Annotated in this window: 55 protein-coding genes (2 of these 55 only partly in view); 19 read left to right on the forward strand and 36 right to left on the reverse strand. The window is 73.5% G+C overall.

The genetic code is table 11. The features are described from left to right. Window positions 1-772 carry the 3' portion of a sensor histidine kinase gene (locus I601_RS04375; RefSeq protein ID WP_157519876.1) on the forward strand. 986 nt of this gene lie to the left of the window's left edge, so only the last 772 of its 1,758 coding nucleotides appear in the window; the start codon falls outside the window, past its left edge; it ends in the stop codon at window positions 770-772. Window positions 773-875: 103 nt separating this feature from the next. Continuing rightward, window positions 876-2,708: a sensor histidine kinase gene (locus tag I601_RS04380; protein ID WP_157519878.1), complete on the forward strand. Its 1,833-nt coding sequence runs from the start codon at window positions 876-878 to the stop codon at window positions 2,706-2,708. 10 nt (window positions 2,709-2,718) lie between these two features. Here the strand turns inward: I601_RS04380 and I601_RS04385 are convergent, their stop codons facing one another. The 5 genes from I601_RS04385 to I601_RS04405 all read right to left on the reverse strand — a co-directional run bounded on the left by I601_RS04385 (window position 2,719) and on the right by I601_RS04405 (window position 9,292). Then, complete coding sequence (locus I601_RS04385) at window positions 2,719-3,198, reverse strand: (2Fe-2S)-binding protein (RefSeq protein WP_068106863.1); 480 nt, start codon at window positions 3,196-3,198, stop codon at window positions 2,719-2,721. Between the two features lie 11 nt (window positions 3,199-3,209). After that, window positions 3,210-5,567 carry a molybdopterin cofactor-binding domain-containing protein gene (locus I601_RS04390; RefSeq protein ID WP_084527128.1) on the reverse strand — a complete coding sequence of 786 codons (2,358 nt, stop codon included), beginning with the start codon at window positions 5,565-5,567 and terminating at the stop codon, window positions 3,210-3,212. 136 nt (window positions 5,568-5,703) lie between these two features. Then, a complete protein-coding gene (locus tag I601_RS04395) occupies window positions 5,704-7,083 on the reverse strand; it encodes a dipeptidase (RefSeq protein ID WP_068106867.1) in 1,380 nt (459 codons plus the stop codon). 166 nt (window positions 7,084-7,249) lie between these two features. After that, window positions 7,250-8,887, reverse strand: a complete 1,638-nt coding sequence (locus tag I601_RS04400; RefSeq protein WP_068106869.1) for a phospholipase D family protein — start codon at window positions 8,885-8,887, stop codon at window positions 7,250-7,252. 45 nt (window positions 8,888-8,932) lie between these two features. Then, window positions 8,933-9,292 carry a sterol carrier family protein gene (locus I601_RS04405; protein WP_084527130.1) on the reverse strand — a complete coding sequence of 120 codons (360 nt, stop codon included), beginning with the start codon at window positions 9,290-9,292 and terminating at the stop codon, window positions 8,933-8,935. A gap of 149 nt (window positions 9,293-9,441) precedes the next feature. On the opposite strand from I601_RS04405, the gene I601_RS04410 reads away from it, so the two are divergent. Then, window positions 9,442-10,290 (forward strand): SCO6745 family protein, encoded by an 849-nt coding sequence (locus I601_RS04410; protein ID WP_068106870.1) that lies wholly within the window; start codon window positions 9,442-9,444, stop codon window positions 10,288-10,290. A gap of 18 nt (window positions 10,291-10,308) precedes the next feature. Continuing rightward, window positions 10,309-11,121 carry a DNA-formamidopyrimidine glycosylase family protein gene (locus I601_RS04415; RefSeq protein WP_068106873.1) on the forward strand — a complete coding sequence of 271 codons (813 nt, stop codon included), beginning with the start codon at window positions 10,309-10,311 and terminating at the stop codon, window positions 11,119-11,121. 6 nt (window positions 11,122-11,127) lie between these two features. On the opposite strand, the gene I601_RS04420 is transcribed toward I601_RS04415, so the two are convergent. The 4 genes from I601_RS04420 to purL form a co-directional block, all read right to left on the reverse strand. Continuing rightward, window positions 11,128-11,979 carry an alpha/beta hydrolase family protein gene (locus tag I601_RS04420; protein ID WP_068106875.1) on the reverse strand — a complete coding sequence of 284 codons (852 nt, stop codon included), beginning with the start codon at window positions 11,977-11,979 and terminating at the stop codon, window positions 11,128-11,130. Between the two features lie 175 nt (window positions 11,980-12,154). Continuing rightward, on the reverse strand, window positions 12,155-12,577 hold the full coding sequence (gene arfB / locus I601_RS04425; RefSeq protein WP_068106877.1) for an alternative ribosome rescue aminoacyl-tRNA hydrolase ArfB: 423 nt from the start codon (window positions 12,575-12,577) through the stop codon (window positions 12,155-12,157). Window positions 12,578-12,584: 7 nt separating this feature from the next. Continuing rightward, window positions 12,585-13,133, reverse strand: a complete 549-nt coding sequence (locus tag I601_RS04430; RefSeq protein ID WP_068106879.1) for a dihydrofolate reductase family protein — start codon at window positions 13,131-13,133, stop codon at window positions 12,585-12,587. Window positions 13,134-13,220: 87 nt separating this feature from the next. Continuing rightward, on the reverse strand, window positions 13,221-15,563 hold the full coding sequence (gene purL / locus I601_RS04435) for a phosphoribosylformylglycinamidine synthase subunit PurL (RefSeq protein ID WP_418303085.1): 2,343 nt from the start codon (window positions 15,561-15,563) through the stop codon (window positions 13,221-13,223). A 185-nt stretch (window positions 15,564-15,748) separates the two neighbouring features. Here purL and I601_RS04440 point away from each other — a divergent pair, with 185 nt between their 5' ends. After that, window positions 15,749-17,179 carry a glycoside hydrolase domain-containing protein gene (locus tag I601_RS04440; RefSeq protein ID WP_068106881.1) on the forward strand — a complete coding sequence of 477 codons (1,431 nt, stop codon included), beginning with the start codon at window positions 15,749-15,751 and terminating at the stop codon, window positions 17,177-17,179. A 33-nt stretch (window positions 17,180-17,212) separates the two neighbouring features. Here I601_RS04440 and I601_RS04445 read toward each other — a convergent pair whose 3' ends face one another. The 3 genes from I601_RS04445 to purS are packed head-to-tail and all read right to left on the reverse strand — an operon-like array spanning window position 17,213 to window position 18,581. Beyond that, entirely contained in the window at window positions 17,213-17,656 is a 444-nt protein-coding gene (locus I601_RS04445) for a DUF3817 domain-containing protein (protein WP_068106884.1), read from the reverse strand. Next, the gene (gene purQ, locus I601_RS04450; protein WP_068106886.1) at window positions 17,653-18,321 is read right to left on the reverse strand and encodes a phosphoribosylformylglycinamidine synthase subunit PurQ; all 669 of its coding nucleotides are present in this window, start codon (window positions 18,319-18,321) and stop codon (window positions 17,653-17,655) included. The genes I601_RS04445 and purQ overlap by 4 nt, the downstream gene beginning before the upstream one ends. Next, complete coding sequence (gene purS / locus I601_RS04455) at window positions 18,318-18,581, reverse strand: phosphoribosylformylglycinamidine synthase subunit PurS (protein WP_068106888.1); 264 nt, start codon at window positions 18,579-18,581, stop codon at window positions 18,318-18,320. The genes purQ and purS overlap by 4 nt, the downstream gene beginning before the upstream one ends. Before the next feature lie 132 nt (window positions 18,582-18,713). On the opposite strand from purS, the gene I601_RS04460 reads away from it, so the two are divergent. Next, entirely contained in the window at window positions 18,714-19,217 is a 504-nt protein-coding gene (locus I601_RS04460) for a YflT domain-containing protein (RefSeq protein WP_068106890.1), read from the forward strand. A gap of 88 nt (window positions 19,218-19,305) precedes the next feature. Here the strand turns inward: I601_RS04460 and I601_RS04465 are convergent, their stop codons facing one another. The 6 genes from I601_RS04465 to I601_RS04490 all read right to left on the reverse strand — a co-directional run bounded on the left by I601_RS04465 (window position 19,306) and on the right by I601_RS04490 (window position 24,977). Then, window positions 19,306-19,494: a hypothetical protein gene (locus I601_RS04465; RefSeq protein WP_068106892.1), complete on the reverse strand. Its 189-nt coding sequence runs from the start codon at window positions 19,492-19,494 to the stop codon at window positions 19,306-19,308. Continuing rightward, window positions 19,491-21,062 (reverse strand): long-chain-fatty-acid--CoA ligase, encoded by a 1,572-nt coding sequence (locus tag I601_RS04470; protein ID WP_068106894.1) that lies wholly within the window; start codon window positions 21,060-21,062, stop codon window positions 19,491-19,493. Before I601_RS04470 ends, I601_RS04465 begins: the two co-directional genes overlap by 4 nt. Window positions 21,063-21,129: 67 nt before the next feature. Further along, entirely contained in the window at window positions 21,130-21,558 is a 429-nt protein-coding gene (locus I601_RS04475) for an SRPBCC family protein (protein ID WP_169834658.1), read from the reverse strand. Then, window positions 21,555-22,427 carry a phosphoribosylaminoimidazolesuccinocarboxamide synthase gene (locus I601_RS04480; protein WP_068114347.1) on the reverse strand — a complete coding sequence of 291 codons (873 nt, stop codon included), beginning with the start codon at window positions 22,425-22,427 and terminating at the stop codon, window positions 21,555-21,557. The genes I601_RS04475 and I601_RS04480 overlap by 4 nt, the downstream gene beginning before the upstream one ends. Before the next feature lie 144 nt (window positions 22,428-22,571). Further along, on the reverse strand, window positions 22,572-24,254 hold the full coding sequence (locus I601_RS04485) for a M28 family metallopeptidase (RefSeq protein ID WP_068106896.1): 1,683 nt from the start codon (window positions 24,252-24,254) through the stop codon (window positions 22,572-22,574). Between the two features lie 123 nt (window positions 24,255-24,377). Next, entirely contained in the window at window positions 24,378-24,977 is a 600-nt protein-coding gene (locus I601_RS04490; RefSeq protein ID WP_068106898.1) for an antibiotic biosynthesis monooxygenase, read from the reverse strand. Window positions 24,978-25,086: 109 nt separating this feature from the next. Between I601_RS04490 and I601_RS04495 the strand changes: the two genes are divergently transcribed. From I601_RS04495 to I601_RS04505, 3 genes are read left to right on the forward strand one after another with little or no spacing between them, the layout of a single operon-like run. Then, on the forward strand, window positions 25,087-25,713 hold the full coding sequence (locus I601_RS04495) for an RNA polymerase sigma factor (RefSeq protein WP_237089547.1): 627 nt from the start codon (window positions 25,087-25,089) through the stop codon (window positions 25,711-25,713). Further along, complete coding sequence (locus I601_RS04500) at window positions 25,713-26,000, forward strand: anti-sigma factor (RefSeq protein WP_068106900.1); 288 nt, start codon at window positions 25,713-25,715, stop codon at window positions 25,998-26,000. The genes I601_RS04495 and I601_RS04500 overlap by 1 nt, the downstream gene beginning before the upstream one ends. Further along, window positions 25,997-27,541, forward strand: coding sequence for a dihydrolipoyl dehydrogenase family protein (locus I601_RS04505; protein WP_237089548.1), 1,545 nt, complete (start codon window positions 25,997-25,999; stop codon window positions 27,539-27,541). Before I601_RS04500 ends, I601_RS04505 begins: the two co-directional genes overlap by 4 nt. Window positions 27,542-27,560: 19 nt before the next feature. On the opposite strand, the gene I601_RS04510 is transcribed toward I601_RS04505, so the two are convergent. From I601_RS04510 to I601_RS04535, 6 genes are read right to left on the reverse strand one after another with little or no spacing between them, the layout of a single operon-like run. Then, window positions 27,561-28,241 carry a TVP38/TMEM64 family protein gene (locus I601_RS04510; RefSeq protein WP_068106902.1) on the reverse strand — a complete coding sequence of 227 codons (681 nt, stop codon included), beginning with the start codon at window positions 28,239-28,241 and terminating at the stop codon, window positions 27,561-27,563. Next, window positions 28,238-29,350, reverse strand: a complete 1,113-nt coding sequence (locus I601_RS04515) for an ABC transporter ATP-binding protein (RefSeq protein WP_084527132.1) — start codon at window positions 29,348-29,350, stop codon at window positions 28,238-28,240. The genes I601_RS04510 and I601_RS04515 overlap by 4 nt, the downstream gene beginning before the upstream one ends. After that, window positions 29,343-30,212, reverse strand: coding sequence for an ABC transporter permease (locus I601_RS04520; protein WP_084527134.1), 870 nt, complete (start codon window positions 30,210-30,212; stop codon window positions 29,343-29,345). Before I601_RS04520 ends, I601_RS04515 begins: the two co-directional genes overlap by 8 nt. After that, window positions 30,209-31,111: an ABC transporter permease gene (locus I601_RS04525; RefSeq protein ID WP_084527136.1), complete on the reverse strand. Its 903-nt coding sequence runs from the start codon at window positions 31,109-31,111 to the stop codon at window positions 30,209-30,211. The genes I601_RS04520 and I601_RS04525 overlap by 4 nt, the downstream gene beginning before the upstream one ends. After that, complete coding sequence (locus I601_RS04530; RefSeq protein WP_068106904.1) at window positions 31,108-32,358, reverse strand: ABC transporter substrate-binding protein; 1,251 nt, start codon at window positions 32,356-32,358, stop codon at window positions 31,108-31,110. Before I601_RS04530 ends, I601_RS04525 begins: the two co-directional genes overlap by 4 nt. After that, window positions 32,355-33,038, reverse strand: a complete 684-nt coding sequence (locus I601_RS04535; RefSeq protein WP_068106906.1) for a CDP-alcohol phosphatidyltransferase family protein — start codon at window positions 33,036-33,038, stop codon at window positions 32,355-32,357. The genes I601_RS04530 and I601_RS04535 overlap by 4 nt, the downstream gene beginning before the upstream one ends. A gap of 193 nt (window positions 33,039-33,231) precedes the next feature. Here I601_RS04535 and I601_RS04540 point away from each other — a divergent pair, with 193 nt between their 5' ends. Further along, on the forward strand, window positions 33,232-34,743 hold the full coding sequence (locus tag I601_RS04540) for an MFS transporter (RefSeq protein WP_237089549.1): 1,512 nt from the start codon (window positions 33,232-33,234) through the stop codon (window positions 34,741-34,743). 39 nt (window positions 34,744-34,782) lie between these two features. On the opposite strand, the gene I601_RS04545 is transcribed toward I601_RS04540, so the two are convergent. From I601_RS04545 to I601_RS04570, 6 genes are all read right to left on the reverse strand, one after another. Continuing rightward, window positions 34,783-35,478 carry a type 1 glutamine amidotransferase domain-containing protein gene (locus I601_RS04545; RefSeq protein WP_068106908.1) on the reverse strand — a complete coding sequence of 232 codons (696 nt, stop codon included), beginning with the start codon at window positions 35,476-35,478 and terminating at the stop codon, window positions 34,783-34,785. A gap of 94 nt (window positions 35,479-35,572) precedes the next feature. After that, on the reverse strand, window positions 35,573-36,652 hold the full coding sequence (locus I601_RS04550; RefSeq protein ID WP_068106910.1) for a hypothetical protein: 1,080 nt from the start codon (window positions 36,650-36,652) through the stop codon (window positions 35,573-35,575). Then, window positions 36,649-37,233, reverse strand: a complete 585-nt coding sequence (locus I601_RS04555; protein WP_068106912.1) for an RNA polymerase sigma factor — start codon at window positions 37,231-37,233, stop codon at window positions 36,649-36,651. The genes I601_RS04550 and I601_RS04555 overlap by 4 nt, the downstream gene beginning before the upstream one ends. Before the next feature lie 44 nt (window positions 37,234-37,277). Further along, complete coding sequence (gene purB, locus I601_RS04560) at window positions 37,278-38,708, reverse strand: adenylosuccinate lyase (protein ID WP_084527137.1); 1,431 nt, start codon at window positions 38,706-38,708, stop codon at window positions 37,278-37,280. Between the two features lie 63 nt (window positions 38,709-38,771). Then, window positions 38,772-40,034 (reverse strand): phosphoribosylamine--glycine ligase, encoded by a 1,263-nt coding sequence (gene purD / locus I601_RS04565; RefSeq protein WP_068114362.1) that lies wholly within the window; start codon window positions 40,032-40,034, stop codon window positions 38,772-38,774. Between the two features lie 38 nt (window positions 40,035-40,072). Continuing rightward, on the reverse strand, window positions 40,073-41,356 hold the full coding sequence (locus tag I601_RS04570; protein WP_068114364.1) for an adenylosuccinate synthase: 1,284 nt from the start codon (window positions 41,354-41,356) through the stop codon (window positions 40,073-40,075). A 153-nt stretch (window positions 41,357-41,509) separates the two neighbouring features. On the opposite strand from I601_RS04570, the gene I601_RS04575 reads away from it, so the two are divergent. Then, on the forward strand, window positions 41,510-42,436 hold the full coding sequence (locus I601_RS04575; RefSeq protein WP_068106915.1) for a diacylglycerol/lipid kinase family protein: 927 nt from the start codon (window positions 41,510-41,512) through the stop codon (window positions 42,434-42,436). Between the two features lie 12 nt (window positions 42,437-42,448). On the opposite strand, the gene I601_RS04580 is transcribed toward I601_RS04575, so the two are convergent. Further along, window positions 42,449-43,441 carry a helix-turn-helix transcriptional regulator gene (locus tag I601_RS04580; protein WP_068106917.1) on the reverse strand — a complete coding sequence of 331 codons (993 nt, stop codon included), beginning with the start codon at window positions 43,439-43,441 and terminating at the stop codon, window positions 42,449-42,451. Between the two features lie 254 nt (window positions 43,442-43,695). On the opposite strand from I601_RS04580, the gene lysS reads away from it, so the two are divergent. Further along, a complete protein-coding gene (gene lysS / locus I601_RS04585) occupies window positions 43,696-45,426 on the forward strand; it encodes a lysine--tRNA ligase (protein ID WP_068106919.1) in 1,731 nt (576 codons plus the stop codon). A 74-nt stretch (window positions 45,427-45,500) separates the two neighbouring features. Here lysS and I601_RS04590 read toward each other — a convergent pair whose 3' ends face one another. Beyond that, window positions 45,501-45,923 carry a DUF3151 domain-containing protein gene (locus I601_RS04590; RefSeq protein WP_068106921.1) on the reverse strand — a complete coding sequence of 141 codons (423 nt, stop codon included), beginning with the start codon at window positions 45,921-45,923 and terminating at the stop codon, window positions 45,501-45,503. Window positions 45,924-46,137: 214 nt separating this feature from the next. After that, a complete protein-coding gene (gene fbaA, locus I601_RS04595) occupies window positions 46,138-47,169 on the reverse strand; it encodes a class II fructose-bisphosphate aldolase (RefSeq protein WP_068106923.1) in 1,032 nt (343 codons plus the stop codon). A gap of 121 nt (window positions 47,170-47,290) precedes the next feature. Here fbaA and I601_RS04600 point away from each other — a divergent pair, with 121 nt between their 5' ends. The 5 genes from I601_RS04600 to I601_RS04620 all read left to right on the forward strand — a co-directional run bounded on the left by I601_RS04600 (window position 47,291) and on the right by I601_RS04620 (window position 52,417). After that, on the forward strand, window positions 47,291-47,782 hold the full coding sequence (locus I601_RS04600; RefSeq protein WP_084527139.1) for a DUF2867 domain-containing protein: 492 nt from the start codon (window positions 47,291-47,293) through the stop codon (window positions 47,780-47,782). Between the two features lie 89 nt (window positions 47,783-47,871). Beyond that, window positions 47,872-48,798, forward strand: coding sequence for a hypothetical protein (locus I601_RS04605; RefSeq protein ID WP_068106927.1), 927 nt, complete (start codon window positions 47,872-47,874; stop codon window positions 48,796-48,798). Beyond that, the gene (locus I601_RS04610) at window positions 48,795-49,289 is read left to right on the forward strand and encodes a SigE family RNA polymerase sigma factor (protein ID WP_068106929.1); all 495 of its coding nucleotides are present in this window, start codon (window positions 48,795-48,797) and stop codon (window positions 49,287-49,289) included. Before I601_RS04605 ends, I601_RS04610 begins: the two co-directional genes overlap by 4 nt. A 70-nt stretch (window positions 49,290-49,359) precedes the next feature. Further along, window positions 49,360-50,118: a septum formation family protein gene (locus I601_RS04615; RefSeq protein WP_068106931.1), complete on the forward strand. Its 759-nt coding sequence runs from the start codon at window positions 49,360-49,362 to the stop codon at window positions 50,116-50,118. A 94-nt stretch (window positions 50,119-50,212) separates the two neighbouring features. Continuing rightward, on the forward strand, window positions 50,213-52,417 hold the full coding sequence (locus I601_RS04620) for a M14 family zinc carboxypeptidase (protein ID WP_084527141.1): 2,205 nt from the start codon (window positions 50,213-50,215) through the stop codon (window positions 52,415-52,417). A 51-nt stretch (window positions 52,418-52,468) separates the two neighbouring features. Here the strand turns inward: I601_RS04620 and I601_RS04625 are convergent, their stop codons facing one another. Then, window positions 52,469-53,116, reverse strand: a complete 648-nt coding sequence (locus I601_RS04625) for a TrmH family RNA methyltransferase (protein WP_068114366.1) — start codon at window positions 53,114-53,116, stop codon at window positions 52,469-52,471. Between the two features lie 111 nt (window positions 53,117-53,227). On the opposite strand from I601_RS04625, the gene I601_RS04630 reads away from it, so the two are divergent. Next, a complete protein-coding gene (locus I601_RS04630; protein WP_084527143.1) occupies window positions 53,228-53,887 on the forward strand; it encodes a DedA family protein in 660 nt (219 codons plus the stop codon). Here I601_RS04630 and I601_RS04635 read toward each other — a convergent pair. Both I601_RS04635 and pyrE read right to left on the reverse strand, forming a co-directional pair. Next, a complete protein-coding gene (locus I601_RS04635; RefSeq protein WP_084527145.1) occupies window positions 53,844-54,833 on the reverse strand; it encodes a DUF368 domain-containing protein in 990 nt (329 codons plus the stop codon). The genes I601_RS04630 and I601_RS04635 overlap by 44 nt on opposite strands. After that, the gene (gene pyrE, locus I601_RS04640; RefSeq protein ID WP_237089550.1) at window positions 54,826-55,389 is read right to left on the reverse strand and encodes an orotate phosphoribosyltransferase; all 564 of its coding nucleotides are present in this window, start codon (window positions 55,387-55,389) and stop codon (window positions 54,826-54,828) included. Before pyrE ends, I601_RS04635 begins: the two co-directional genes overlap by 8 nt. Before the next feature lie 44 nt (window positions 55,390-55,433). On the opposite strand from pyrE, the gene I601_RS04645 reads away from it, so the two are divergent. After that, window positions 55,434-56,557, forward strand: partial view of a pyridoxal phosphate-dependent aminotransferase gene (locus I601_RS04645; RefSeq protein ID WP_084527147.1) — the 5' portion only. 79 nt of this gene lie beyond the right edge of the window; 1,124 of the gene's 1,203 nt are visible here — the first part of the coding sequence; the start codon lies at window positions 55,434-55,436; its stop codon lies off the right edge, out of view.

A 56,557-nucleotide genomic window follows, 5' to 3' on the forward strand; every position in this document is an offset into this window, starting at 1 on the left:
CCTGGGTCGCGTCGTGCTCAACGCCCGCTCCTTCGAGCGCGAGCAGCGGCTGGTGGCCGAGCTGCGGGCCATCGACTCCTACAAGGGACGCCTCATCGCGACCGTCTCCCACGAGCTGAAGAACCCGCTGACGGCCGTCCTCGGCCACGTGGAGGTCCTCGAGGACCTGGTGCAGGACATGCCGCCGGAGCTGGCCCGCAGCGTCGGCCCCTCGGTGGCCACGATCGGGCGCGGTGCCCACCGGATGACCCGGGTGGTGGAGGACCTGCTGCTGCTGGCGCGGGTGGGCGACCCGGACCGACCGGTGGTCCCGACCCGCGTCGACGTCGGCTCGGTGGTCGCCGACGTGCTCGCGCTCCTGGCCTACGCCCTGGACGAGAAGGGCCTCGACGTCGTCGTCGAGGCCCCCCGCCGCCCGGTCGTCGCGATGGCCGAGGCGGAGGAGATCGAGCGCCTGGTCACCAACCTGGTCAGCAACGCCTGCAAGTACACCCCCGCGGGCGGCACCATCACGCTGTGCCTGGCCGTCGAGGGCCACGAGGTGGTGCTCGAGTGCACCGACACCGGCCTGGGGATCTCCGAGGCGGACCAGGCACAGCTGTTCCAGGAGTTCTTCCGCTCCACCAACCCGGTGGCGCTGGCCGAGCCCGGCACCGGCCTGGGCCTCAACATCGTGCACCGCATCGCTGTGCGGCACGGGGGCCGCACCGAGGTGGAGTCCCGGCTCGGGGAGGGCAGCACCTTCCGGGTCCGGCTCCCCGCCGCCTGCTGAGCCCCGTCCCGCGAACCCGGCACGCGCCGCCGCCATCGGGCCTAGGATCGGGTTCCGCGGGTCGTCGCGCACCTGGCCCGTGCCCCCACCGCCGGAGCCGCCCGTGACCCCGCCCTCGCGCACCGCCGTCCCTGCCGGTCCTGCGGCCGACCCGGCTGCTGGTCCGGCTGGTGCTCCTGCCCCCGTCGTGCCGGCTCCGGTCCGCCCGCCGATGCACGCGATCCGCGGTGGTGGCCCCTCCGAGCTGGCCCGGATCCTCGGCGACATCGCAGCGGAGATGGCGCGCGCCGGCGGGTTCCGTCTCTCGGCGGTCAGCCTGTTCCGGGAGAGCGACGAGCTCGAGTTCGTCGTGGTCGACGGCAACGACGACGCGCGCGACACCCTCACCGGCGACGTCACACCGACGCCGGTGGCGATGGAGATGCTCGAGCGGGCACAGCGGTGGGGCCGGTTGCGGTTCCTGCCGCACGGGGAGGCCGTCGAGCTGATGGACCACATCTGGGTCGGCTCCGAGCCCCGGCCCGAGGATCCCGACGGCTGGCAGCCCTGCGACCTGTTGATGGCCCCGCTCGTCGACCTCGACGACGTCCTGCAGGGCATCGTCTGGGTCGACCTCCCCGTCGACGGGCGCCGACCCGGCCCCGAGCAGCGGCACCGGCTGGAGCAGCACGCGGAGCGGGCCAACCGCGCCATGATCGAGGCCCTCGAGCACGGGCGCCTGACCGAGCAGGTGCGGCTCGCCGACGCGGCCCGGCGGGTGGTGCGCAGCGCCACCGCCGACCTCGACCTGGCCCACCTGCTCGAGACCGCCATCGACACGGTGCGCGAGGGCTTCGGGGTCGACGACGTCCGGGTGCGGCTGCTCGCCGGGGAGGACACCGACGGGCTGGACGAGGTCTCGCTCCAGGCGCGACTGCTCGCCGAACGCTGCTGGGGCGAGCAGCGGGTCGCGATCGTCTCCCACCACCGCGCCGCCCCGGCGCTGCTGAGCGCCGAGGAGCACGCGGTGCTGCTCGACGGTCTGCACACCCAGGGCGACACCTCGCTGCTGCTGACCCCGCTCGGCGCCGGCTCGGAGTGCGTCGGCCGGTTGGTGATGTTCCGGCGCGACCGCGGCGACTGGTCCGACGAGGAGGCCAGCGCCGCGCTCGACATCGGCCACGACCTGGGCCGGGCCGTGCTGAACGCCCGCAGCTTCGAGCGAGAGCGGCAGGCTGCGGCGTACCGGCAGCAGCTCATCGGGACGATGGCCCACGAGCTGAAGAACCCGCTGGCGGCGGCCGGCGGCTACCTCGACATGCTGGAGGACTTCCTCGCCGAGGGGCCGTCGACGACGCCGCAGGTCGACCGCGCGCTGCACGGCATCGGGCGGGCCACCCGACGCCTCGACGCCATCGTCGCCGACCTGCTCACCCTGGCCCGGGTCGCCGAGGAGGCCGACCCGGCGCTGGCGACCCCGTCCGACCTGCGCACCGCCGTCGCCGAGGCGGTCGAGGGACTGGCCGTGCTGGCCGACGCCCGGGACGTCCGGGTGACGGTGCACGTCCCTGACGACCCGGTGCTGCTGACCGCCGAGCCGACCGACCTCGAGCGGATGGTGGTCAACCTGGTCAGCAACGCCGTGAAGTACTCCCGCGACGGCGGCGGCGTCGAGGTGCACCTGTCCGCACCCGAGGGAGGGCGCACGCAGCTGCGGGTCGTCGACCACGGCATCGGGATCGACGCGGTGGAGCAGCAGCACCTCTTCGAGGAGTTCTTCCGCTCCGCCGATCCGGCCGCGTCCGGCCTGCCCGGCACCGGCCTGGGGCTGGCGATCGTCGAGCGCGTCGTACGCCGCCTGGGCGGGCACGTCGCGGTCGACTCCACACCGGGCGTGGGCAGCGTCTTCACGCTCACGCTGCCCACGACGCCCCCGGCCTCCGAGCAGACCGCGTAGCGACCCGGCGTCAGGCCATCCCGCGCGCCCCCTGGACGACGGCCTCGCGGATGCGGGTGTAGGTGCCGCACCGGCAGATGTTGCGGATGGTGTCGAGGTCGGCCTCGCCGATCTCACGTCCCTCCCGACGCACCTTCCGCACCAGCGCCACCGCGGCCATGATCTGGCCCGGCTGGCAGTAGCCGCACTGCGGGACGTCGCGGTCGATCCACGCCTCCTGCATCGGGTGCAGGTCGCCGCCGACCGTGTCGGGGAGCCCCTCGATGGTGGTGACCTCGTCGCCGCGGCCCAGGTCACCGACCCGGACCGAGCAGGGGTTGAAGGCCTTGCCGTTGATGTGCGACGTGCACGCCTTGCACACGTTGATGCCGCACCCGTACTTCGGTCCGGTGACCCCGAGGAGGTCGCGCAGGACCCAGAGCACCCGGACGTCGTCGTTGACGTTCACGGTGACCGGCTTGCCGTTGAGGATGAAGGTCTGCTTGGGCATGTCGGCCTCTCCTAGTAGGTGAACTTGAGGCCGTTGGTCGGCGACTTCGGGACCGACGGCACGAACGACTTGGGCTTGAAGGTGACCCGGCCGTGGTTGATGGGGAAGCGGGTCGGCATCGTGCCGGTGGCCCGGGTGTAGGCGCAGGCCACCGCAGCGGCCGACGCGGCGACGCCGGCCTCGCCGGCACCGCCCGGCAGCTGGTCGTCGGAGGGCAGCACGAAGCAGTCGAAGCGGGGCGGGATGTTCCACTGCCGGGTGTAGTAGTAGTTGTCCCAGCTGGCCTCGATGAAGTGCCCGTCGCGCAAGTGCACGCTGCTGGTCAGGGTGAGGGCCAGCCCGTCGGAGAAGCCGCCCATCATCTGGGCCTGGAGACCTCGCGGGTTGATGACCAGCCCGGCGTCGACGGCGAACGTCGCCCGGGTGACCCGCGGACCGGTGACGGCGTTGCGGATCGTGCGGTTGACCGTCTCGGGGCGCACGTCGATCTCGACCAGGCAGGCGGTGGCGCCCTTGTACTCCTGGTGGATCGAGATGCCCTGCGCCATGCCCTGCGGCATCTTCCGGCCCCAGTCGCCCTCCTCGGCGACCTTCTCCAGCGCCTTGCGCACCTTGGGGCTCTTGGCGTGCTTGAGCCGGAACTCCAACGGGTCCAGCCCGACCTTGGCGGCCAGCCGGTCCACCACCAGCTCGACCGCGACCCGGGTGTCGGGCGAGTAGATGTTGCGCATCGACCCGGTGTTGAACCGGTCGTCGGTCTCATTCAGCAGCTGGGTGACGGCCCCGAAGTTGTAGCCGAGCTCCTGGGTGAGGGTGAAGATCGTCTGCGAGAAGCCCATCCCGCCGAGCCGGCGGCCGACCTCGGTGGGCGCCTCGTCGATGGTCGAGGTGATGATCTCGCCGAGGCCGTGGCTGAAGTCGGTGACCACGCTGGTGTTGCGCTGCTCGAAGGTGAGCACCTCCCCGGCCAGCACGGTGGCCCGGATCCGGGAGGTGACCATCGGGTGCAGCCGGCCCTGGCGTGGCTCGTCGGCGCGGTGCCACATCAGCTTGACCGGCTTGCCCATCGCCTGGGACACCTTCGCCGCCTCGATGGCGGCGTCGCTGAAGAGCTTGTGCCCGAAGGAGCCGCCGCCGGTGATGACGTTGACCTGCACCTGGTCCTGGCTCATGCCGAGCTCCTGGGCGATGTTCTGCTGGGCCAGGATCGGCACCTTCAACCCCGCCCAGATCTCGGCCGAGTCCGCGCGCACGTCGGCGATGGCGCAGTTGGGCTCCAGCGCGGCGCTGGAGCGGAACATGAACTCGAAGCGCTCCTCGACGGTCTCGGCCAGCAGCGGCACCGCCGGCACCGCCAGCGGCAGCTCGGCCTTCTTGAGCCGGGCCATGATCGTCTGGTCCGACTCGCCCTCGACCGGCCCCGGGTTCCACACCACGTCCATGGCGCGGATCGCGTCGATGCACTGCCCGAAGGTCTTCGCGCGCACGGCGACCCCGGTGTCGACGACCGCGACGTTCTTCACGCCCGGCATCCGCAGGATCTTCTTGGTGTTGCGCAGCTTCTTCGGCGAGCCGTTGAGCGTCGGCGGGCGGCACAGCATCGTGGGCAGCGCCCCCGGGACCTCCAGGTCGAGCGTGAACTCCTTCTGCCCGGTCACCGCCAGACGGGCGTCGTCGCGGTTGCGGGCCCGACCGATGCGGGTGAACTGGCCGGGCTCCTTGAGCTGCACGTCGACCTGCTTGGTCGTCGGGCTCGCCGCGGCGCCGGCCAGGGCGCCGTACGACAGGGCCTCGCCGCCGGGGCCCAGGACGACCCCGTCCTTGGAGGTCAGCCGTTCGACGGCGTAGCCGAGCTGGAGCGCGGCGGCCTCGAGCAGCGCGCCGCGGGCGATGGCGGCGGCCACGCGGATCGGGGTGTAGGTCGACACGGTGGAGTTGGAGCCGCCGGTGAGCTGGTTGAAGACCAGCTCGGGGCGCGCCGGCGCGAGGCTGACCCGCACCTTGTCGACCGGCAGGTCCAGCTCCTCGGCGATGATCATCGCGGTCGAGGTGGTGATGCCCTGCCCGACCTCCATGCGCGGCAGCGCGAAGGAGGCCGTGCCGTCCTCGTGCACCTCGATGGTGATCAGCTGCGAGGTCGGCAGCGCGGCGTCGCTCTGCAGGTCCTCGAGGTCGTAGAGCTCGGGCACCTGGGGCAGCGAGGGCACCGCGGCCGCGCGGGCAGGGCGGGCCATCGCGAGATCGGCGGCGGCGACGAGCGTGGTGCCGCCGATGACGTAGCCCAGGAACGAGCGGCGGGCCACTCCTGGCGCGGGTCCGTCGGCGGCTGGGGGCGGCTGGTTGGTTCCTGCGTCTGGCGAGGCTGTCATGTCCCGAGAACTCCCGATGTGGTGGATGGCGGGCCGACCGTGGCCGGTCGACCCTCACTACCCGTGTGTGAGTGCACTCACGCACATCTGGGGTTCGGTCCTGTCAGACGGACGGATTTTTACCCGCCGGGGCATCTCAGTCCGTGGGCGCGCCGGCCTCCGCGAGCCGGGCGAGCAGCAGCGTCTCGGCGAGCACCACCCGCTCGAACTCGGCCAGGTGCAGACCCTCGTTGGCGCCGTGCGCACGGGTGTCGGGGTCCTCGACGCCGGTCACGAGCACGCTGGCCCGCGGGAACGACTCGAGGAACTCGGCGATGAACGGGATGGAGCCGCCCACACCCATGTCGATCGGCCGGGTGCCGTCCCAGGCCTCCGCGAAGGCCGCACGGGCCGCGTCGTATGCCGGGCCGGTGGCGTCGATCCGGGTGGCCTCCCCGGTGTCGACGATCGTCACGCTCAGCTCCGCACCCCAGGCGACGTGCTGGTCGAGGTGCTCGCGGAGCCGGGCGACGGCGTTCTCGGCGGTGTCGCCGGGGGCGATGCGCAGCGAGATCCGGGCCCGCGCCGCGGGCACCAGGGTGTTGCTGGAGCCCTCGACCTTCGGGGCGTCGAGGCCGGTGATGCTCAGCGCGGGCTTGGTCCACAGCCGCTCGACGGCGGAGCCGCTGCCGATCCAGTGGGTACCGGGGGCGGCGCCGGACTCGGCACGCAGCCGCTCCTCGGGGTAGTCCACGTCGGCCGCGGGGCCGGCGTGCAGACCGGCGATCGCCACGTCGCCCTCGTCGTCGTGCAGGGTCGCGACCAGCCTGCTCAGCGTCATCAGCGCGTCGGGCACCAGCCCGCCCCACATGCCCGAGTGCACCGCGTGGGTCAGCGTGCGCACCTCGACGTCGGCGCGCACCAGGCCGCGCAGGCTGGTGGTCAGCGCCGGGACGCCGACGTCCCAGTTGCCGGAGTCGGCGATCACGATCACGTCGGCGCGCAGCCGCTCCTGGTGGGCCGCGAGCAGCGCCGGGAGGGTCTCGGAGCCGACCTCCTCCTCACCCTCGACGAAGACGGTGACGCTGACCGGCAGGTCGTCGCCGAAGACCCGCAGCGCGCCCAGGTGGGCCACGATGCCGGCCTTGTCGTCGGCCGCGCCACGGGCGAAGAGCCGGCGCCCGCTCGGGGAGTCGCGCTCGGTGGGCTCGAACGGCGGGGAGTCCCAGTCGGCGTGGTCGTTCTCGGGCTGCACGTCGTGGTGGGCGTAGAGCAGCACCGTCGGCGCACCCGCCGGGCCGGCCTTGTGCCCGATCACCGCGGGCGCGCCACCGTCGATGCTCACCACCTCGGTGTCCATGCCCTCCGCGGCCAGCAGCGCGCGCACGGCCTCGGCGCTGCGGCGTACCTCGCCGGCGCGGGCGGGGTCGGCGCTCACGGACTCGATGCGGACCAGGTCCTCGAGGTCGCTGCGCAGGCCGGGCAGCACGTCGGTGACGCGGGCCCGCAGGTCGGTGAGGTCGGCGTGGGAGCTCATGGCGCCACGGTAGTGGGGCGGCCAGCGGGAGTTTCATCGGCCGGCCGATGAACCTGGCGGGTGGACGCTGAAACTTCATCGGCCACCCGGGGGTTACGTCGGCCGGCCGATGAACCTCCCGGCCAGCCGGAGCGGGGCCGGCGGCCTGGGCCGGGCGAGGGGCCGGTCAGAAGGCCTTGCGTCGGCGCATCCGCCAGGACCGGCCGTCGGGGTCGTGGACCAGGCGGTAGCTGGGGGCGGCGACGAGCTGGCGCAGCACCGACAGCCGGGGCTCGGGCAGGCGGCGCAGCCGCCCCGGCGGGCGCGGGCCGACCCGACCACCGGCGTGCCAGTCCTCGAGAGCATCGGCGCTCTTCGCGAACTGCTCGAACATCCCGACGGGGTCCACGCAGTCGGCCATCACCTCGAGCAGGCCGGCGTCCTCCATGTCCTCGAGGCAGGTCAGCTCGTCGGGGTCGAGCCGGTCGAGGTGCTCGGCGGCCAGCGTGAGGCGGAGCCGCCGGGCGAAGCCGGCGCCGTCCGCGGGGCTCCGATCGATCATGGCGGCGGAGAGCTCGGAGTCGTTGGTCCACGACCGGCGGTTGAAGTTGTCCGAGCCGATCGAGGACCAGGAGTCGTCGAGCACGCAGACCTTGGCGTGCACGTAGACGGGCGTGCCGGCGTGGTTCTCCAGGCCGTAGAAGGCGACCCGGTCGGGTGCGGTCAGCAGCAGCCGCTGCACGCCGCGCAGTCGCCCGAAGACCTGCGGGTCCCGGGCGAACCAGCCGTCCTGGTCGGGGAACTGCGGCAGCACCACGACCAGGTGCAGACCCGGGTTGGCCTCGAGGGCGTCGACGAGGACGGTGCTCATCTCCCTGCCCCACAGGAACTGGTCCTCGACGTAGATGAGCCTCCTGGCGTGCTGGACCGCCTTCGTGTAGCCCCGCGCCACCGACCGCTCCCCCTCGGGCGCGAAGTCGAAGGCCCACCCCGCGCCCAGCACCGGGTAGGTGCGCAGCAGCTGGACGGCGTGGTCGGCACCGCCGACCTTCGGCGGCGGCGGGGCCTGCGGCGGGAGCGGGAGCCGGGCCTCGTCGAGGTCCGCGCGGGCGTCTCGCAGCCGGCGCACCGGGTTGCGGGTCGTGGGCGTCGAGTCCTCCCAGCGTTCCCGGAAGACGGTCTCGACGTCGTGCACGACCGGCCCCTGCAGGGCGACCTGCACGTCGTGCCACGGCGGGCGGGCGCCGTACTCCTCGGCGACCGGCTCGGCCTGCGGGTCGCCGCCGTGCCGGGCGTCGTCGCGGCGCCCGTGGCACAGGTCGATGCCGCCCAGGAAGGCGACGTCGCGGCTCGGGTCGTCGCGGTGCCGGATGACGCAGAACTTCTGGTGGTGCGCACCGACCCGCGTCACCCGCATGTCGAGCTGGACGTCGGCGCCGCGTGCCTGCAGCAGGTCCCCGAGCTCGCGGTGCTCCTCGTGCGCGTAGCCGAACATGCCCGCCTGCGAGCGCCAGACCAGGGCCCGCACGTCGACCCCACGGTCGAGCGCGCGGCCGAGCACCTCGACGAGCTCGCTGCCGGGGTCGTCGGTCAGCTGCTGGTCGGGGTTGGACTGCCAGTCGGTGAACCAGACCAGGTCGCCCTCGCCCGCCGCCTCGAGGCACCGGTGCAGCTCGGCGAAGTAGGTCTGGCCGTGCACGAGCGGCCGGGCCAGGTTGCCGGTCGTGAACGCGTCGTCACGGTGGGCGTCGTCGAGACGGGTGGCCGGGTTGCCTCGTTCCGCGCGGGTGAGGAACCAGTCGCGCGGATCGGGGTGGGGAGGCATGGCTGGAGGCTAGACCCTGGCCTCCGACCGCCGGTCGCCGATGTCTCAGGTGAGCGGCAGGTGCGGGGCGAGGTCGGCGCGCTGGCCCGAGGCACTGACGCGACCGGAGTCCTCGGCTGCGGCCCAGGTCAGCTCACCGGTGGCCAGTGCGATCCAGGTCGCGGCGTCGGTCTCCACCACGGCCGGCGGGGTGCCGCGGGTGTGCCGGACGCCGGGGATCACCTGGACCGCGGCGTACGGCGGCACCCGGACCTCCACCGAGTGCCCGGGGGCGCGCTGCTCGAGCACCGCCATGAAGTGCTTGACCAGCAGGCGGAGATCGGCCCGCTCCCCCGCCCCGGCCGCGACCCGTTGCAGGGCGTCAGCGACGTCGGCGGGGTCGGCGAGGCGCAGTCGGGCGGGCACCCTGGGCAGCCTAGTGCGGTGCCCGACGGCACGTGCGGGGGTGGGCACGGGGGTGGGCACGGGGGTGGGCACGGGGGTGGGCACGGGGGTGGGCACGGGGGTGGGCACGGGGGTGGGCACGGCTCGGGTGCGCCGGGTAGACAGGGACCATGGATCCGCACTCGTCCGGCCGCACCGCCCGTTCGCTGGAGACCCTGCACGCGCTGGGGTACTTCGTGCCCGAGGTCGAGCAGGAGGTCACCGCGCTCGGTGTCCGCAAGGGCCGCGGCGCCTACTTCGCCTCGCGCGCGGCCGCGATGGGTCGGGTCGGTCCCGGCCCCGTCGTCGCCACCTTCTCCGTCTTCGCGCCCTCGCTGGTCGAGCGCTTCGTGCCGGCCTGCTGGGAGGCCGCCGACCCCGAGCAGGTCATGGCGGCGCGCTACCGCGGCGTCGACGCGGCGTACCGGCGGCTGCTCGGTGCGGAGGTCCTCGAGTCCCCCGAGATGGCCGAGGCGGCCGAGCTGGCCCGGACCGCTGCGGCCGGGTGCACCCCCGAGGGCCGCGCGCTGTACGCCGCGCACGCCGACCAGGCGTGGCCCGAGGAGCCGCACCTGGTGCTCTTCCACGCCCTGACGCTGATCCGGGAGCACCGGGGCGACGGGCACGTGGCCACGACCCTCGCGCACGGGCTGAGCGGCCTGGAGTCGCTGGTGACCCACACCGCGACGGGGACCGGCTTCACGGTGCCGGCCGCCCAGGCGACGCGCGGATGGTCCGAGGAGCAGTGGCAGGCGTGCGTCGTCGCGCTGGCCGACCGCGGCCTGATGGGCGCCGACGGCACCCTCACCGAGGCGGGCGTGGCGCTGCGGACCGCGATCGAGGCGGACACCGACGAGCGCGGGCACGCCCCGTGGGCGGCCCTGGGGGACGAGGGCACCGAGCGGCTGCGCACGCTGGGACGTCCCTGGGTCAAGCAGATGCTCGCCGGCGGCGTCTTCCCGGCCGGCGTCTTCGCCTGACCCGGCCGGCCACCCGACGTGCCCGAGGGCGACAGCGTCCACAAGCTGGCGAGACGCCTGGACCGCAGCCTGCTCGGTCGCACCGTCGCGCGCTCGGACCTGCGCGTGCCGAGCCTGGCCACCCGTGACCTCGCCGGGCGCGAGGTGCTCGAGCACGCCACGCACGGCAAGCACCTGCTCACCCGCTTCTCCGGCGGGGTCACCCTGCACAGCCACCTGCTGATGGACGGCGAGTGGTCGGTGACCCGGCCGGGCCGGAGGCTGCCGTCGCGCCTGCTGCCGGACGTGCGGGTCGCGCTCGAGACGACGGCGGGCACCACCGCGTGGGGGCTGCGGCTGCACCAGCTCGACCTGGTCGCCACCGCCGAGGAGTCGCGGCTCGTCGGTCACCTCGGCCCGGACCCGCTGCACGACGACTTCGACGCCGCCGAGGCCGTACGCCGCCTGCGCGCGGCGCCCGAGGTCCCCCTGGTCGGCGCGTTGCTCGACCAGACCCGGATGGCCGGACTGGGCAACCTGTGGGCCAACGAGCTCGCGTTCATCATCGGTCGCAGCCCGTGGACCCCGGTCGGCGAGGTCGACGTCGAGCGACTGGTGACGCTGGCCGCCCGGGCCCTGCGGCACTCCGCCCTGGTGCCGGGCGCCTACCAGGTCACCACCGGCACCGGCCGCCGCGGGGAGAGCCACTGGGTCGCGGGGCGCCAGCGCCGTCCGTGCCTGCGCTGCGGGCGCGTGGTGCAGATGGTCGACGAGGTGCCGAACGACCCGGCGAACCGGCGCACCTGGTGGTGCCCGCACTGCCAGCCCGGCCCCCTGCGTCCGCAGCGGTGACCAGGGTCAGAGGTCGGCGAGGATCTCCAGGGTGCGCCCCCAGGCCGGGGACGCGGGGTCGACGACGGTGAAGTGATCACCCTCGACCTCCACCAGCTCCGCGCTCGCCCCGGCGGCGCGGGCGGTGTCGACGTAGGTCTGCGACTGCGACGGCGGCACGACCGTGTCGTCGCGCCCGTGCACGCACCAGACCGGCTGGTCGAGCGGCACCTGGCGCAGCGGGTCGACCGAGGCGTCCTGCGGGCCCGGGGCCCGACCGAGGAACGCCGCCACCGCTCCTCCGCCCAGTCCGGCCGCGTCTGCCGCGACCAGGTCGAGCACGCCGGCCTGGGAGACCACGTGGGTCAGCCCGACCCCGCCGGCCCACCGGTCGTGGCGGGTGCGGGAGGCCGCCCAGGTGGCCAGGTGGCCGCCCGCGGAGTGCCCGATCGCGACGACCGGCACCGCGGCGAGGTCGACCCCGAGCTCCAGGTCCGCGAGGAGGTCGATGCCGGCGGCGACGTCGTCGAGCGTCTCGGGCACGCCGCCGCCCGCGCCGGCCCCGGTGCCGACCCGGCGGTACTCCAGCGCCAGCACCGCCCAGCCCGCCTCGACGAGGCTGGGGACGAGGGGCTCGGCGTACTCGATGCCGTACTCCGCCTTCCAGAACCCGCCGTGCACCACCACCGCGACGCCCCGCGGGGCGGCCGCGGGGCGGGTCAGCACGGCGTACTGGCTCGGGTCCTCGCCGTAGCCGAGCTCCTCGGTCGTGGCGTCGTCAGGCACGGGCGGGACCTCCTCGGGGCCGGTGGCGCAGGCGGCGGCCGCCACGGCGACGGCCGCGAGCGCGGGCAGGACCAGCAGGTTACGACGATGCACACCTCTCCTTCGTAGCCACCGCCACCCCCGACGGCCGAGCGGTCACTTCTGCACCACCGAGCAGTCAGTTCTGCACCATCGAGAGGTCAGTCGCGGCACGCAGCAACGGCCCCCGATCGACCGCTCGGCGGTGCGAAACTGACCGGTCGATGGTGCGAAAGTGACTGCTCGTCCCTCACTCGGCGGGGCCCCGGCGCAGGCGCTTGGTCTCGCCGCGACGCTTCTTCGCGTCCAGGCGGCGGCGCTGGGAGCCGCGGGTGGGCTTGGTCGGGCGACGCTTCGCGGGTGGCGGGCCGGCCGCGCTGCGCACCAGCGCGGCGAGGCGTTCGCGGGCGGCGCGGCGGTTGGCGAGCTGGTTGCGGTACTCCGACGCCGCCACGGTGAGCACCCCGTCGACGAGCCGGCCGGCCAGGGCGTCGAGGAGCCGGGCCCGCACCGGCTCCGGCAGCGAGGCCGCCGCGACGTCGTACGACAGCTCGACGCGGGAGTCGGTCGTGTTCACGCCCTGGCCGCCCGGGCCCGAGGAGCGCGAGAAGCGCTCGCTCAGCTCGGAACCCGGGATCACCAGGGTCCGCGTCACGGGCAGGTCGTCGGGCACCGGTCCATCATGCAGGCGCGTAGCGCAGGTGCAGGACCCCGGTGGGGAACACCGTCTGCTCGAGCAGGGTCAGCGGCACCTGCTGGCCGTCGGCGGCGAAGAGCCGCTGGCCCCGGCCCACCACGACCGGGTCGACGAAGAGCTGCAGCTCGTCGACCAGGCCGCGCCGCAGCAGCCAGGAGACCGTGGTGGCGCAGCCCGTCATGCCGATGTCGCCCTCGGTGCGCGCCCTGATCTCGCGCACCTGCGACTCGACCTCGTCCTCGCTGCCGGAGACGAGCGCGCTGCCCGGCCAGCCGGCCTCGGTGAGGCTGTTCGACAGCACGTGCTTGGGCAGCGCGTTGATGAACGGCCCGAAGTCGTCGTCCTCGTTGCCCGGCCAGTACGCCGCCCACTCGCGGTAGAGCGTGCTGCCCATCAGGTAGGCGGTCACCGAGGACTGGTAGCGGGTCATCGCCTCGCCCATCGCGTCGTCGAAGTACGGCCCGTCCCACTCGTGGGGCGACTCGACGACCGAGTCGAGGGTGGTGAAGAACGTGGACACGATGCGACCCATGGGGGCTCCTCGGGTGGGTGGTGGCGGCTGGTTCGGTGCTACCGACCGGCCCCGGCGCCGGGAATCATCGCGACCCTGCGGCCGGGGTCAGGCGATGACCCCCAGCTCGCCGCCGAGGGCGGCCGGCAGGGTGGCGATCCAGGCGGAGCGCAGCTTGAGCAGGTTCAGCTCGAAGGCCCCGTCGACGACCAGCTCGTCGCCGCCGGTGCGACCCAGCGGGGTCGCGGGCACGCCGTGCTCGGCGGCCAGCGCCAGCAGCGCACCGAGGTCGTCGTGGTCCACGGTCACCACGGCCCGCCCGGCCGACTCGGCGAAGAGCGCGACGAAGGGGTCGCCGCCGGCGACCTCGGACAGGTCGACCCGCACGCCGCACATGTTCGACAGGGCGGACTCGGCCAGCGTCTGGGCCAGCCCGCCGTCGGAGACGTCGTGGGCGCTGGTCAGCAGCCCGGCGGCGCCGCCGGCGGCGGCGCGCAGCAGCTCGGCCAGCGACTTCTCCGCGGCCAGGTCGACCTGCGGCGGCAGCCCGCCGAGGTGGCCGTGCACCACGTGGGCCCACTCCGAGCCGGACAGCTCCTCGCGGGTCTCGCCGAGCAGCACCACGCTCTCGCCGGGGTCGTCGCCCTCGACGGAGCGCCAGCCGGTCGGCGTGCGCAGGGTGACGTCCTCGATGACGCCCAGCACGGCGACGACCGGCGTCGGCAGGATCGCGGTCTCACCGGTCTGGTTGTAGAGGCTGACGTTGCCGCCGGTCACGGGGATGCCGAGCTCGAGGCAGCCCTCCTTGAGGCCGCGGCAGGCCTCGGCGAACTGCCACATCACGTCGGGGTCCTCGGGCGAGCCGAAGTTCAGGCAGTCCGAGATCGCCAGCGGGGTCGCGCCGCCGGTGGCCACGTTGCGGTAGGACTCGGCCAGCGCGAGCCGGGCTCCGGTGTAGGGGTCGAGCTTGGCGAAGCGGCCGTTGCAGTCGGTCGAGACGGCGACGCCGAGGTTGGTCTCCTCGTCGATGCGCACCATGCCGGAGTCCGACGGCTGGGCCAGCACGGTGTTGCCGCGCACGTAGCGGTCGTACTGGTCGGTGATCCACGACTTGTCGCACAGGTTGGGGCTGGCGACCAGGCGCAGCAGCGTCTCGCGCAGCTCCGCACCGGTGGTGGGCCGGGCCAGCGCCTCGGCGCGGTCGGCCTGCAGCGCGTCCTGCCACGAGGGGCGGGCGAAGGGGCGCTCGTACGTCGGTCCGTCGTGCGCGACCGAGCGCGGGGGCACGTCGACGACCCGCTCGCCGTGCCAGTCGATCTCGAGGCGACCGGTGTCGGTCACCTCTCCGACGACGACGGCCTCGACGTCCCACTTGGCGCAGATCGCCATGAACGCCTCGACGTCGCCGGGCTCGACGACCGCCATCATCCGCTCCTGGCTCTCGCTCATGAGGATCTCCTCGGGAGCCAGGGTGGAGTCGCGCAGCGGCACCCGGTCGAGCTCGACGTGCATGCCGCCGTCACCGGCCGAGGCCAGCTCGGAGGTGGCGCACGACAGGCCGGCGCCGCCGAGGTCCTGGATGCCGGCGACCAGGCCGGCGGCGAAGATCTCGAGGGTGCACTCGATGAGCAGCTTCTCCATGAAGGGGTCGCCGACCTGCACGCTGGGCCGCTTGGCTGGGCCGTCCGCGTCGAAGGTCTCGCTGGCCAGCACCGAGACGCCGCCGATCCCGTCGCCGCCGGTGCGGGCGCCGTACAGGATCACCTGGTTGCCTGCACCCGAGGCCTTGGCCAGGTGCAGGTCCTCGTGGCGCAGCACGCCGACGCACAGCGCGTTGACGAGCGGGTTGCCGAGGTAGGACGCGTCGAAGACGGCCTCACCGCCGATGTTCGGCAGGCCCAGGCAGTTGCCGTAGCCGCCGACGCCGGCCACGATCCCGGGCAGCACCCGGTGGGTGTCCGGGGCGTCGAGCGGGCCGAAGCGCAACGGGTCCATGACCGCCACGGGCCGCGCGCCCATCGCGAGGATGTCGCGCACGATGCCGCCGATGCCGGTGGCGGCGCCCTGGTAGGGCTCGACGTACGACGGGTGGTTGTGCGACTCGACCTTGAAGGTCACCGCGTAGCCCTGGCCCACGTCGATGACGCCGGCGTTCTCCCCGATCCCGGCCAGCATCGCGCCGGCGGGGGTCTCCTGGGGGATCTCGGAGAACTGCTTGAGGTGCACCTTGGAGGACTTGTAGGAGCAGTGCTCGCTCCACATCACCGAGTACATCGCCAGCTCGCTGGAGGTGGGCCGGCGCCCGAGGATCTCGCGGATCTTCGCGTACTCGTCGGCCTTGAGCCCCAGGTCGGCCCAGGGCTGGTCGCGTCCCGGGTCGCTGGTCGCGGCGGCGACGGTGTCGAGAGCGGAGATGCGGGGCTGCACGGGGTCCTCAGGCACGGAGGTCAATGTACCGGCGGCGGGCTCCGCGGCTCTCCCCGACCGTGCGTGACTCGGCACACCCCCTCTGACCTGCGGAAACTACACGTCTGTAGTTCACGGCGAAGGCTGTTACTCGTGTGACTGGTGTGGTTAAGGTGACGCAGCCCGGGTCGCCTGGGCTCCGTTCTGCCCCCGCGCCACAGGAGTCTCCGATGCCCCGACCGACCTCCCCCCGGGTCCGCCTGGCACTCGCCGGCGCGCTCAGCGGCGTGCTCGCTGCCACCGGCGTCGCCGCCCAGTCCGCCACCGTCGCCGCGACAGCGGCGGAGGGCCCGAGCAGCAGCGAGCGCCGCGCGCCCACCGTCGAGGAGGGCCAGGTCGTCACGCCCGGCGACTTCACCGGCTACGGCTTCGACCAGTGCCTGGCGCCGACCCAGAAGTCGATGAACACCTGGTGGCGCACCTCGCCGTTCTCCGCTGTCGGCATCTACATCTCCGGCGACTCCCGGGCCTGCCGCAACCAGCCCAACCTCACCCCCGGCTGGGTCGTCAAGCAGGCCACCAAGGGCTGGCGGCTGCTGCCGATCACCCTGGGCCCGCAGGCTTCCTGCCAGCCGCGCTTCCCGCGCTACGACGACGACCGCACGATCGACCCCCGGCCCGGCAAGAACGGCAAGTACGTCAAGGCGCTGAAGATGGGTCGACGCGAGGCGGTCTCCGCCGTCGCCGCCGCGCAGGCGCTCAAGATCGGCGAGGGCAGCACCCTCTGGTACGACCTCGAGGGCTTCGACCACACCAACACCGACTGCCGCGAGTCCGCACTGTCCTTCCTGTCGGGGTGGACCCAGAAGCTGCACACCCTCGAGTACGTCTCCGGCGTCTACTCCAGCGTCTCGTCGGGCATCAAGGCGCTCGACGACGCCCGCGTGACCCGGCCCGCCCGGTTCGCGCTGCCCGACGCGATCTGGCTGGCCCGCTGGGACGGTGTGGCCAACACCTCCAGCAGCTACATCCGCGAGGACGGCTGGCGCCCCGGCGGCCGCGTCAAGCAGTACCGCGGCGGGCACGACGAGACGTGGGGCGGGGTGCGGATCAACATCGACTCCAACTACCTCGACCTCGGCCAGGGCACCACCGCCCGCCCCCAGGGCGAGGCCTGCAACGGCACCCGGGTGAACTGGCAGTCCTACGAGCTGCTCCGCCCGCCGCGCCAGACCAAGAAGGGCACCAAGCGCGCCGACCCCGCGAAGGTCGCGGCCCTGCAGTGCCTGCTGAAGCAGAAGGGCTACTTCGAGGGCGACATCTCCGGCGCCTACGGCCCCCGGGTCGTCAAGGCCACGCAGCGCTGGCAGCGCGAGCACGGCTTCGCCGAGCAGGACCTCTGGTCGCGCACGCACTGGATGTCGCTGCTGTCGGCCGGCTCCAAGACCACCACCAAGTTCGGCTCGAGCGGAGACGCCGTACGCCGCCTGCAGCGGTCGCTGAACGCCGCGTCACCGAAGGCGAAGGTCGCGGTCACCGGGGTCTACGGGTCCGCCCTGGAGAAGGGCGTCAAGGACTGGCAGCGCCGGGTCGGGATCGACGCCTCCGGCGTCGTCAACGCCCGCACCTGGAAGAGGCTGCAGCGCGGGATCCGCAGCTGAGGTCCTGCCGGCTCCGGGTGGCGTGGGGCCGGCTCAGCCGACGGGCGGGCCGGCCAGCAGCGCGACGCCGGTGAGCGCCGCGACGGTAGCCACCCCGCTGGCGAGGCCGCGACCGGGGTTGCGCACCAGCCAGGAGACGGGGCGCTCGAGGCCCTGCGGGTCCTCGGCCCGCAGCCGCCAGGTGGCGCCCAGCAGGCCGCGGCGCTCGGCGCGACGGTCGAACCAGATCGTCAGGAACGGCGGCACCGCCGAGGCCAGCCCGAGGACGGTCGTCCCGCGGCTCCAGCGCTGGTCGATCGCGACGACGACCGTGGTGACGGCGTACGCCACGAAGACGATGCCGTGCAGCATGCCGAAGACCCGGACGCCGAGCTCGGTGGTCTCGGTGACGTACTTTAGGAACATCCCGCACAGCAGCAGGGTCCAGGTGACCGCCTCGGCGACCGCCACCCACCGGAACAGCCGCAGCGGGCTCACGCGAAGACCTGCTCGGCCAGGCTGGTGAAGAAGCCGAGGCCGTCGGTGCCCGAGCCGGTGAGGTCCTCGACCGCGTGCTCGGGGTGCGGCATCAGCCCGACGACGTTGCCGCGCTCGTTGCTCACGCCTGCGATGTCGCGCATCGAGCCGTTGGGGTTGATGTCGAGGTAGCGCGCCACGACCCGGCCCTCGCCCTCGAGCCGGTCGAGGGTGGCCTCGTCGGCGACGTAGCCGCCCTCGCCGTTCTTGAGCACGACGGTGATCTCCTGGCCGGACGCGTAGGCGGCGGTCCAGGGTGTGTCGACGTTCTCGATGCGCAGCCGCTGGTCACGGCACACGAACCGGCGGTGGTCGTTGCGGATCAGCGCACCGGGCAGCAGGTGCGACTCGCAGAGGATCTGGAAGCCGTTGCAGATGCCGAGCACCGGCATCCCGCGCTCGGCTGCCGCGATGACCTCGGTCATGACCGGGGAGAACCGCGAGATGGCGCCGCAGCGCAGGTAGTCGCCGTACGAGAAGCCGCCGGGGAGGACGACCGCGTCGACCGCCTTGAGGTCGTGGTCGCCGTGCCACAGGGCGACGGCCTCGTGGCCGCCGAAGCTCACCGCGCGCTGGGCGTCGACGTCGTCGAGGGAACCCGGGAACGTGACGACGCCGATCTTCACGCCTGCACCTCGACGGACTCCTCGATGCGCACGGTGTAGTTCTCGATCACCGGGTTCGAGAGCAGGGTCTCGGCCATCCGGGCCACCTCGGCCAGCACCTCGTCGGTGACCGGGCCCTCGACCTCGAGCTCGAACCGCTTGCCCTGGCGGACGTCGCTGACCCCGGTGAAGCCGAGTCGCGGCAGGGCGCCGTGGACCGCCTTGCCCTGGGGGTCGAGGATCTCGGGCTTGGGCATCACGTCGACGACGACTCGGGGCACGGAGCGCTCCTGTTGCAAGGGAGGGACAGGGGTCGGGCAGGGCCAATCCTAGGCGCCCGCGGCCGCAGCACCGACCCGCACGGGTGCCGGTTGCGACACACCGCCTGCTCACACCCCCGGCACAATGGGGACATGAGCATGAATGTCGGCTCCTCGGCACGCGCCGCGCTGCCCCTGGAGTTCCCCCAGTCCCTGGCCGTCTACGACGACTACGCCGCCGCCCAGCGCACCGTCGACCACCTCTCCGACGAGAAGTTCCCGGTCGAGCAGTGCATGATCGTCGGCACCGACCTCAAGCGGGTCGAGCGCATCACCGGCCGTCTCACCACCGGTCGCGTGGCCGCGGGCGGGGCCGCCTCGGGCGCCTGGTTCGGCGTCTTCATCGGCCTGATCTTCATGCTGCTCACCGACGAGGGCATCGTTGCGACGTTCCTGCCCACGGTGCTGATCGGCGCGCTCTTCGGGCTCGTCTTCGCCCTCACCGGGTACGCCGCCACCCGGGGCCGGCGCGACTTCTCCTCGGTCACCAGCGTCGTGGCCACCCGCTACGAGGTGCTGGTCGAGCACAAGTCCGCCGCCCGCGCCCGCGAGCTGCTCGCCGACCTGCCGGGGGCGCTGCCCAACCCCTTCGCCTGACCCGCGACCCGCGACCCGCGACCTGGCGGTACATCTGCGCCGGGTCGACGGGACATCTGGGCCGGGTCGACGCGATATCTGGGCCGGGTCAGTGGCGGGTCTGGACGACGACGATGCTCAGCGCCACGCCGAGGCCGGCGAGGATCGGACCGAGCGTGCCCAGGGTGCGGTCGCCCCCGTCGGGACCGTCGTAGGAGAGGCCGAGGTAGGTCACCGCGGCCCCTCCGACGATCATCAGCAACGCCACCACCAGCCCGAGGATGCGGGCTGGGGTCACGACAGCTCGCGCTTGAGGATCTTGCCGGTCGCCGTCATCGGGAGGTCCTTGCTGAACTGCACGATGCGGGGGTACTTGTAGCCGGCCATCTGCTCCTTGGCCCACGCGACGATCTCGTCCTCGGTGGTGGTGGAGCCCTCGTTCATGATCAGCACGGCCTTGATCTCCTCGCCGTGCGAGTCGTGCGGCACGCCGATCACGGCGGCGAGCGAGACGTCGGGGTGGCTCATCAGCACCTCCTCGACCTCGCGCGGGTACACGTTGTAGCCGCCCCGGATGATCATGTCCTTGGACCGGTCGACGATGTAGTACCAGCCGTCCTCGTCCTTGCGACCCAGGTCGCCGGAGCGGAACCAGCCGTCGCGGATGGACTCGTCGGTGGCGTCGGGGCGCCCGTAGTAGCCCTTCATGATGTTGTGGCCCTTGATGGCGATCTCGCCGACCGCGTCGGGGCCGGTGTCCTCGATGTCGCTCCAGTCGCCCGGCTCGGGGCTGATCAGCTTCATCTCCACCCCGGGGATCGGGGTGCCGATCGAGCCGACCCGCGGCTCCTCGCCGTACGGCGAGAACGAGGCGACGGGGCTGGTCTCGGAGAGGCCGTAGCCCTCCAGGATCGTGACGCCGAACTTCTTCTGGAAGTCCTTGTGCACCTCCACCGGGAGCGCCGAGCCGCCGGCGGCGGCGACCCGCAGGTTGGCGGCCAGGGCGGAGACGTCCGTCTCGGGCGTCAGCGCACCCAGCAGCCCCCAGTACATGGTCGGGACACCCGCGAAGAAGGTCACCTCCTCACGCAGCATCAGGTCGAGCGCGGGCTGCGCCTCGAAGCGGGGCAGCATCACCACGGTGCCGGCGAACGCGAACGCCCCGTTCTGGATGACCGTCTGGCCGAAGGAGTGGAACAGCGGCAGCACGCACAGGTAGGTGTCGGGCCGCTCGGCGCTGGCCCCGAAGAGGTCGGCTCCGGCCAGTGCGTTGTCGCGCATGTTGCGGTGCCGCAGCTCGGCACCCTTGGGCTGACCGGTGGTGCCAGAGGTGTACAGGATGACCGCGGTGTCGTCCTCGTCGGTCTGCACCGTCTCGAACGTGGGCGGCTGCTGGGCCATCGCGCGGCCCATGGTCTCGGTGCCCTCGATGGGGGACTCCGCGGCCGGGTCGGCGGTGATCATGAAGAAGTGCTCGCACGCGTCGGTTTCGGAGAAGCCGGCGTGGCCCTCGGCGCCGATCGGCAGCTCGGGGGTGCCCTGGAAGCAGAAGAACGCCTTCGCGTCGGAGTCGGCCAGGTGGTAGGCCACCTCGCGGCCCTTGAGCAGCACGTTGAGCGGCACCACGCTGGCACCGGCCTTCAGGATGCCGTAGTACACGAGCGAGAAGTAGGGCAGGTTCGGGCAGCTCAGGGCCACCTTGTCGCCGGGCTGGATCCCACGCGAGACCAGCAGGTTGGCGATCTGGTTGGCTGCGCCGTTGACCTGGGCGTAGGTGAGCCGGGTGTCGCCGAAGATGATGGCGTCGCGGTCGGCGTGCTGCTCGGTGGTGCCCTCGAGCAGGCTCGCAAGGTTGAAGCTGGTCACGCGGTGGCCTCCGTCACGTTGGTGGAGGGCTCAACCTACCGACCCCTCCCGAGAGGCAACAGGCCCCTCAGGCACAGTTCCGGGCGGCCCGGCGCAGATCGGCCCGCACGGGCAGCACGGAGACCGCGCTGAGCAGCAGGCCGAGCGGGCGCAGCGGGCCGGGACCGCTGATCCGGAAGCCGAAGGCGACGTCGCAGCCGGCGGCCGTGGGGGTCAGGGTCAGGTCGAGGGTGGCGCGCACCGCGCGCCAGGTGCCGCGCTCGGACCACCGGTGCGCTCGCTCGTACGTCGTGGTCTCCATCGCCGGTCGCAGCCCGGGGCGGGTCACGTCGATCCAGCGCTGGCCGGGGCCCGGCTCGCCCACGACCTGCTCGACGGCGGCCAGGCTGGACTGCCACTCGGGGCGCCGGTGCGGGTCGACGAGGTAGTCGAAGGCGACCTCGGGCGGGCACGCGAAGGCGACGGTGCCGCCCACCGTGCGCTCGGACCGGCTCACCAGGACTCGCCGGTGAGCAGCTCGTAGGCCTCGATGTAGCGGCCCCGGGTGCGCTCGACGACCTCGGCGGGCAGCGGCGGCGGCGCCGCGCCCGTGGAGCGGTCCCAGCCGGACCCGGCCGACAGCGCCCAGTTGCGCACGATCTGCTTGTCGTACGAGGGCTGGGTGCGCCCGGGCTGCCAGGCGTCGGCGGGCCAGAAGCGTGAGGAGTCCGGGGTGAGCACCTCGTCGCCGAGGACGATCGTGCCCGCGGCGTGGCGGGCCCGCCCCTCGGAGCGCCCGAACTCGAGCTTGGTGTCGGCCAGGATGATGCCGCGCTCGCGAGCGAGGTCGTCGGCGCGGCGGTAGACGGCGAGGGTCAGCTCGCGCAGGTGGGCGGCGTCGTCCGCGCCGATGCGCTCCGCGACGGCGGCGTACGAGACGTTCTCGTCGTGCTCGCCGAGGTCGGCCTTGGTGGCGGGGGTGAACACCGGCTCCGGGAGCCGGCTGCCGTCGACGAGTCCGGCCGGCAGCGCGACGCCGCAGACCTCGCCGGTGGCGTCGTAGTCGAGCAGCCCCGATCCGGTGAGGTAGCCGCGGGCCACGCACTCGACGGGGAACATGTCGAGCCGCTCGCACACGACCGCACGGCCGCGGACCGCGGCGGGCACCTCGGTGGACAGCACGTGGTGCGGGACGAGGTCGGCGAGCTGCTCGAACCACCACAGCGACATCCGGGTCAGGATCTCGCCCTTGTCGGGGATGGTCGTGTCGAGCACGAAGTCGAAGATCGAGAGCCGGTCGCTGGCCACGACCAGCAGCTGGCCGGCGTGCTCGCCGGACTCGACCTCGTACAGGTCACGCACCTTGCCCGAGTGCAGGTGGCGCATGCCGTCGAGGGCGGGGGCGGGCGGGATGTTGAGGTCGGCGCTCACGAGCTCAGCGTAGGGCCGCGGCACGGACGGCGACGGGGCCGGGCCGGGGGATCGCTCCCCCGGGCCGGCCCCGTCGGTCGTGCTGGGTGTGTCAGCCGCTCAGCGACGCAGGCCGTCCCGGTGGTCGTGCGCCGGGTGCAGCTCGGCGTTGCGAGCCGCCTTGTCCGCGGACTTGCGCTCCGCCTTCGTCAGCCGCGGGGCGGGCTCGGTCGAGCCCTCGCCGAGGCCCTCGGTGCTCACGGCGTACGTCGCGATCGCGTGGGCGATGGCGTCGGACATCTCGTCGATCGCGTCCATGCTGACGTTGTCGCGGTCGTCGCACTCGGCGTGGTAGCAGACGTCGTAGGCCACGCCGGCCTCGCCGCCGTAGATCTCCGCCTGCTCCTCGGTCTTGACGCCCTCGGCGCCGGTGAACAGACCACCGGACGGGATGTCGACGCCCTCGGCGATGAACGGCCCGTAGTCGGAGCGACCGCTGAACGGGGTCGCCTCGGAGGCGAGGTCGACGCTGTCGAAGTAGTCGTTGAACATCGCCTCGATGTCGTCGGAGCCGGCCGGGCCGACCGCGCCACCGCCCTCGGAGTTGTCGCCGTCGTAGACGAAGCGCACGTAGTTGGGCGAGCCGACCATGTCGAAGTTGAGGTAGAGGGCGATCTCGTCGATCTCCTCCTGGCTCAGCTCACCGACGTAGTGCTCGGACCCGAGCAGGCCGAGCTCCTCTGCTCCCCACCAGGCGAAGCGCACCTGGTTCTCGAGCTTGCCCTTGCCCTTGTTGCCCTTGCCCTTCTTGCCCTTCTGCTTGTTCTTCTTGTCGAACTTGGCGAGCTTGACCGCGGTCTCGAGGATGCTGGCCGAGCCGGAGCCGTTGTCGTTGATGCCCGGGCCCTCGGTGACGCTGTCGAGGTGCGAGCCGGCCATCACGACGTTGTCCGGGTCGCCGCCTCGGGTCTCGGCGATGACGTTGTAGGTGTCGCGGAGCTCGGAGGTGGTGTCGGCGGTCATCGTGACCTCGGTGCCGGCCGGGTCGATCAGGTCCTGACCCACGGCGAAGGAGCTGCCGAAGACCGGGATCTCGTAGCCGGGCGCTCCCAGGGTGCCGACGAAGGAGTCGGTGCGCCCCTCGACGCCGGAGTTGAAGACGATGACGCCGGCGGCGCCCGCCTCCTCGGCGTTGGACGCCTTCTGGCCGAACGCGCAGGTGCCGCGCTGGACCAGCGCGATCGAGCCCGCGGGGAAGGAAGCGAAGTCCTCGGCCTCGCAGCCGCTGGTGCTGGAGCCGTTCACGGTGCCGTCGGTGTCGACGGGGACGACCTCGGCGGTCACGTCACCGGAACCCGAGTAGGTCATGGACGAGAAGTCGTCCGGCGAGGCGTACGTCGTCGCGTCGGGGGCGGTCTGGGCGAGCGTGGCCGGCGAGTTCTCCTCGTAGAAGGCGAACTCGAAGGTCTGCACCTCCGGCTTGTAGCCGGCCTTCTTCAGCGTCTTCACCACGTAGTCGCGGCTGGCGGCGTAGCCCGGGGTGCCCGAGGCACGGTTGCCGTCGTTCGCGTCGGCGATCTGCTGGAGCGCGTCGAGCCGCTCGCCGATGGCGCCCGGCTTGACCCGCTTGGTCAGCTGCTTGGACAGGTCGAAGCCCTTGGCCTTGCCGCGCTCGGCGGTGGTGGCGGCGGCGTCGGGGGCGGCGTCGTCAGCGCTGGCGTTGACCCCGCCGGCGACGAGGGCGACGGCGGTGGTGGCGGCCAGTGCCGAGACGGCGGCACGGGAGAGTGATCCGAGATGCACGTGTTCCTCCGAGGAGTCGGCCCGGCGTCCGGCTGATCCGGAGCGGGCGCGTCAGGTGGGCGTCACCCTAAACACGATGTGACCTGGGCCACAAGGGGTGGTCGGCAAATACCGACCGCACGGTCAGTCGTTCGTGGCGCGGGTCCGGCGGCGCCACGGCGGCGGCTGGCCCTGCAGGAACCACTGCATCTTGCGAGTCACCCACGGCAGGGCGAGATAGGTCATCACCGGGGTCATCACCAGCACCGTGACCAGCACCCGCAACGCCAGCACCAGGTCGCCGACGTAGGCGCCCGCGCCCCAGTTGGCCACCAGGCTGAGGGGGTAGAAGACGAGGAAGATCGTCACCGCCTGCTTCCACCGCGGCGGGGGTGCCGGGTTGACCCGCAGGTCGCGCACGTCGCGGTTCGTGGGCTCGTCGAACCACCCCTCGATGCCCGTACGCCGCTCCACCCGCGAGTCGCGCACGCCCAGGCCGGTGGCCGCGTCGCGCCACCACTGCCGCTGGGGCGAGCCCTCCCAGTGGGCGAGCGCCTCGGCGTCGTCGAAGCGGTAGAGCATGTGCCACGTCTCGGAGTCGGCCTCCGGTCGCACCCAGCCGGCCCCCAGGAAGCCGGGGAACTGCTGGGCCAGCGACGTGCCCGCCTGGAGCCAGCTCACCATCTCGGCCTCCCGGCCGGGGTCGAGGTGCCGGGTGATGGACACGGTGACGGGGTTGCTCATACCCAGGATCGTCGCGGGCGACGGGGGCGCGTGCCAAGCCGACGCCGGAGCGCACGGTCGACGCGACCGGGACGAGGTGCGACCGGACGGGGTGCGACAGGATGGGGTGATGGTTCCCAGCACCGACCCCGGCGGGATGGAACCGCCGCTCCCGCCGGGTTCCGAGGACATGACCCCCCTCGCCGAGCCCGTGACAGGTGCGCGCCCCGACGCCCGGGCGCGGGCGTTCGCGACCTGGGTGGAGCCGGAGGTCGAGGTGCTGCTGCGGGTGGCGCACACCCTGACCGGGTCGTGGAGCGACGCCGACGACGTCGTCCAGGACACCCTGGTGCGGGCCTGGCGTGCAGCGGACCGCTTCGACGGCCGGCACCCCCGCGCCTGGCTGCTGACCATCCTGCGCCGCACCCACCTCAACAGCCTGCGCCGCACCCGGCCGGACCTGGTCGGCGACGACCGGCTGGCCCAGCAGCGCCCGGCCTTCGGGGCCGCCACCGGCGCCTCACCGGAGCAGATCGTCGACGAGCAGGGCTTCGACGTCGACGTCGCGGAGGCGCTGGCCGGGCTGAGCGACCCGTTCCGCCGGGCGGTGCTGCTCGTGGACGTCGACCACCTGACCTACGCCGAGGCCGCCGCGGCCCTCGACGTGCCGATCGGCACCGTCGTCTCCCGCGTCAGCCGCGGCCGTGCCCGGCTGCGGGCCGCCCTGGCGCACCGCCGCCCGAGAGGAGACGTCTGATGCGCGGACCCGTGTCGATGAGCCGGTCGATGATCGAGTGCTGGTGGTCGGGCCGGGTGCTCGACCGCTACCTCGAGGAGCAGCCGGCCGTCCCGCTGGCCTCCGACGAGCGCGAGCGCCTGCAGCGGCACCTCGCGGTGTGCGACCGCTGCGCCACCTCGGCCACCGAGCGGCGACGGGTGCACTCGGCGCTCGACCGGCTCGGCGAGCGCCGCTCCCCTCCCCCCGCCTCGCTGCAGAAGGCCCGCGAGCTCGTGCAGGACCTGACCGACGGAGACCCCTCGTGACCACCAGCACCAGCACCACCACCGACGCCCCGGACCAGAGCGGCGCACCGGCCGCCGACGGACGCCGCTCCGACCCGCTGACCAGCCCCGACGGGCGGCCCTGGGACCTGCTCGTCATCGGCGGCGGCACCGCGGGGCTGGTGGCCGCCCACACCGCCGCAGGCTTCGGCGCCCACGTCCTGCTGGTCGAGCGGCACCGCACTGGTGGCGACTGTCTGTGGACCGGTTGCGTCCCGAGCAAGGCGCTGCTCGCCGCCGCGCACGCCGCCGCGGCACCCCGCCACGCCGCCCGGCTCGGGGTGCACCTGGGCGCGGCGGAGGTGGACTTCACGGCGGTGATGGCCCACGTGCACGACACCATCGCGCGCATCGAGCCGGTCGACTCCCCCGAGCGGCTGCGGTCGGCCGGTGTGAGCGTCGCCCACGGCACCGCGGTGCTCACCGGCCCGCAGAGCGCGGTCGTCGACGGCGAGCCGGTGCGGTTCGCCCAGGCGCTGCTGGCCACCGGGTCCTCCCCGGTCGTGCCGGGGATCCCCGGGCTCGCGGAGTCCGCACCCCTGACCTCGGACACCGTCTGGGACCTCACCGAGCTGCCCGGGCGGCTGCTGGTGCTCGGCGGCGGGCCGATCGGCTGCGAGCTGGGCCAGGCGTTCGCGCGCCTGGGCAGCGACGTGACGATCGTCGAGGCCGGCCCGCGCATCCTGGGCCCGGAGGACGAGCACGCGGCGAGCCTGGTGGCCGCCGCCCTGCGCACCGACGGCGTGACCCTGTGCGAGGACGTGTCGGTCGAGCGCGTCGAGGGCAGCGCCGGCGACCTGACCGTGCACCTCTCCGACGGCAGCTCGGTGGCCACCGACCGGGTGCTGGTCGCCATCGGCCGCGCCCCCGGCACCCGTGACCTCGGACTCGACGCGGCCGGCGTCGACCTCACCGAGCGGGGCCACGTGGTCGTCGACGACGCGCTGCGCACCGCGAACCCGCGCATCTGGGCGGCCGGCGACCTGACCGGCCACCCGGCCTTCACCCACGTGGCGGGCATGCACGGCAGCCTGGCCGCCTCCAACGCCGTGCTGGGCCTGCGCCGCAAGGTGCGCCTCGACACCATCCCCCGCGTCACCTACACCCAGCCCGAGGTGGCCTCCTTCGGCCTGGGCACCGAGACCGATCGGGAGTCCCACACCGTGCACCGGGTCGACCACGGCGAGGTGGACCGGGCGATCGCCGAGGCCGACACCGACGGCGAGGTCGCCGTGGTGCTCGACGCCAAGGGCCGCCTCGTCGGCGCCCGCGCCGTGGGGCCCCGGGCCGGCGAGGTGCTCGCCGAGCTGACGCTCGCAGCCCAGGCCGGGCTCAGCCTGCGCACCGTCGCCGGCACCATCCACCCCTACCCGGCGTGGACCGACGCCGTCTCCAAGGCCGCGGTCGCCCGCACCCGGGAGGAGCTGGCCGCGCCCGTTCCGGCCGCCGCCACCCGCACCCTGTCGCGCGCTCGGCGCCGCTGGGCCCAGCACCGGGCGTCCGTGGTGGCCGGCCGGTCCTGACGGCGGTCAGGCCGAGTAGTCAGGCGGGGGTGGGCGCGGACGCCGAGCCGCCGCGCCCGCCGATGCGCCGCTGGCGCCACACGCCCAGCACCGTGAGCAGCACCAGCGCGACGACCGCCAGCACGAAGGGCAGCGACCCGGGCTCGGCGCCGAAGGCGCCGACCGCCACGTAGACCGCCGAGCCGGGGACGATGCCCAGCACCGTCGCGACGGCGTACGAGCGGGCGCGGACCGACGTCAGCCCGAAGGCGTAGTTGGCGGTGCTGAAGGGCACCAGCGGGATCAGCCGCGCCAGCAGCACGGTCGCGAACCCGTTGTCCCGGACCCGGGAGTCGAGGCTGGCGAAGCGGTGCCCGGTCAGGCCGCGCACCGCGTCGCGGCCCAGCAGCCGGCTGACGAAGAAGGCCGCGAGCGCTCCCAGCACCGCGGCGCCGAGCACGGCGGCCAGACCGGTGCCGAAACCCAGCAGCACGCCGCCGAGGATGGTCATCACCGCCGTGGGACCGGCGGGCAGCAGGCTGATCGCGGCGTACGTCGCCATGAAGGCCGGCACCGCCCAGGTGCCGAGGCCGTCGAGGGTCGAGCGCAGCTCGCCCTGGCTGGGCAGGCCCACGCTGAGCTGCAGCACCACCGCGGTGACGACGAGGCCCAGGAGCACTCCCGCCTTGAGCAGCACACTGCGGCTGATCCGAGTCTTCATCGCTCTCCTCCGAGCACGTGGCAACGGTCCGGGGGCAGCACCAGGCGGGTGCTGGTCCCGGGGACGACGGGTGAGCCGACGGGCAGGTGCGCCCGCAGGGCGGTGCCGTCGGCCAGCGCCGCCTCGACGACGAGGTGGGTACCGGCGAAGCGGACCTCCTTGACCGCGACCTGCACGTCGTTGGCCGCCGCCACCGGCCCGACGGCACCGCCGGCGAGCTGCAGCGACTCGGGGCGCACCACGAGCACGCCCGGACCTGCCGGGGTGCCGGTGGGCACGCTCACGGTGCCGTCGACGCTCCAGAACCTGCCGTCCGCGACCCTGCCGGCGATCTCGTTGACCGGCCCGAAGTAGCGAGCCGTGGCCAGCGTCGCGGGGCGGGTGTAGACCTCCTCGGGCGTGCCGCCGCCCACGACCCGACCCCGGTCGAGGAGCACGACCCGGTCGGCGACGTCGACGGCCTCCTCCCGGTCGTGGGTGACGAAGAGCGTGGTCACGCCCAGCTCGTCGTGGAGGCGCCGCACCAGGGTGCGCATCTCGACGCGCAGCTCGGGGTCGAGCTGGCTGAACGGCTCGTCGAGCAGCAGCACGCGCGGGCGGCGCAGCAGTGCCCGGGCCAGGGCCACCCGCTGCTCCTGACCGCCGGAGAGCTCGTGCGGGCGGCGGGGGCCCAGACCCTCGAGGCGCACCCGCTGCACCATGTCGGCGACCTCGGCGCGCTCCCGCGAGCGCGGGACTCCGGCCATCCGCAGGCCGAAGCCGATGTTGCGGGCGACGTCGAGGTGCGGGAAGAGCAGCGGCTTCTGCAGCACCAGCCCGACCGGTCGCTGCTCGGGCGGGCTCTCGAGCACGGAGCGGTCGTCGACGGTGACGGTGCCCGCGTCCGGGTGCTGGAGCCCCGCCAGCACCCCGAGCGTGGTGCTCTTGCCGCAGCCCGAGGGGCCCAGCAGCGCGGTGAAGCTGCCCGGCTCGAGGTCGAGGTCGAGGTGGTCGACGGCGGTGGTGGCGCCGAAGCGGACCACCAGGTCGCGCACCCGCACCCGGGCCGCGGGGCCGGAGGCGGCCTCGGGGGTGTCCTGGGGGCGGGGCTGAGCCCGGCGCTCACGCACGGGAGACCCCCATCCAGGCGACGTCGCGGCCGGCCACCCTGGTCAGCGCCAGCACCAGCAGCACCGGCGGGAGCACCACGAGCAGCCCGAGCGCGGCCGCGGCCGTGCGGTCGGAGGACTCGATGGCCGAGAAGAGCAGCAGCGGCAGGGTCGTGACCCGGCCCCCGCCGACGAGGAGGGTCAGCACGTACTCGCTCCAGGAGATGAGGAAGCTCAGCAGGAAGGCGGTCACCAGGGCCGGGCGCAGCAGCGGCAGCGTCACGTGGACCAGGGTCTGCACCGGCCCGGCGCCGAGCACCCGGGCGGCCTTCTCGTGGTCGACGTCGAGGTCGGCGTGCGCGGCCGCCAGGAGGCTGGCGGCGTACGGCACCGTGGGCACGAGCTGCACCAGCACTACGCCCGTGATCGTGTCGGAGAGCCCGTAGCGCACGAAGAAGACCTGCAGCCCCAGGGTGACCGCGAGCGGCGGGACGATGATCGGCGCCAGCAGGAGGAACTGCACGGCCCGGCGCCCGCGGAAGCGGTGCAGTCCCAGCGCCCGACCCGCCGGCAGCCCGACCAGGCAGGCCAGGGTGGCGACGCTGGTGGAGACCAGCACCGAGGTGCCGAGCGCGCCGAGGACCCCGTCGCTGGTCAGCAGCCGCAGGCCCCGGGTGCTGAGATCGGGCGGCAGCAGGTCGGGGTAGCGCCAGGCGCCGGCCACGGCCCACAGCACCACGGGGACCATCGGCAGCAGCGTGACGACGACGACCACGGTGACCGCGGCCCCCCGCCACGGGCTGCGGCGGCGTGCGGCGCGCGCTGCGAGCCCCGGTCCGGTGCCGGCGGGCGGGGGCGCGGGCGCGCGCTCGAGCAGGCTCACAGCGCCCTCCTGGTGAGGCCGCCGACGAGACGCAGGTAGGCCAGCGCCGCCAGGGTGGTCAGGGCGGCGATGAGCACCGCGAGCGCCATCGCCTCGGGCCGCGAGGTCAGGTCGATGTCGCGGTAGCGCTGGAACGCCTCCACCGACAGGGTCGCCGGATAGGGCCGCCCCAGCAACCGGGGCACCTCGTAGGAGGCGGTGACGAAGGCCAGCACGAGCACCGACGCCGCGGCGACCGGCGGGGCGAGCGACGGCAGGGTGACCTCGCGCAGCCGCTGCCAGCGCGACGCACCCAGGGTTGAGGCGACGTCCTCCAGGTCCCCGACCCGGCGACTCAGGGCCGCCAGCGCCACGACCGCGACGAAGGGCGTCTCCTTCCACGTGTACTCCGCGATGATCCCCCAGCCGAACGCGTCCTGGGTCAGGGCGGGGACGTCCTGGACCGAGTCGACCAGGCCGAGCGTGTACGCCGCGCGCGAGACCAGCCCCGACGGGGAGAGCAGCAGCCCGATGGCCAGCGCCCCGACCAGGTGCGGCACGGCCAGCGTGGCGTGGAACAGCGCCGCCAGCCGGCGACGCCCGCCCAGGCGACGCACCAGCAGGGCGAGGGCGGTGCCGAGGACGGCCGCGGCTGCGGTGGAGATGAGGGAGACCCGGGCGGTCAGCAGCAGCGAGGCACGCACCGACGGGTCGGCGACGACGCGGCGGTAGGCGTCGAGGGACCACTCGGACTCACCCACGACGGGGGCGAAGCCGAGGCTCTGCAGGACGGCCTGGAGGACGCCGCCGACCACGAAGACGGCGACGACGAGCAGGGCCGGGGCCAGCAGCAGCGCGATCCTCAGCCGCGGCCCGGGACGCCGGCGAGGTCGCGGGTGCCGGTGGTCGACGCGGCTCATCCGGCGCTCCGCAGGACCTCGGACTTCCAGTCGTCCTCGATCCGGGCCAGGGTCGCGCTGTCGAGCTCGGGCAGCGCGTCGGCGGTGAGCTCCGCGGGGGTCAGCACCGAGGGGCCGGCGTCGACCGAGGCGAACTGCTCGGCGAGGGCGGGGTCCACGGTGTCGAGGTCGACGACCGGGAAGATGCCGGTCGCCTCGAAGAGCCCGAGCTGGACCTCGGGGTCCTGGAGCACGTCGGCCAGCACCATGGCGCCGGCCCGGTCCTCGGCGTTGGCGGGCACGCCGAGGAAGCTGACGTTGGAGATGTTGCCGACCGAGAGCACCGTCTCGCGGGTGGACCCGGGGAAGACGCCGTCCTCGACGAGGCTGCCGACCGCTCCGGGGCCGTAGGTGAGGAAGGCGCTGATCTCGCCGTCGGCGTACAGCTTCTCGACCTCCTCCTGGCTGACCGGGTAGGTCTCGCCGTCGCGCCAGAAGCTGCCCGAGGCGTCCAGCAGCCGGGTGAACGTCTCGTCGCGGGCCCGCTCGTAGTCCTCGTCGCTGAGCCCGCCGCCCTCGGCGGCGGCCCTCACGGCCTCGGCGCCGAGGGTGTCGTAGAGGAAGGTGCGCACCGCCATCGAGCCGGTGAAGTCCGGCGGGGCGGGGTAGGTGAAGCGACCGGGGTCGCTCGCCGACCAGGCCAGCAGCGACTCGACGGAGGCGACGTCGGCCTCGTCGAGCACCGCGCTGTCGTAGACGAGCGCCGAGCTGGCCTGCTGCCAGGCGGCCTCGCAGCCCTCCACCGGGACGCCGAAGTCGGTGGCCACGGCGGGGTCCTCGAGGTCGACGTACTGCGCGTTGGGCAGGTCGGCGGCCCAGCCGCAGGCCCAGAGGTCGGCCTGCACGCCGGTGGCGAAGTTCTCGCCGTTGACCCAGATCGCGTCGACCGAGCCGCCGGTGGTGCGCCCGGCCTGCTGCTCGCCGAGCACCTTGTTGACCGCCTCGGCGGTGTCGGTGATCTTGACCTGGTTGAGCGTGACCCCGAGGGCGGCCAGCCGGTCGGCGACCTCGCCGTTGACGAACTCGTTGAGCCGCTGGTCGCCGCCGTACATGTACCAGTCGACGCTCTGGCCCTCGGCCTCGGCGAGGACGGCGTCCCAGTCGGAGGTGTCGACCGCGACCGCCTCGGCCCCCGGGTCGCTGCCGCAGGCGCTCGCGACCAGGGCGGTGGCGGCGAGCAGGGCTGTCACGCGGGCGGGGCGGTTCACGAGGTCTCCTCGGAGCGGGGGCGGTCGGGGGTGGTTCGGAGCGGGCCCTGAGGCCGGATGTCCTGCGGCCCGAGGTCCTGCCCGCGGGTGCCCAGGCGCTGGATCCCCAGGCCGACGCGCTGCAGCGCGGTCAGGGCGACCATCGCGGCGAAGACCCAGGCCACCGTGGCGGCGTGCTCGGGGACCAGGCAGAACACCGCGTAGGCCACCACCGTCTCGGTGCCCTCGGCCAGACCGCCCACGAAGAGGACCGAGCGTCCGTCGCCCCGGTCGCCGCGCTTCTCCAGCAGCGGGGAGAGGGTGAGGAACGCGGTGCCGGAGAGGTAGTAGGCCAGCAGCAGCACCGCGCAGGCGAGCCGCGCCTCGGGCACCGCCACGGCCACGGCCACCACGAAGCCGCCGTAGATGCTGAAGTCGGCGACCAGGTCGAGGTAGCCGCCGAGGTCGGTGGCGCCGTGGCGGCGCGCCAACGGGCCGTCCAGCCCGTCCAGGAGCCGGTTGGCCAGCCACAGCACCAGCGCGAGCCCCCAGTGGGAGGTGGCCACCGCGACGCAGGCGGCGACCCCGACCAGCCAGCCCACGCCGGTGACGGCCAGGGGCCGGACGCCGACCCGGTCCAGGCCGGCCGCGGCCGCGTCGAGACCCGGTCCGAGAGCGCGGCGCACAGGGGCGTCGAGCACGGCGGGGTCCTCCTCCTCGGTGGGGGCAGCGGCAACGGTGCGGGGGTGGGGATCGGGGGGTTCTGCGCCGGTAACCCGCCGAGGCCGCCGGATGCATCCCGCACGCCACCCGGACCTCGCCGGGCCCAGCATGGCGCAGGGGCACGGCGACGCACACCCCTCCGGGTCTTGGCCGGTAGGACAGGGTGGAGCGGTGGTCGAGCAGCAGCACACCCCTCCCGGCGGTGGCCGCACCCCCGGCGGGGTCGCCGACCTCACACCGTGGCCGGTCGACGCCGGCCCGGACCCCCGACGCTGGCGGATCTTCGCGGTCTCGCTGGTGGTGGGGTTCATGGCGCTGCTCGACGTCACGATCGTCAACGTCGCGATCCCCTCGATCCAGGCGGGCCTCGACACCACCACCGGCACCGTGCAGTGGGTGGTCTCCGGCTACGCCCTCACCTTCGGGCTGGTGCTGGTCACCGGCGGACGCCTGGGCGACGCCTACGGCCGACGACGCCTGATGCTGGTCGGCCTGGCGCTCTTCGTGCTGACCAGTGCGGCGGTGGGGCTGGCCCCGACCGCCGGACTGGTGATCCTCGCCCGGCTGCTGCAGGGGGCGGCGGCGGGGCTGCTCACGCCGCAGAACTCCGGACTGATCCAGGACCTCTTCAGCGGAGCCGAACGCGGTCGCGCCTTCGGCATCTTCGGGCTGGTGGTCTCGATCTCGGCGGCGCTCGGCCCGGTCCTGGGCGGCGCGATCATCAGCCTGGTCGGCGAGGAGTCGGGGTGGCGCTGGATCTTCCTGGTCAACATCCCGATCGGCCTGGCCGCACTGGTGGCCGTCGCACGCCTGGTGCCGCACTCCGTGCCCCGCACGCGCGGCGAGGCGCGACCGCGGCTCGACCCGGTCGGCTCGCTGCTCCTGGGCGGCGGGGTGCTGTGCCTGCTCTACCCGCTGGTCAGCGTCGAGGGTGGGCAGTACCTGTGGCTGGTGCTGCTCGGCGCCGCCCCGCCGCTCTTCGTCGCCTTCGTCCGCTGGGAGCGTCGCGTCGTACGCCGCGGGGGTGCGCCGCTGCTCGACGTGACGCTGCTGCGGCGCACGCCCGGCTTCGCCAACGGCATCGCCGTCGGGACGCTCTACTTCACCGGCTTCACCGGGCTGGTGCTGGTGCTCTCGATCCACCTGCAGACCGAGCTGGGCCTGGCGCCGTTCACCACCGGGTTGCTGCTGACCGGCTTCGCGGCCGGGTCCGCGGTCTCCGCACCGCTCGCGGGGCGCGTGGTGTCCTCGGTCGGACGGCCGCTGACCGTCGGCGCGCTGGTCACGATCATCACCGCCATCGCCGTGATGACGGTGCTGGTGCCGGGTCGCGAGGCCGGCACGCTGTGGATGGTGCTGCCGCCGCTGCTGTTCCTGGGCGGACTGGGTGGTGGCGCCGTGATCTCACCGAACTTCACCCTGACCCTCGCCGACGTGCCGACCCGGATGGGCGGCGCCGCCGGAGGCGCCCTGCAGACCGGCCAGCGCATCGGCTCGGCGATCGGCTCGGCGCTCGGCGTCACCGTCTACACGCTGGTGCTGGGCGCCATCGGGCCGGCCGCCGGGTTGCGGGCGACGTTCCTGACCGCGGCCACGATGCTCGCCCTCGCGCTGGTGGCGGCGGTGGTGGCGCTGCGGGCGGAGCGGGACGAGCGCGACGAGAGGGCCGCGCGCGGGGTGTGATCCCCGCGCCCGGCCCTCTGGTGGGACAGGTGTCTCAGGTCAGGCGCCGAGCTCCTCGAGCATCCGGCGCGCCAGCGGCCCGGAGGACGCCGGGTTCTGGCCGGTGAACAGGGAGCGGTCGACGACGATGTTCTCGCCCCACGCCTCGCCCTCCTGGAAGTCCGCGCCCAGCGCGACGAGGCGGTCCTGGAGCAGCCACGGCGCGCCGTCGGCGAGCCCGGCCTGGGTCTCCTCCTCGTTGGTGAAGCCGGTCATCTTGTAGCCCGAGAACGGCGAGCCGTCCGGGCCCTCGGTCGCCAGCAGCGCGGCGGGCGCGTGACAGACGATGCCGAGCGGCTTGCCCGACTCCAGCGTCTGCACCAGCAGGCGGGCCGAGTCGGCGTCGCCGGACAGGTCCTCCATCGGGCCGTGCCCGCCGGGGTAGAACACGGCGTCGTAGGCGGTGGGGTCGACGAGGTCGAGAGACTCGGGCGCGCGGAGCTGCTCGATGCCGTCGATGGCCTCACGCAGCGCGTCGGCGTTCTCCTGGCCACCGTTGGCCTCGGGGGCCAGGCTGCCCTCGTCGACGACCGGCTGCACACCGCCGGGGGTGGCCACGACGACCTGGTGCCCGGCCTCGGTGAAGGCGCGGTAGGGAGCGACGAGCTCCTCGGCCCAGTAGCCGGTGGGGTGCTGGGTGCCGTCCTTGAGGGTCCAGGCGCGGGCGCCGGTGACGACGAAGAGGATCTTGCTCATGGGGATTGCTCCTTCGATCAGCTGAAGTTGCGTACCCCGTCCCAACCCCGCCCCCGGCCGGCCCATTCCGACCGCAGGGGTGAGACCCGGACCCTCAGGGACGCTGCGAGCAGCCCAGCCCGCCGGAGTAGCGGGGCGGGACCTCTCCCCGCGCGGCGGTGCGGGCGTACTGGAAGACCACCTCGGGGTACGCACCCTGCCGGTTGACCTCGCCGCGCAGCAGGGGCCAGTCCCTCGCGGTGGCCAGCACCGCCGAGGCGCGCTCGACTCGTCGCGGGTCGCCTTCCTGCAGGGCCTCGTCCAGCTCGTCGAGCCACTGGCAGGTGATGCTGCCGGCCACGTCGACGGCCAGCCCGTAGGGCGAGTTCTCCTGCGAGTCGATGGTCGGCCTCCCGCTCGGCGACACCGGCAGGTCAGGGCCCACGGCGGCCGCGATCCCGTCGAGCATCTCCTCGATCCGGGCGGTCCGCTCCTCGGTGGTGACGTAGTCGTCGGGCAGGGCTCGCTCGAAGACGGCCTCGCTGACCAGCCGCAGCCGGCCGAGGAGCTCTCGGTAGTCGGCCTCGCCCATCCCGGCGGCACGGACCTCGAGCCACCGACCGCCCTCGACCTCGCGGATGACCGTGTGGTCGTCGCCGGAGTAGGACCACAGCTGCGCGCCGAGGCCGAGGACCTCGATCGGCTCGCCCGCTGCCGGCGGGTCGACGATGCGCCGGCGGTCCTCGACGTAAGAGGCGTAGGTGGCGGCGGGGTACCAGCTGATCTCCAGCGAACGGCCTCCCGCCGCCTCGTAGGCGATGCTGCCCCCGGGGTCGGCGCGGCCCACGTGGGACACCTCCCAGCCGGCCTCGTCGAGGAGCACCAGGCCCCCCTGCCCCTCCTCCTGCGCCCGGGTGCTCGCCGGGCCGGGGTCCGACGACGGGTCGCCGGGACCGGCCGACCACCAGGCCACCGCGCCGGCGAGCACCGCGACGGCCGCCGCGGCGGCGAGCGGCGCCGCCCAGCGGGGCCGCTGCGGCTGCAGCGTGGCGGGCGTGAGGGGTGCCTGTGCTCCACCCAGGGCGATGATCTCCTCGAGGAGGTCGGCTCGTCCCGCACGGACCGGGAGGTCGGCGACCGCCCGGTCGCTGATCGGTCGCTCGCAGGTCGGCTGGTGCTGTCCGGTGCTGCTCATCGGCTCTGCTCCTCGCGGACGAAGTGGGGGTTGCTGCCAGGGAGATGTCCGGCCGGGCTGGACGCGCTGCCGTCGGGCGCAGCGGCACCGAGGAGGGCGCGCAGCCGGGCTCGGGCGCGGGAGAGCCGGGGACGCACCACGACCGTGGTCACCCCCAGCACGTCGGCGATCTCGCGGGGTTCCAGCCCCTCCCACAGGTGCAGGCGCAGCACCTCCTGGTCACGCCCGGAGAGCCGGCCCATCGCCGCGCTCACGTCGGCGCGCACCACGACGTGCTCGCTGCCGTCCGGCTCCCAGCCACGGAGGTCCTCACGCAGCCGGCGCCCCAGCGCCGAGCGCCGCCCGTCCCCGCGGCGCTGGTTGGCCAGCACCCGCCGCGCGACCCCGTAGAGCCACGGCCGGGCGTCGGGCGGGCCCGGCAGGTGTGCGCGACGACGCCACGCCACCAGGAACGTCTCGGCGGCCACGTCGGCGGCATCCTCCGCGCGGTCGACGCGGCGCAGCGCGAACCCGAGCACGGCGTCGAAGTGGTCCGCGTACAGCGCCCGGAAGTGGGCCTCGTGGTCGAGGGTGTCGCTCATGCCTGACTCATGTCCGGCCCGACCACGATCGTTGCAGCCTCAGGTCACAGGATCGCGCCGGGCTCGTACGCCGCCGCGGCCGGGTGCTGCTCGGCGAGCGCGGCCACACGGCGTACGACGGCCTGGGTCTGGGCGACCGCGGCACCGGTGAAGGCGATCGGCTCGGCGACCAGGCCGGCGAGCTGCTCCTCGGTGAGGCCGAGGCGCTCGTCGGCGGCGAGCTTGGCGAAGACGTCGTTCTCGGCCTGGCCCTGGCGCATCGCCAGCGCCGTGCCGACCGCCGCCTCCTTGATGGCCTCGTGGGCGCTCTCGCGGCCCACGCCGTTGCGCACCGCGGCCATCAGCACCTTGGTGGTGGCCAGGAAGGGCAGGTAGCGGTCCAGCTCGCGCTGGATGACCGCGGGGAAGGCGCCGAACTCGTCGAGCACGGTGAGGAAGGTCTGGAAGAGCCCGTCGACGGCGAAGAACGCGTCGGGCAGCGCGACCCGGCGCACCACCGAGCAGGACACGTCGCCCTCGTTCCACTGGTCTCCGGCGAGCTCGCCGACCATGGACAGGTAGCCGCGGGTGACCACGGCGAGACCGTTGACCCGCTCGCAGGAGCGGGTGTTCATCTTGTGCGGCATCGCCGAGGAGCCGACCTGGCCCTCCTTGAACCCCTCGGTGACGATCTCGTTGCCGGCCATCAGCCGGATCGTGGTCGCGAGGTTGGAGGGCCCGGCGGTGAGCTGGACGAGCGCGGAGAGGACGTCGAAGTCGAGGCTGCGCGGGTAGACCTGGCCGACGCTGGTCAGCACCCGCTCGAAGCCGAGGTGGGCCGCGACCCGCTGCTCGAGGTCGACCAGCCTGGACTCATCGCCGTCGAGCAGGTCGAGCATGTCCTGCGCGGTGCCCATCGGACCCTTGATGCCACGCAGCGGGTAGCGGCCGAGCAGGTCCTCGACCCGCTCCAGGCTGATCAGCATCTCGTCGGCCACCGTGGCGAAGCGCTTGCCCAGCGTGGTCGCCTGCGCGGCGACGTTGTGGGACCGACCCGCCATCACGGTGGTCTCGTGCTCGGCGGCCAGGCGACCGAGCCGGGTCAGCGTCGCCACGGCGCGGTCACGGAGCAGCTCGAGGGACTGCTTGACCTGCAGCTGCTCGACGTTCTCGGTCAGGTCGCGGCTCGTCATGCCCTTGTGGATGTGCTCGTGCCCCGCCAGCGCGGAGAACTCCTCGATGCGCGCCTTCACGTCGTGGCGGGTGATCCGCTCCCGCGCGGCGATCGAGGCCAGGTCGACGCCCTCGACGCCCCGGGCCACGACCTGCTCGTAGGCCTCGACCACGCCGTCGGGCACGGTGATGCCGAGGTCGCGCTGGGCCTTGAGCACCGCCACCCACAGCTCGCGCTCGAGCACGATCTTGTGCTCGGGCGACCAGATCTGGGCCAGGTCGGCGGCGGCGTAGCGGGTGGCAAGGACGTTCGGGACGGTCACGCCCCCATTCTCACCGATGCTGCCTGGCGGCACTCACTCGCCATCGACGGCGGACCGCGGAGCTCAGGCTTCGTCGGCGGCCCGGGCCGCGATGTCGGTGCGGTGCTGCGCGCCGTCGAAGGAGATCTCCGCGACGCCCTCGTACGCCGCTGCGCGGGCCTCGGCGAGCGAGTCGCCGCTGCCGACCACGGCGAGCACCCGGCCGCCGGCGGTGACGACGTCGCCGTCGCGCACCGCGGTCCCGGCGTGGATGACGTGCACGTCGCGCAGCGCCTCGGCGGCCTCGAGGCCGGTGATGACGTCACCGCTGGAGGAGGTCTCGGGGTAGCCGGCGCTGGCCAGCACCACGCCGACGGCCGCGCCCGGGCGCCACGCCGGGGCCGGGACGTCGGCCAGCGTCCCGGTGGCCGACCCGAGCAGCAGCGGGGAGAGCGGCGAGTCGAGCAGGGCCAGCAGCGGCTGGGTCTCGGGGTCGCCGAAGCGGGCGTTGAACTCCACCACCCGCAGGCCGCGCGAGGTCAGCGCCAGGCCGGCGTACAGCAGGCCGGTGAAGGGGGTGCCGCGGCGGGCCATCTCCTCGACGGTGGGGCGCAGCACGGTGGCGAGCACCTCGTCGACCAGGCCCTCCGGGGCCCAGGGCAGCGGGGTGTAGGCACCCATCCCGCCGGTGTTGGGACCCTCGTCACCGTCGCGGATCCGCTTGAAGTCCTGGGCCGGCTGCATCGGGTGCACGACGGGACCGTGCGTCTCGTCCCAGCCGCAGATCGCGAAGAGCGACACCTCGGGCCCGTCGAGGTACTCCTCGATCAGGACCCGCTCGCAGCCCGCGGCGTGGGCCACGGCCTCGTCGCGGTCCTCGGTCACCACGACGCCCTTGCCGGCGGCGAGACCGTCGTCCTTCACGACGTACGGCGCGCCGTGCAGGTCGAGCGCCGCGGCGACCTCGTCGGCGGTGCGGCAGCTGGTGGCGGCAGCGGTCGGCACGCCGGCGGCGGCCATCACGTCCTTGGCGAACGCCTTGGAGCCCTCGATCCGGGCGGCGGCGGCCGACGGTCCGAAGACCGCGATCCCGCGCCCGCGCACCACGTCGGCGACCCCGGCCACCAGGGGCGCCTCGGGGCCCACGACGACGAGGTCGGCGCCGAGGCGCTGGGCGAGGTCGGCGACCGCGGCACCGTCCATCGGGTCGACGTCGTGCAGCGCGGCGACCGCGGCGGTGCCGGGGTTGCCCGGCGCGCAGTGCACCGCGGCGACCCCCGCGTCGTGGGCCAGCGCCCGCGACAGCGCGTGCTCACGCCCACCGGTGCCGATGACGAGAACGGTCAGGGGGCCGTGCGGCGGGGTGCTCACGGGTGCTGATGTTCTCAGATCAGGGGGTGGACGACCACGGTGGCCTCACGATCCGGACCGACCCCGACCGCCGAGATCCGCGAGCCGGACAGCTCCTCGACCCGCTCCACGTAGGCCCGGGCGTTCGCCGGCAGGTCGTCGAGGGTGCGCGCCCCGGTGATGTCCTCGCTCCAGCCGGGCAGGTGCTCGAAGATGGGCTTCGCGTGGTGGAAGTCGGTCTGGTTGACCGGCATCTCGTCGTGGCGCACGCCGCCGACGTCGTAGGCGACGCAGACCGGGATGGTCTCCAGGCCGGTGAGCACGTCGAGCTTGGTGAGCACGAAGTCGGTGACGCCGTTGACGCGCGCGGCGTAGCGGGCGATGACGGCGTCGTACCAGCCGCAGCGGCGCGGACGACCGGTCGTGGTGCCGAACTCGGCACCGACGTTGCGCAGGTGCTCGCCGGACTCGTCGAAGAGCTCGGTGGGGAACGGGCCCTCGCCGACGCGGGTGGTGTAGGCCTTCACGATGCCGATGACCTGGTCCATCCGCATCGGGGGGATGCCCGAGCCGGTGCAGGCGCCGCCGGCGGTGGCCGAGGACGAGGTGACGAACGGGTAGGTGCCGTGGTCGACGTCGAGCAGCGTGGCCTGGCCGGCCTCGAGCAGCACGGTCTCGCCGCGGTCGAGCGCCTGGTTGAGCAGCAGGCCGGTGTCGGCGACCATCGGCCGCAGCCGGTCGACGTACTGCAGCAGCTCCTCGAGCGTCTCGTCGACCGAGGGGGCACGACGGTTGTAGATCTTGGTGAGGACCTGGCCCTTGAGCTCCAGGGCGCCCTCGATCTTCTGGCGCAGGATCTTCTCGTCGAAGATGTCCTGGACCCGGATGCCGATGCGGTTCATCTTGTCGGCGTACGTCGGCCCGATGCCGCGACCGGTGGTGCCGAGACGGCGCGAGCCGAGGAACCGTTCGGTGACCTTGTCGACGGTGCGGTTGTAGTCGGCGATCACGTGCGCGCTGGCGCTGACGACCAGCCTGCTGGTGTCCACGCCGCGGGCCTCGAGGCCCTCGATCTCGTGGAACAGCACGTTGAGGTCGACGACGACGCCGTTGCCGATCACCGGGGTGCAGCCGGGGGTCAGGATGCCGCTGGGCAGCAGGTGCAGCGCGTACTTCTGGTCCCCGACGACGACGGTGTGACCGGCGTTGTTGCCGCCGTTGAACTTCACGACGTAGTCGACCCGGGAGCCGAGCAGGTCGGTGGCCTTGCCCTTCCCCTCGTCACCCCACTGGGCTCCGATGATGGCGATCGCGGGCATCGGCTCGCTCACTCTCCACGCTGGCTGCGCTCTGACAAAGGAAGAACCCCGGCACAAGTGCACCGGGGCCTCTTGCGGCGCCACGCTACCAAAACGCCAGGGCGGGACCCTTTTCGCGCCAACGGCACGACCCGAGGGTTAAGGTCCTGAGCGATGGAACCCTTGCTCGTGATCAAGAACAGCGACGCGGGCACCGCGGACGAGGAGACCCTCGAGCGGGGTCTGGCCGTCCTGCGTACCCGCGCCTCGGTCGAGGTGGCCGGCACCGCCGACCCCGGTGAGCTCAACGGGGTGCTGCACCGCGCCGGGTCGAGACGCATCGTCGTCGCCGGCGGCGACGGCAGCCTGCACGCCGTCGTGTCGGCGCTGCACCGGCGCAACGAGCTCGCCGGGCGCACCCTGGCGCTGCTGCCGCTCGGCACCGGCAACGACTTCGCCCGCGGCAACGACATCCCCCTCGACATCGAGGAGGCCGCGCGGCTGATCCTCAGCGGGGAGCCGCGCCCGGTCGACCTGATCCTCGACGAGGTCGGCGCCGTGGTCGTCAACAGCGTGCACGTCGGCGCCGGCGCGCAGGCCAGCCGCCGCGGCTCGGCGTGGAAGGAGCGCCTCGGCGCCATCGGCTACAAGAAGGCCAACCTCGGAAAGCTCGGCTACCCCGTCGGCGCCTTGCTGGCTGCCTTCCGGCCGCCCTTCGTGCGCCTGCACGTGGAGGTCGACGGCGAGAGCGTCGTCAGCTTCGACCAGCCGGTGCTGATGGTCGCGGTGGGCAACGGGCCCCAGGTGGGCGGCGGGACCGAGCTCGTGCCGGGCGCCGACCCCGAGAACCGTCGCCTCGACGTGATGATCTCCTGCGCCATCGGGCCGCTGGCCCGCTTCGGCTACGTCGCCGGCCTGGTGCGGGGGCGCCACCCCGAGCGCGACGACGTGATCACGCTGCGCGGCACCGAGGTGTCGGTCTCGGGCGAGGAGTTCTGGTGCGCGGCCGACGGCGAGATCTACGGCCCCGAGCGGCGACGCACCTGGCGCCTGGAGCCGGCGGCGTACTCGATGGTCCTGCCGCGCCAACGGCCCTCCTGAGACGTCGGCGACTCAGAGCCACCCGCGGCGCGCCGCCTCCACCCCGGCCTGGAAGCGCGAGTCGGCGCCGAGGTCGCTCATCAGCTCCGCGACCCGGCGGCGCACGGTCCGCAGGCTGACCCCGAGCCGGCGCGCGATCTGCTCGTCCTGGGCCCCGGTGGCCAGCTGGTCGAGCAGGAAGTCGCGCATGTCCGGCCTGGTGTCGCGCGCACCCTCCAGGTCCAGGGGCGCGGCCCGGTCCCACATCGACTCGAACCACAGGATCATCGCGTCGACCCAGCCGCGCTGCCGCATCAGGGAGCGCGGCTCGTCGAACATGCCGAGCGGCTCCGGCAGGATCACGTGGCTGGTGCCGATGATGAACATCCGCGTCGGCAGGTCGGGCAGCAGCCGGATCTCCTCGCCCACCTCGCTGCGCAGCCGCAGCGTGTCCGGGACCTCGGACATGGCCCGGACGGGGTAGATCGCCCGGGACCGGCGCCCGGTGCGCACCGCCTCCCCCACGATCTGGGCCATCGCGTCCTCCCGCGGCTTGCGGAACTGGTCGGGGCGCAGCCACAGCAGGTCACCCCGGCTCTCCCGGATCATCGAGGTCAGCAGCTCCACCGGTTGGCCGCCGGAGCTGATCTCGCCGTCGATCTGCTGGAGGTTGTGCACCGCGCCCGGGGCCGGGCGCGCGCTGCTCGCGGTCAGGTGGGGGATGGCGTCCGCGACCGCCGTCAGCTGGGCGTGTGTCGCGGCCGCGCTCGCCGCACTCGCGGCCACCAGCCGGGTCACGGCCTCGGCGGGCGAGACCACGAAGAGGCGGGGCCCCTCGACGGTGACGATGCCGTGCTCCACCAGCGGGGCGAGGTCCTTGAGGAGCTCGTCGGGCGTCTGCAGCAGTGCCGCGGCCACCGAGACCAGCTCCCGGCCCGACTGCCCCAGCACGCGGTAGTAGGCACGATTGGCGTTGCGCGAGAAGCCGAGTGCGGAGATCACCGATGACGAGCTCGGGTGCACCATCACTCCACCGTACTGGCAACTTGGTGCCACCGACAGTTTTACCTGGCCTGGCAGGCACAGGTCAGGTGAAGATCAGCCCAGCGGTACCCCGCCGTCCTCGGTCGGGGGTGGAGCAGCGTGACATCGGGGGATGGCGCGGCTCCCACCACCGTGCAGGAGGCGCCGGAGTCGCCACAGGGGACGACTCCGGCGCACTCCTCGCCCTCCGGTAGCGTTGACGTGCCCACCCCCTCCACGCAGGAGCTCCACACCCCATGGCACGAGGCGTCGACGCACGCGGTACCGACCGGCCCGACCCGACCGACTGGGTGACCCGCGCAGCCGACGACGCGATCCGCCACGCGGGCGGCGAGGACGCCGTGCGCGCCGAGGGCCGCACCATCACCTGCGCCTCCGGCGCCAGCCCGTCGGGGCCGGTGCACCTGGGCAACCTGCGCGAGTTCCTGACCGTGCACTTCGTGGCCGAGGAGATCGGTCGACGCGGCCTCCCGGTGCGCCACCTGCACAGCTGGGACGACTACGACCGGTTCCGCAAGGTGCCTGCCGGCGTCGACCCGTCCTGGGCCGACCACATCGGTCGTCCCCTCTCCGCGGTCCCCGACCCGTGGGAGTGCCACAGGTCGTGGGCCGAGCACTTCAAGGAGCCCCTGGTCACCTCGTTGCGCGCGCTGGGCGTGGAGATGGAGGAGGTCTCCCAGACCGAGGCCTACCGTCGCGGCGACTACGTCGAGCAGGTGCTGCAGGCCGTCGAGCACCGCGACCGCATCGAGAGCGTGCTGGCGCGCTACCGCACCAAGGCCGCCCCGGTCGCGGAGTCCGAGCAGGAGGCCGCCGCGCTCGCCGAGTCGGTGACCGGCGACGAGGAGCCGGCCGGCGCCGGCGACCTGGCCCGCTTCCCCTACAAGCCCTACTGCCGCCAGTGCGGCCGCGACACCACCACCGCGACCGCCTACGACGACGACAGCACCGACCTGGCCTACTCCTGCACCTCGTGCGGGTTCGAGGGCACCACCAACCTGCGCACCGACCACGAGGGCAAGCTCGTGTGGAAGGTCGACTGGCCGATGCGCTGGTCGGTCGAGGGCGTCGACTTCGAGCCGGGCGGCGTCGACCACGCCAGCCCCGGGTCGTCGTACACCGTCGGCAAGGAGGTCGTGAAGGCCGTGTACGGCGCCCGCGCGCCGTCCTTCGTCGGCTACTCGTTCGTGGGCGCCGGCGGCCAGGTGAAGATGTCGTCCTCACGCGGCGGCGTGCCCACCGCGGCAGACGCGCTGCAGATCCTCGAGGCGCCGGTGCTGCGCTGGCTCTACGTGCGCCGCCAGCCCAAGCAGGCCTTCAACGTCGACTTCGGGCCCGAGGTCGTGCGGCTCTACGACGAGTGGGACTCCCTGACCCGCAAGGCCGCCGACCCGGCCAAGCGGGACGCCCAGGTGCTGTCGTGGGAGCGTGCCTCCTCGACGGCGGCCGCCGGCACCCTGGCCACCCCGGCCGTGGTGGTGCCGTTCCGGCTGCTCTCGTCGGTGGCCGACGTGACCGCGGGCAGCGCCGACATGGTGAGCCGCATCGTCGGCGACGTGGGCCACGAGCACGCGTCGGTGGCCGACCTGGAGCCGCGCCTGAGTCGCGCGATGACGTGGATGTCGGAGTACGTGCCCGAGTCCGAGCGCACCGTCGTGCGCCGCGGGCCCGACGCGGCCCGCCTGGCTGCGCTGAGCGAGGACGAGGAGCTCTGGCTGGCCCAGCTGCTGGACCGGATGCCGGACCACCTCGAGCTCGAGGCGACCACGTCGTTGATCTACGGCGTGCCCAAGCTGGCCCGGGGGCTCGGCCTCGACGACGCTCCCACCGACGAGGTGAAGGCCGACCAGAAGGCGTTCTTCCGGCTGCTCTACGAGCTGCTCGTGGACGCGGAGCGGGGTCCGCGCCTGCCGACGCTGTTCCTCGCGCTGGGCGCCGAGAAGGTGCGCAGGCTCCTCACGCCCTGACGCACGCCCTGACGCACGGCTGGTCGAGCAGCGACGAGCCCTCGGCCCTCGCTGCTCGACCGCTGGTCAGTGGGTCAGGAGTCCTTGACGAGCTCGTCGTACGCCGTGGGGCTGGAGTCGCGCAGGAAGTCGCGGCACCGCTCCCACTCGTCGGTCTCACCGATGGTGCGGGCCGAGAGCGCCAGCAGCGCCAGGCACATCAGGAAGCCGCGGTTGGGCTCGTGCTCCCACGGCACCGGGCCGTGACCCTTCCAGCCGTTGCGGCGCAGCATGTCGAGGCTGCGGTGGTAGCCGACGCGTGCGTAGGCGTAGACCGTGATCGCGTCCTCCTGCGCCTCCGCCGCGGCGCCGGCGAGTGCGGCCCAGGCGAAGGGCGAGGCCGGGTGCGCCCGCGCCACCTCGTGGCGGTCCTCACCGGCTGCCAGCAGCGCCTGCGTGGGGTCCTCGGGGAGATGGGTGGCCGGGGGGCCGGCCATCAGGTCGTGTCCGATGCTCATGCCTGCATGGTGCCACCCCGGACCCACCGGGCCGCCCCGGGCCTCGGCCCGGCACCGCCCACGGCGCGAGTCGGCCCGGATGTCGCGCCGACCCGGCGCAGATGTCGCGCCGACCCGGCCCGTACCTGCGTGCCTCACCGAGGTCAGGGAACTTTGGGCCGACTCACCAGGAGATCTGCGCCGACTCGCGCTCGGGGTGGGCGGCGCGGGGCGGTCAGCCCAGGGAGCGGCCGGAGGAGCGCAGGTTCTCGCAGGCCTCGAGGACACGGGCGGCCATGCCGGCCTCGGCGGCCTTGCCCCACGCCCGGGGGTCGTACTGCTTCTTGTTGCCGACCTCGCCATCGACCTTCAGCACGCCGTCGTAGTTGCGCAGCATGTGCTCGGCGACCGGGCGGGTGAAGGCGTACTGGGTGTCGGTGTCGACGTTCATCTTCACGACGCCGTAGTCGAGCGCCTCGGCGATCTCCTCGGGGCTGGAGCCCGAGCCGCCGTGGAAGACGAGGTGGAAGGGCTTCGACCCGGCCTCGAGGCCGAACTCGCTGACGACGGCCTCCTGGGCGTCCTTGAGCACGCTCGGACGCAGCTTGACGTTGCCGGGCTTGTAGACGCCGTGCACGTTGCCGAAGGTCAGCGCGGTCATGTAGTAGCCGCGCTCGCCGTGCCCGAGGGCCTTCGCGGTGGCGATGGCGTCCTCGCGGGTGGAGTAGAGCTTGTCGTTGATGGCGTTCTCGACGCCGTCCTCCTCGCCGCCGACCACGCCGACCTCGATCTCGAGGATGATCTTGGCCTCGATGCACTTCTCGAGGAGCTCGGAGGCGATGGAGAGGTTCTCGTCCAGCGCCACGGCCGAGCCGTCCCACATGTGCGACTGGAACAGCGGCGCCTCGCCGCGCTGGACCCGCTCGCGCGAGATCTCCAGCAGCGGGCGCACGAAGCCGTCGAGCTTGTCCTGCGGGCAGTGGTCGGTGTGCAGCGCGACGTTGACCGGGTAGGCCTTCGCCACCTCGGCGGCGTACGCGGCGAAGGCGACCGAGCCGGTGACCATGTTCTTCACGCTCGGGCCGGAGAGGTACTCCGCGCCGCCCGTGGAGACCTGGATGATGCCGTCGGAGCCGGCGTCGGCGAAGCCCTTGAGGGCAGCGTTGAGCGTCTGCGACGACGACACGTTGATGGCGGGGAAGGCGTAGCCGCCAGCCTTGGCGGCGTCCAGCATCTCGGCGTACTTCTCGGGCGTTGCGATGGGCACTGCGGGCTCCTGGGTCACGACGTGGGTGGGCCCACCACCCTAGTCCAGCCCGGCCGGGGGTGGGCCGGGCCCGACGCCGGGGTGGGACCCGGCCCGGGTCGGGCGGCGTAGCGTGCGCCGGATGGAGCGCCGTACGACGTTGACCACGACCACCCGCGCGAGCCGCCTGCCCCTGGACGCCGAGCACGCCTGGGACCTGGTGGCGTCGGCGCGCAGCCTGCCGCAGTGGTACGTCGACGCCGCCCCCTTCGTCTTCCGCGGCGCCGTCGACCGGGTGCTCATGGGTCGTGGCCGCCGCTGGCCGGTCCCCGGCCGGGCCGTCCTGCAGCCGGGTGACACCGCGGGCTTCTGGCGGGTCCTCGAGGCCGGCCCGCACGGGTCCGGCCACCGGCTGCTGCTCGAGGCCGCCGTGCGCGCACCCGGCCTGGTGCTGCTGCGCACCGACGTGGAGGCGGAGGGCCCGGGTGCGTGCCGGGTCGCCCAGACGGTCTCGTTCACCCCCGACGGGCTGCTCGGGCGGGCCTACCTGCTCACCGACCTGCCGGCCCGCGAGGCCCTGCTCGAGTGGGTGCACCGCCGCGTGGTGCGCGACCTCGAGCGCGCCGTCGCCTGATGCCGCCCCGCCCGGGCACGATCAGGTCGGTCGAGCGACGTCTCGTCGGCCGATGACAACCGATCGGCCGCGAGATCCGTAGACAGGACATGGACGAGCAGACGAACCCCCAGCCGGGCACCCCGCACGAGATCGGCCGTCGCATCGACGCCTCCTTCGGCGAGGGGCCCTCGGGCGCCCCGGTCGACGATGTCCTCAGGCAGGGGCGCAGCGCACTGCGTCGACGCCGGGTCGCGACCTGGGGCGGCGCCGCCGCCGTCCTCGCTGTCGTGGGTGTGGGCGCCGCGGTCGCCGGCACCTCCCTGGGCGGCGGGTCCGGTGACGACCTCGTGGCCGACGGGCCGCGCAGCAGCGCGTCGTCCCCACCCAGCACGGAGCCCAGCACGGAGCCCAGCGACGAGCCCGACGTACCGACCTTCTCCAGCGACGCGCCCGCCTCGTGGTCGGCGGGTCAGCTGGCGGGCTACGTCGACGGCGAGGTCGTCGTGCGTGAGGGGCTGAGGGTGACCGAGGTCGCCGAGGACCCGCTCGCGCTGGAGCCCGCGGTGCGCTCGACCGCGCTCGCGCTGGAGGAGACCGACGGCAAGCGCTCGTGGCGCTACCTGTTGTGGGACGACGGCCGGACCCCCCGCTTCGCGCAGGAGAGCTCGACGGTGCCGGCCTGGAGCTTCGCGGAGTGGCTCGACGCCTACGCCGTCGACACCGTGGAGGCTCTCGGGCGCGACCTGGTCCGGTTCGGGGCCGGGCAGACCCTCGAGCCCGCCGACGGGGTGCGGATCGTGGAGCAGCGCCCCGACCCCCAGCTGCCCGAGCCGTTCGCCCCCGCCTCGTCGCGCACCGCGGTGGCGAAGGTCGAGCGCGACGGCGTCACCTGGTTCGTGCTGGCCCGCGAGCTCGAGGGCGAGCGCGACTACGTCGCCACCCCCCGCTCCGAGAAGACCGGCGACGACCTCGACTCGTTCCTCCAGCTGGCCACCGAGCGCTACTCCGGCCAGGGCGGCGCAGGGGTGAAGTGACCCGCGACAGCGACTTCAGCGACTTCGTCGCCGCCCGGCGCACCCACCTGCGCCGGGTGGCCTACGCCTGCTGCGGTGACTGGCACCGCGCCGAGGACCTCGTGCAGACCGCGCTGGTCAAGCTGTACGTCGCGTGGCCGCGGCTGCACCGCGACGGGCGCGAGGAGGCCTACGTCCGCCAGATCATCGTGCGCGCGGACATCGACGAGCGCCGCCGGCCGTGGCGCCGCGAGCTGCCGTCGCCGCACGCCACCGACGGCAGCCTCGACGCCGCCGCACCCGCTGCGCTCGACCTCGGCGAGCGCAGCGCCCTCTTCGAGGCCCTCCAGGAGCTGCCGGGCCAGCAGCGCAAGGTCGTGGTGCTGCGGCACTGGCTGGGGCTCTCGGTCGCCGAGACGGCCGCTGAGCTCGGCATCGGCGAGGGCACGGTCAAGAGCCACTCCTCCCGCGGGCTCGCCGCCCTCCAGCGCACCCTCACACCCCCGGACTGACCGACCCGACGGTGATCTAGGGTTCTCCGCGCGCCGGGACCCGGCGTCCCCACGTCGTGAAAGGCTCCACGTGCTCCACCCCGCCCGCGCGCTCGTCGCCGCGCTGTCGCTGTCCCTCCTGGTCCTGGCCCCGGCGCCGGCCTCCTCCGCCGGCGCCGCCGAGGAGCCCGCGGCCGCGCCCGACCCGATGGCAGGCGCCCCGGCCCCCGGCACCTGCTACCAGCTGACCCACGCCGAGCTGATGGCGGACTCCACGCCGGCCGAGCCGGTCGAGTGCAGCACCCGGCACACCGCGCAGGTCCTCGACGTGGGCACGCTGCCCGACGAGGTCGACTGGAGCAGCTCGGACGCGCGCGTGACCCGGGCCATGGCCAAGCACTGCGGACCCGCGTTCGCCGAGGTCGTCAAGGACGACCCGCTGCTGCGGGCCCGGACGGTCGTCCAGCTCGCGTACTTCCTCCCCGACACCGCCGACCGGGAGGCCGGTGCCCGCTGGTTCCGCTGCGACGTGTCGCTGCTGGCCGGCTCCAGGATGCTGCCGCTGCCCGAGGAGCTGCCCCGGGTGCGCCGGGCTTCCAGCATCGACGACAGCGTGGGGCGCTGCGTCACCAAGAAGCTCGCCTACACCTCGTGCGCGAAGCGGCACCGCTACACCCACGCCAGCGCCTTCAAGCTCATCCGGGTCAAGCCCCGGACCGCGCAGCGGCAGCTGGGCGAGGCCGCCGCCCGCGAGTGCCCGCGTCGCACCTCGACCAAGAGGTGGGTGTGGTCCGCGACCCGCCTCAAGAAGTGGCACGAGCGCGTGGTGGTCTGCTACGAGCGCGGGTGAGGCCACCGCGCCCCGGGGGTCGGCCCGCGTGACCCGGGCGGCAAAGCCGCGTTGAGAGGGACACCAGCCCCGACCCCGCCCAGGAGATCCGACGATGACCCGTCGCCCCCGCCCTGTCCGCTCGAGCAGCCCCGGACGCCGTCGTGTCGCCGGTCTCGCCACGCTCGCGGCCCTCGCCGTCGCGGCGCCGATGGCCGCGACCGTGGGCGCCACCAGCGCCGTCGCGGCGCCGAGCGCCCCCTCGGTCTTCGCCCCGCAGCTCGTGCTGGTCGACACCCCCGACCGCTCCGACCGCCTGCGCCTGCAGAAGCTCGGCCTCGACCTGACCGAGCACGCCGGCCGCGACTACATCGAGGTGCTGCTGCACTCGACCGCCGACCGCGACGTGCTGCGCGAGCACGGGTTCACCTACGACGTGCGCATCGCGAACCTCGTCGAGCGGGGGGTGGAGATCGCCGAGCTCAACGAGGCGTACGCCGCCTCCGTCGACGTCTCCCCGCTCCCCTCGGGCCGCGACACCTACCGCACGCTGGCCGACTACGACGCCGACATGACCGCGCTCGCCGGGAAGTACCCCGGCCACGTGCGGATGTTCGACCTGGCCAACCCCACCCTCGACGGCAACACCGTGCATGCCGTCGAGATCGGTGCCGACGTGGACCGCAAGGCCTCCGGCAAGCCGACCTTCCTGCTGATGGGCCTGCACCACGCCCGCGAGTGGCCCTCGGGCGAGCTGGCCATGGAGTTCGCCACCGACCTGGCCACGAGCTTCGGCAAGGACAAGCAGATCACCCGGATGCTGAAGAAGGCCCGAGTCCTGGTAGTCCCGGTCGTCAACCCCGACGGCTTCGACCTCTCGCGCACCGACGGCGAGTACGTCGACCTGCGCGCCCTCAACGGCGCCGACCCGCTCGGCGGCACCGGCTCGGTCCTGGCCACCCCCGGGCAGGCCTACAAGCGCAAGAACTGCCGCGTGATCGACGGCCAGGACATCCCCGACGGCTCCTGCCGCGCCACCCTGACCAGCCCCGGCGGGTTCGGCCTCGGCGTCGACCTGAACCGCAACTACGGCGGTTTCTGGGGCGGGCCCGGCGCAGCCGGCCCGGTGCCGCCCCCGGGCGAGGTCGAGGCCGGCGTGCTCGACCCGACCTACCGCGGCGCGTCGGCGTTCTCCGAGCCCGAGACCCAGAACATCCAGACCCTGGTGCGCGAGCGCCAGGTGACGATGATGATCTCCAACCACACCTTCTCCAACCTCGTCCTGCGCCCCAACGGCGTCGCGCCGACCACCATCGGCCCCGACGGCGACCCGGTCGGGAACGCGCCGGACGAGAAGGCCCTCAAGGCGCTCGGCGCCGAGATGACGAAGCAGAACGGCTACACGAACCAGAACAGCTGGCAGCTCTACGACACCACCGGCACCACCGAGGACTGGTCGTACAACGCCACCGCCGGGTTCGGCTACACCTTCGAGATCGGCCCCAACGAGTTCCACCCGCCGTTCCCCGAGGTCGTCGACGAGTACCTCGGCGCCGGTGACTACCAGGGCCGCGGCAACCGCGCGGCGTACCTGATCGCCCTGCAGCACGCCATCGACACCAGCCAGCACGGTGTGCTCAAGGGCAAGGCCCCGAAGGGTGCGGTGCTGCGCCTGAGCAAGCAGTTCGAGTCCCCCACCTGGGAGAGCTCGTTCGACGACTTCCTCGACTCCTCCATCACGGTGGGCAGGAAGGGCCGCTTCTCGTGGGTGGTCAACCCCTCCACCCGCCCGCTGATGGAGTCGCGCGTGATCGACAGGCTCGCCGACGAGCCGTTCGCCGGCGAGACCTTCGAGGGCGGACCGACCGAGCCCGTCATCGGCAGCGTCGACCACGAGTACGTCGCCACCCGGGACTCCGCCGTGCTGCGGGTCAACCTGGACTGGCCGACCCCCGACGACTTCGACCTCACGGTCTACCGCAAGGACGCCTCCGGCGAGCTGGTCGAGGTCGGTTCCTCGGGCAACGCCCCCGGCGCCAAGGAGGAGGTGCAGGTCCCGGACGCCCCGGCCGGCACCTACGTCATCCGGGTGCTCAACTACGCCTCGGTGAGCCCGACGTACACCGTCGAGGTCGGCCAGTTCAAGGCCACGCAGGCCCAGACCGAGGGCGGTCGGGAGAGCTACACGCTCACCTGCGAGACGAAGGGCAGGACCACCGGGGCCGCGTCGGCCAAGCCGAAGTCCGGCTCGGCAGCCAAGAAGATCTTCATCGACCGCGGCCAGGTCAAGAAGATGAACCTGAAGCGACTCTGCCGCTGACCCAGCGCTGAGCACCACTGAGCCGGTCCCCGCGCACCTGCGGGGGCCGGCTCAGCCGCGCCAGGCCCGTTCGTCGCCGAGGTCGGCGTGGTCGCGCACCCACGAGTGCATCGCGATCGCCGCGGCCGCCGAGGCGTTGATGGAGCGGGTGGAGCCGAACTGCGCGATCGAGAACGTCGCGTCGCAGGCCTCCCGGGCCCCCTCCGAGAGGCCGGGGCCCTCCTGGCCCAGCAGGAAGCAGACCCGCCGGGGCACCGGTCCGGCCTCCAGCGGCCGCGAGCCGGGCAGGTTGTCGATGCCGTGCAGCTCCACCGGGCCGTCCGGCAGCGCGTGCAGGTACGCCGCCAGCGCCGGCACGTCGGCGTGGTGGCGCACGTGCTGGTAGCGGTCGGTCACCATCGCCCCGCGCCGGTTCCAGCGCCGGTTGCCGACGATGTGCACCTCGGCGGCGAGGAAGGCGTTGGCGGTGCGGACCACGGTGCCGATGTTGAAGTCGTGCTGCCAGTTCTCGATCGCGACGTGGAACTCGTGGCGGCGGGTGTCGAGGTCGGCGCGGATCGCCTCGAGGCTCCAGTAGCGGTAGCGGTCGACCACGTTGCGCCGGTCGCCGCCCGCGAGCAGCTCGGGATCCCAGTGCGCGCCCTCGGGCCAGGCACCCTCCCACGGGCCGACGCCGACCTCGGCCGGGCCGTGGGGCATGGGGTCGTACGGCGCGCGGCGTACCTGGTCGTCGGGCTGCTCGTCGGGCTGCTCGGGAGGCGGTGTGGACACGGGCGCACGGTAGTCGGAGGCGCCCGATAGGCTCCCACCGTGCCGGGTATCGAGCTGCTGCTGTTCGGTATCGAGTGGCTCGACCTCGAGTGGTGGCTGGGCCACCTGGGCGAGACCCTCTTCTGGATCGGGCTGCTGGTCGTCTTCATCGAGTGCGGGCTGCTGTTCCCGTTCCTGCCCGGCGACACGCTGCTCTTCAGCCTCGGGCTGTTCATCGCCACCGGGCAGATCGACCTCTTCCCCGGCGGGGTGCTGGCCGAGCTGGTGATCTCGATGCTGCTGCTCGTCGCGGCCGCCTTCGGTGGCAACGTGGTCGGCTACGAGATAGGCCGGCGGATCGGCCCGCCGCTCTACCAGCGCAACGGCCGGTTCATCAAGCGCAAGCACTTCGACCAGACCCACGACTTCTTCGACCGGCACGGCTCGATCGCGCTCGTGCTGGGTCGGTTCGTGGCCTTCGTGCGCACCTTCATCACCGTCGTCGCCGGCGCGACCGGGATGCCGCGCCGGACGTTCTGGCTGTGGAGCTTCATCGGCGCCGTGCTGTGGGTCGTGGCGATCACCCTGCTGGGCTACTTCCTCGGCGGCATCCCCTGGCTGGGCGACAACCTCGACTTCGCGCTGCTGCTGATCCTCGCCGTCTTCGCGGTGCCGCTCATCCTCGAGTGGCGTCGCGAGTCGCGCGCGACTCGACCATGATCAGCAGCACCACCACCGCCGCGCCGAGCAGCGCCAGCAACAGGGGACCCGCCACCGGGTCGTAGGGCGCCAGCAGCGCCCCCGGCCCGTGGGCCTCGCCGTCGGAGGTCGTGCCGGGCGTCGACTGCCAGGGCCACAGCGCCCGCAGCGAGCCGAGCATCAGGGCCACCATCACCAGCAGGGTCGTGCGCCGGCGGTGGTCGAGCAGGTAGTTCAGGAGCTGCACGAACGAGGCCAGGCCCAGCGTCGCGCCGATCGCGAAGACGCCCAGGTAGACCAGGTCACGATCGTGGATGGCGTCGAGGGTGACGGTGTAGAGCCCGATCGTGAGCAGGAAGAACGACCCGGACACTCCCGGCACCACGAGGGCGCAGATGGCCACCGCGGCCGCGCCCATCACCAGCAGCAGCGGCGGGTCCGCCTCGGCGCCGCCGCCGGCCAGGCCGACGACCCAGAAGGTCAGCGCCGCCACGACCGCGACCAGCAGCGCCTCGACCCAGACCGGCCGGTGACCGGGCGGCAGCATCCGCAGCGGCACCACGATCGAGATCGCGACCAGGCCGAAGAACAGCCCGCGCGCCAGCTCGGGGTGGTCGGTGACGAAGGAGCCCATCACGCCCGCGATGCTCAGCACCGCGGTGATCATCCCGAGCAGCACCGGGACGATGAGGAACCAGTCGGTGCGCCGCAGCTCGGCCCGCGCGGACGCGAGCCGGTCCGGGCCGGTGACCAGGCGGCGTACGGCGGAGACGACGTGGTGGGCGGAGTCGATGAGCTGGTCGTAGACGCCCGTGACGAGCGCGACGGTGCCGCCGGAGACCCCCGGCACCAGCTCGGCGGTGCCGATGAGGAAGCCGCGGGCGAGGTCGAAGGGGAGCTGGCCGCGCGAGCGGCGGGTGGCCAACGCGCTCGACCCGAGATCGGCCTCGGCGCCCGTCTCAGCCACGGACGGCGTCCAGCTCGGCCTTGGTCAGGACCGGGCGCACCTCGAGGCCGACGTCGGCCAGCGGGTTCTCGCCCGCAGGGCTGCGGTCGATGGCGCACACGACGACCTCGACGACCGCCCCGGCCTCGCGCAGCGCCCGGGTGGCGTCGCGCACCGCGCCGCCGGTGGTGATGACGTCCTCGATCAGGGTGACCCGGCGCCCGGCCACGTCGGGGCCCTCGGCCAGCTTGCAGGTGCCGTACTCCTTGGCCGCCTTGCGCACGAACAGCGCCGGCCGGCCGGTCAGGCTCGAGACCATGGTCGCGATCGGGACGCCGCCGAGCTCGAGACCGCCGAGCAGCTCGGTGTCCTCGGGCAGCAGGTCGAGCATCCGACGCGCCACGCGGGTCAGCAGCGCCGGGTCGGACTCGAACAGGTACTTGTCGAAGTACTCCGAGGCCACCTGGCCCGAGCGCAGCGTGAAGGTGCCCGTGAGGCGGCACAGCGCGTCGATGTCGGCGGCCAGGCTCGGGTCGGCCGTGGGGGCGGGTGCGGGGTCGTGGGTCGCGTCGATCACGCGGGCCATTCAACCCGACCTGGCCTCGTGGCTACGGTGGGGCCATGGCTGCACCCGGCTCCTCCCCCGCGACCCGGCCCCCGGGCGGTGCGCCCGCGCACCGCCTCGACGGCATCCCCCCGACGATCTTCACGCAGATGTCGGCGCTGGCCGTGCGCACCGGCGCGGTGAACCTGGGCCAGGGCTTCCCCGACGTCGACGGGCCCGCCAGCGCGCTGGCCCGGGCGGCGCGGGCGCTCGAGGAGGGCGCGAACCAGTACGCGCCCGGCATCGGCGTACCGGCGCTGCGGCGGGCGGTCGCCGAGCACCAGCGTCGCCACTACGGCATCGACCTCGACCCCGACACCCAGGTCTGCGTCACCACCGGCGCCACCGAGGGCATCGCCGCCGCCCTGCTCGGCCTGGTCGACCCCGGCGACGAGGTCGTCGTCCTCGAGCCGTACTACGACTCCTACGTCGCGATGATCCAGGTGGCCGGCGGCGTACGCCGCCCGGTCACCCTGCGCGCGCCCGACTTCCGCCTTGACGTGGCCGAGCTCCGGGCGGCGGTCACGCCGCGGACCCGCTTCGTGCTGCTGAACTCCCCGCACAACCCGACCGGCACCGTGCTGGGCGCCGCGGAGCTGCAGGCGGTCGCCGACGTGGCGATCGAGCACGACCTGGTCGTGATCACCGACGAGGTCTACGAGCACCTGGTCTTCGACGACCACGTGCACCGCCCGATCAGCACCCTGCCGGGGATGGCCGAGCGCACGCTGTCGCTCTCCTCGGTCGGCAAGTCGTGGTCGTTCACCGGCTGGAAGGTCGGCTGGGCCACCGGGCCGGCGTACCTCGTCGAGGCGGTGCTGAACGCCAAGCAGTGGCTCACCTTCACCTCCGGCTCACCGCTGCAGCCGGCGGTCGCGCACGCGCTCGACGCCGAGGCCGGCTTCCCCCTCCAGCTGGCCCGCGACCTCCAGGCGCGCCGCGACCTGCTCTGCGAGGGGCTGGCCGCGGCCGGGCTGCCGGCCCGGGTGCCCGAAGGCACCTACTTCACCAGCGTCGACGTCGCCCACCTCGGCTGGGCCGACTCCACCGCCTTCTGCCGGGCGCTGCCCGAGCGGGCCGGGGTGGTCGCGATCCCGCTGCGCGGCTTCTACCCCGACTCCGACGCCGGGAAGCACCTGGT

This window comes from Nocardioides dokdonensis FR1436 (assembly GCF_001653335.1).
GTDB classification, from domain to species: Bacteria; Actinomycetota; Actinomycetes; order Propionibacteriales; family Nocardioidaceae; genus Nocardioides; species Nocardioides dokdonensis.

Coding starts and splice junctions, on each gene's coding strand:
- I601_RS04525 (WP_084527136.1), bottom strand. CDS start 31,111: ATGAGCCGCGTCGACCACCGGCACCCGCGACCTCGCCGGCGTCCCGGG.
- I601_RS04575 (WP_068106915.1), top strand. CDS start 41,510: ATGGAACCCTTGCTCGTGATCAAGAACAGCGACGCGGGCACCGCGGAC.
- I601_RS04545 (WP_068106908.1), bottom strand. CDS start 35,478: ATGAGCAAGATCCTCTTCGTCGTCACCGGCGCCCGCGCCTGGACCCTC.
- I601_RS04390 (WP_084527128.1), bottom strand. CDS start 5,567: ATGACAGCCTCGCCAGACGCAGGAACCAACCAGCCGCCCCCAGCCGCC.
- I601_RS04580 (WP_068106917.1), bottom strand. CDS start 43,441: ATGGTGCACCCGAGCTCGTCATCGGTGATCTCCGCACTCGGCTTCTCG.
- I601_RS04430 (WP_068106879.1), bottom strand. CDS start 13,133: ATGGGTCGCATCGTGTCCACGTTCTTCACCACCCTCGACTCGGTCGTC.
- I601_RS04440 (WP_068106881.1), top strand. CDS start 15,749: ATGCCCCGACCGACCTCCCCCCGGGTCCGCCTGGCACTCGCCGGCGCG.
- I601_RS04410 (WP_068106870.1), top strand. CDS start 9,442: ATGGATCCGCACTCGTCCGGCCGCACCGCCCGTTCGCTGGAGACCCTG.
- I601_RS04385 (WP_068106863.1), bottom strand. CDS start 3,198: ATGCCCAAGCAGACCTTCATCCTCAACGGCAAGCCGGTCACCGTGAAC.
- I601_RS04480 (WP_068114347.1), bottom strand. CDS start 22,427: ATGCGCCACCTGCACTCGGGCAAGGTGCGTGACCTGTACGAGGTCGAG.
- I601_RS04555 (WP_068106912.1), bottom strand. CDS start 37,233: ATGAGCGACACCCTCGACCACGAGGCCCACTTCCGGGCGCTGTACGCG.
- I601_RS04625 (WP_068114366.1), bottom strand. CDS start 53,116: ATGCCCCACGGCCCGGCCGAGGTCGGCGTCGGCCCGTGGGAGGGTGCC.
- I601_RS04495 (WP_237089547.1), top strand. CDS start 25,087: ATGGTTCCCAGCACCGACCCCGGCGGGATGGAACCGCCGCTCCCGCCG.
- I601_RS04605 (WP_068106927.1), top strand. CDS start 47,872: ATGGACGAGCAGACGAACCCCCAGCCGGGCACCCCGCACGAGATCGGC.
- I601_RS04490 (WP_068106898.1), bottom strand. CDS start 24,977: ATGAGCAACCCCGTCACCGTGTCCATCACCCGGCACCTCGACCCCGGC.
- I601_RS04400 (WP_068106869.1), bottom strand. CDS start 8,887: ATGCCTCCCCACCCCGATCCGCGCGACTGGTTCCTCACCCGCGCGGAA.
- I601_RS04590 (WP_068106921.1), bottom strand. CDS start 45,923: ATGAGCATCGGACACGACCTGATGGCCGGCCCCCCGGCCACCCATCTC.
- I601_RS04620 (WP_084527141.1), top strand. CDS start 50,213: ATGACCCGTCGCCCCCGCCCTGTCCGCTCGAGCAGCCCCGGACGCCGT.
- I601_RS04570 (WP_068114364.1), bottom strand. CDS start 41,356: ATGCCCGCGATCGCCATCATCGGAGCCCAGTGGGGTGACGAGGGGAAG.
- I601_RS04460 (WP_068106890.1), top strand. CDS start 18,714: ATGAGCATGAATGTCGGCTCCTCGGCACGCGCCGCGCTGCCCCTGGAG.
- I601_RS04550 (WP_068106910.1), bottom strand. CDS start 36,652: ATGAGCAGCACCGGACAGCACCAGCCGACCTGCGAGCGACCGATCAGC.
- I601_RS04600 (WP_084527139.1), top strand. CDS start 47,291: ATGGAGCGCCGTACGACGTTGACCACGACCACCCGCGCGAGCCGCCTG.
- I601_RS04395 (WP_068106867.1), bottom strand. CDS start 7,083: ATGAGCTCCCACGCCGACCTCACCGACCTGCGGGCCCGCGTCACCGAC.
- I601_RS04510 (WP_068106902.1), bottom strand. CDS start 28,241: ATGAAGACTCGGATCAGCCGCAGTGTGCTGCTCAAGGCGGGAGTGCTC.
- lysS (WP_068106919.1), top strand. CDS start 43,696: ATGGCACGAGGCGTCGACGCACGCGGTACCGACCGGCCCGACCCGACC.
- I601_RS04500 (WP_068106900.1), top strand. CDS start 25,713: ATGCGCGGACCCGTGTCGATGAGCCGGTCGATGATCGAGTGCTGGTGG.